Genomic DNA, 54,320 nt, shown 5'->3' with positions numbered 1-54,320 from the left:
GCCGCTGGAAGAGACGGTGAACGCCATGGCCGATCTGGTTCATGCCGGCATGATCCGGTATTTCGGCGTCTCCAATCACCGTTCCTGGCGGGTGGCGGAGATATGCCATCTCTGCGATGCGGCAGGCATCGACCGCCCGGTCGTCAGCCAGCCCTATTACAACGCCATGAACCGGATGCCGGAGACCGAGCATCTGGCGGCCTGTGACTATTATGGCCTGGGCGTTGTGCCCTACAGCCCGCTGGCAAGAGGCATTCTCTCCGGCAAGTACAAGCCGGGTGCCGAGCCCGCCGAAGGCAGTCGCGCCGCCCGCGCCGATACCCGCATGATGCAAACGGAATGGCGCGAGGAAAGCCTGGTGATCGCGGAGAAAATCAAGAAACACGCGGAAACCAAAGGCGCCACCATCATCGACCTCGCCGTCGGCTGGGTGCTGAATAACGGCCTTGTCACTGGCACGATCGCCGGGCCGCGCACGATGGAGCAGTGGAAAGCCTACGCGAAAGCGTTGGAATATGAGTTCACGGCAGAGGACGAGGCGTTGATCAACAGCCTGGTGGCGGAAGGGCATCCCTCGACGCCGGGCTATAACGATCCAGCCTACCCGCTGGAAGGTCGGGTGGCGCTGACGGAGTAGGTGGCGTTCGCCTTACTTCGCGACGCCTTCCTCGAAGAAATCGCCAAGGCCGTGGTCGGGTTCGAAGACTTCTTTCACCTGACCGCGGCTGGCGTTCTTGTAGTTCTTCATGATGAAGCCATAGGCCTGATCGAGCTTGTGGGCCTGATTGAGAATGATCATCTTCGGCAGTTTCGCGCATTTGGCGATGTCGGCACGGACCCGGTCTGCGCGCACCCGGGCATAGGCGCCGGCACTGAAGCCGACGAGGGTGCCGACATAGGGGCGCTTCAGGATGGCTGAACTTTCGCCGAGGAGGGAGCCGCGCTTGAAGGTCGTGACAGTGCCGTCCAGCTCAATGTAGAGGCCGGGGCTGTGCTCCATGGCAACCTCACCGTTGAGAACGTACATGACGAAATCGGACGGCTCGCCATGCTCGCAGATGATGTCGCCAGGCTCGAATGGAATACGGTCTGATTCTGGAACCATAGATTTTTCTTTTATCATCAAGGTGGTTGGTTAATGAGTATAAATTTGAATTAAATTGTTCTTAATGACAAGCTCCGGGACGGAGAATCCTGGCTGATTTCCTCAACTACGTTTTCTTTTTTTCTTAGGCTTATGTGCCTTGAGGGCAGCATCGATGGCGGCGCGGGCCCATTCCAGAAACAACTCTGGGTCTTCCAGGATGTCTGTCGGCACCTCCCAGTAACTGCCGACCGTGACCTCGCCTTTCTTTGTGTTGTAGCGAAACGGCTCGCTGCCGCGTTCCTCGAAAGCCTGGCGATTCCGGTCATCCACGCGGAAATAGGGCAGGTCCCCCAGCAACAGGGCGAAATTCACCTCGCCGTATTTGATGCCGTAGCCGCCGAACATGCGCTGCGCGCGGATTTCGCCCAGCGGCTCCAGCATGTCGGTGATGAAGTCCGCTAACTCTTTCGAAGCGGCCATGCTCTTTCCCTCTTGTTTGTTCCCTTATTGTTCCTATTTAACGAACTGATGGCAAGGCTGGGCGGCATCACATCCGAGTGGGATGCCAGGTGGGGCTGCAAATGGGATGCAGCCATGCAATCCAGCGCTTGTTTCGCGCTGCAATATAAGTATGTTAGCGCCGAGTCATTTTGACACTGCCGGGCCTGAACCGCCCTGAGCCAATCAACGCAGATTTGCACGCCTGGCACCGCGCCGTAATAGCGGCGCGCGGCGGACCTGTTCGGAGTCGTTCCATGGAACTGAGAAATATCGCAATCATCGCCCACGTCGACCACGGCAAGACCACGCTTGTCGACGTGCTCCTGAAACAGACCGGTACGTTCCGCGAGAACCAGCAGGTCGAGGAACGGGCGATGGACAGCAACGATATCGAGCGCGAGCGCGGTATCACCATTCTCGCCAAATGTACCTCGGTCGAATATGGCGGCACGCGGATCAATATCGTCGACACGCCGGGCCACGCCGATTTCGGCGGTGAGGTCGAGCGTATCCTGTCCATGGTGGACGGTGTTGTCGTTCTGGTGGACGCGGCCGAAGGCCCGATGCCGCAGACCAAGTTCGTGCTCGCCAAGGCACTGAAGCTGGGCCTGCGTCCGATGGTCGTGGTTAACAAGGTCGATAAGCCGGAGCAGCGTGCCTACGAAGTGCAGGACGAGATGTTCGATCTGTTCTCCGCGCTCGAGGCAAATGAAGATCAGCTCGACTTCCCGTCGCTCTTCGCATCCGGCAAGGCCGGCTGGGCGAGTGAGACGCCGGAAGAGGTCGGCACCGACATGACGCCGCTGTTCGAGCTCATTCTGAAGCACGTGCCGGCACCGGCCGTCGAGAAGGACGCGCCGTTCAGGATGCTGGCAACCACGGTTGAGGCCGATCCCTATCTCGGCCGTCTGCTGACCGGCCGGATCGAGGCCGGAACAGTGAAACCGAACCTCAGCGTCAAGGCACTGTCCCGCGACGGCAAGGTGCTGGAGCAGGGTCGGATAACCAAGGTCCTTGCCTATCGCGGTCTGGAGCGGGTGCCGTTGGACGAAGCTGTGGCCGGCGACATCGTGGCGCTTGCCGGACTTTCAAAATCGACCGTTGCCGACACCATTTGTGTGCCGGAAGTGACCGAGCCGATCATGGCGCAGCCGATCGATCCCTCGACCATCGCGGTGACCTTCTCCGTCAATGACAGCCCGCTCGGCGGTCTGGATGGCGACAAGGTGACGAGCCGGGTGATCTGGGACCGTCTGCAGAAGGAAGCGGAAGGCAACGTTGCCATTCGTGTCTCCGAAACCGCCGACAAGGACGCCTTTGAGGTCTCCGGTCGTGGCGAGTTGCAGCTTGCGGTGCTGATCGAGCAGATGCGCCGGGAGGGCTTCGAGCTGTCGATCAGCCGCCCACGCGTGCTGTTCCAGGCCGATCCGCAGACCGGCCAGCGCCTTGAGCCGATGGAAGAAGTCGTCATCGACGTGGATGAGGAATTCTCCGGCGCCGTGGTCGAAAAAATGCAGCAGCGCAAAGCCGAATTGATGGACATGCGTCCGTCCGGCGGCGGCAAGCAACGGGTAACCTTCCGCTGTCCGTCGCGCGGTCTGATCGGCTATCACGGCGAATTCATGACCGATACCCGCGGTACCGGCATCATGAACCGGGTGTTCGACTCCTTCGGTCCCTATAAGGGCCCGATCCCGACCCGCCGCAATGGCGTGCTGATCAGCCTGGAAAAGGGCAAGGCCGCAGCCTATGCGCTGTTCAACCTGGAAGAACGCGGCCCGTTGATGATCGGTGGCGGCGAGGATATCTATCCGGGCATGGTGATCGGCGAGACCAACCGGGGTAACGATCTCGACGTCAACCCGCTGAAGTCCAAACAGCTCACCAACTTCCGGGCATCGGGCAAGGACGACTCGATCGTTCTCACCCCGCCGATCCGGATGACGCTGGAAAAAGCGATCTCCTATATCGGTGATGATGAGCTGGTTGAGGTGACGCCGAACAATATCCGCCTGCGCAAACGCTATCTCGATATCAACGAGCGCAAGAAGCACGCCCGCAAGATAGCGGCCGAAGGCTGATACTCTCCTGACGACCCAAGGGAACCGGAGCATCAGTCCGGTTCCCGAAAGGCCATTCCGTTTGCGCCTCGCGCGCACTAGGCTCTCCCCAGAAACGTGATCCTGAGGGAGGGCCTCAATGGCCGAGAAAACCATCAAAACCGTCGACTCCATGGTGGCCGAAGCCAACGAGCAGGTCCGCATCGTCTCTGTCGAGGATGCAAAAGCCATGGTTGGCAGCGACGACGTGACCTTTATTGATGTCCGCGATGTGCGCGAGATAGCCAAGACCGGGCGTATTCCGGGCGCGCGCCATGTGCCGCGCGGCATGCTGGAATTCTGGATCGATCCGGCCAGCCCCTATTACAAGGACTTCTTCGGCGAGGATAAAACCTTCGTCTTCTATTGCGCCGCAAGCTGGCGCTCTGCGCTGTCCGCCAAGACGGCGCAGGATATGGGACTGACGCCCGTCGCCCATCTTGAGGGTGGCCTTGGAGAGTGGATCAAGGCGGACGGGCAGGTCGAGAAGAAGGACTAATGAAAACGGCCGGGCAGATGCCCGGCCGTTTCATATAAGTGTAGCTGTGTCTCAGATCAGGCGGAGCGCACCTCTGCGAGGAAAGCGTCGACCTGACTGCGCAGGGCGCTGACAGAGTCGTTCATGCGGGATGCAGTTCCCGTTACATTCTCGGCCGCGGCGCTGGTTTTCACTGTCGCCTGATTCACGTGTGCGATGCTGCTGGTAACCTCATCGGTACCGGTCGCGGCATCCTGAACATTGCGTGAAATCTCGGACGTGGCTGCAGATTGCTCTTCGACTGCGCCCGCGATCATGGTTGAGGATTCCGACAGGTTGGAGATCAGGCCGGTCACGCGGGTGATTGCGTCGACCGCCGCGCTGCTGGACTGCTGGATTTCCTGAACCTGTGTTGAGATATCCTCTGTTGCCTGAGCGGATTGATTTGCCAGGCTTTTCACCTCGCTAGCGACCACCGCGAAGCCCTTGCCGGCATCGCCGGCCCGGGCTGCCTCGATTGTCGCGTTCAGGGCAAGCAGGTTTGTCTGCTCGGCAATATCCCGGATGAGCGTGACGATCTCGCCGATCTTCTCGGCCGACTGCGCCAAAGCCTGCATCTGCACATTCGTCCGCTCGGTTTCGGCAACAGCGGAGCTGCTGATCTGTGAGGCATCGGAGACCTTGCGGGTGATTTCGCCGATCGATGCGGAGAGTTGCTCCGTCGCGGCGGCAACAGTGTTCACGTTGGTCGAGGCCAGGGATGCCGCAGAGGCTACCTGATCCGATTGTGAATTAGTTTCGCCGGCGGCAAGAGTCATCTCGTTGGCGGTGTCATTCAGGTTGGCCGCCATGCTGTTGAGTTCGGTCATGGATTGCCCGATCATGTTTTCAAAGCGGGCAATCGAGGCTTCGATCCGCTCGGCCCGTTTCGACCGATCCTGTTCTTCGGCAATCTGTTTGGCGCGCATTTCCTCGCGTTCGATCAAGCCTTCCTTCATCACGCCGAGGGCTTCGGCAATCGCACCGACCTCGTCTTTGCGATCCTGATCGGTAATATCGGTGTTGCTGTGCCCGGATGCGATTTCCTTGATCACTGTTGTGATTCGGCTGATTGGCGCAGTGATGGCGCGGCCGGTGAAAATACTGATAGCAAGCGAAAGGATAAAGGCGACGACAACGACACCCATAACTTCCAGTTCGGCCAGATCCTGCGCCGCCTTGGCTTGATTCTGTAAGTCGTCCGCCTTCTTGATGATGGCGTCGGAGAGCTCCTGAATCTTCCCGGAGACGTCACTCAGCCTGACGTGAGCGTCGGTCATCAACATGGAGGCCAGGAATGAGTCTATAGCGACGGTCTCGAGTGTTTCAGTCGCGACATCACGATACGCGCCATACCCTTCCCGGATCGTCTGCAGAGCCTCTATTTTGTCTGCGGGAGTATTCGCCTCAATCTTTGCGAATAGCGCTTCAACGTTTCCGTAGATGGTCCGTGCTTCCTCGGCTGCTTTCGCAACGTCCTCGGCAGCTACTCCGGACTGTTGCCAGCTGAGAGCTCGGAACAGTGTCGCATGACCAGCATTGACAAGCCCTTGCAGCTCTTTGGTGTCAAGGACCAGTTGCCCGGCAAGCCCCGCATTCTTCTGGAGATTGGTTGTCTCCTTTGAAGAAATGAAGAATACCGCTGCGATGATCAGGATCATCAAGCATGCAACACCAGGTGCTATTAGTGTTTTCTGAATAATTGGAAGATTTTTCAGCATTGTCGGTGTCCCGGTCCCAAAGTTTTATATACGGACGGGGACGGAAAATCCGCCCCCGACGTGGTTCGTATAACTTGTATTAGCGCTTGTAGGCGCCGACACCGACGACTTCATTAGCCAAGCGGATGATGTAAGATGTCTTCGGCTCGACAGCGTTGGATGTCGGATTCTGCCATTTGTAATCGACCCAAGCCGCATCCGTGACCTTCAGGAAATCCTGGATGAACTGCTTGCCGTCGACATCGCGGAGACCGGTCAGGTCGCGGCCGACCAGTGCAGCTTTGGCGCCGTGCGCAATCGTGATGCCCTTGAGATCGAAGACGAAAACATAGAGATCGCGGTCATGCCAATCGCCGCCCGGGGCCATGAAATCTTTGATAGCACTATCAAGTCCGGCCGAGTTGATATGCGCAGCAGCTTTTTCAGCCATCGCCTTGGCTTCCGCCTCGGAGGCGAACTCGGCAGCATTTGCACCCATGGTGGCGGTGAAAAGCATTGTAGCGGCGATGATGAGTTTCTTGAACATCTGTAGGTCCTCTGAAAATCAGTCGTTGTTGGTATGAGGTGAACCCGGCTCGTTCTGGAACAGAGCCGTTGTTTTTCATGAGGGGGTTATCCTCCAGAATGCTTAAAAGATGTTTAATCATCGAAAATAGATTTCATGCTTCGTCCCTGGCCTTGGACGAGCGGAGACGTTCGCTGCGGAGCGGCTCCGCGCGGCTTTTGTGCCAACATGAAATAACCCGGATCTGTTTAGGGAGGCGCCTGAATTTGCTTTTCTACACGAAGCTTAAGCTGCGTTGCGGCCGGTCTTGTTTTCGGAGTGGGGCGCCTTACGAAACAGGATCGATCGGCCAGATCGGGCGGCGCAGATGCTTGTAGTCAAAGCTGCTATAATCTTGGGAGACGAGGCTCCCGCTATCCACCAGCACGACTTCGCGGGCAACCGGCTGGAAGGCCGCGCGGAAATGGTGGGAGGATTTGACAACGACCACGTCCAGTGCCGCCGGGTCGAGTCCGAACAGCTTCAGTGCCTGCTGATCCGTGACCTGCAGGTTGCTGCTGGCGATCACCACCTTCACGCCTGAAATGTCGAGCAGGGCGGAGCGGCCGAGGCGCACTTCCACATTGGCCCACATCGGCCCGTCGCAGACGAAAGCTCCGGTATCGCTGAGAGCGAGCACTGTGGCCTCTGTCTCGATCGGCGGCCCATAGCTGTCCGGATTGACCTTCGCGCCAAGTGAGAGGGCGATTTCTGCTCCAACGCCGGCTGTATGAGCCTGTTCGGCAACCGCCGGATCGCAGATCGCCGCCAGTGCCGCATTCTGAATGCCGGTCGCGATAATGCTTTCCAGCAGACGTACGCCGTCGCCATAGCCGCCGCCACCCGGATTGTCCGTCGTATCGCCGATAACCAGCGGTCCCTGACCCGTGGGGCCGTCCTTGATTCTCTCCGAAAGCTCCGTGAGAGAGAGCAGCGGAACAGTATTAATCGCCCGGGTGTCCCAGACGAACTGCATTAGATCGTCGGCGATCTTCCGGCCCTTATCCGCATCTCCATCCGTGGTGACGCTGACGGACGGTCCTGCCGCTGCAATGTCCGACCAGGCGAAGCCGGCACAGAGGCCGATTTCCAGAACGGCCGGATCCAAGGCCTTTATTTCCGCCGCCCGGGCCAGCAGCTCGACCATCGGGCCTTCCTGGGTCCGGCCGTGGTTGAGGCCGTCCAGGGTCGGGCGCCGGGCAACGACCGTGACCGGTCGGATGTCTTTGTCCATTGCCCGCTGCAGCAGGGAGGCAGCTTCCGTCGCGGCCTCGTACTGGTCGATATGCGGATAGGTCCGGTAGGGCACCAGGATATCGGCAAGCGCGGCCATTCCGTCCGTCACATTCGCATGCAGGTCGAGCGTGACGGCAATCGGAACCTGCGTGCCGAGACGGTCCCGCAACCGCTTCAGCAGATCGCCTTCCGCGTCCTGGCTGCTCTCGGTCACCATGGCCCCGTGCAGGGCCAGCATGACCCCGTCGACCGGTCCCGTGTCGAGACCGGCCAGCACAATACTGCAAAGCTCTTCCCAGGCGTCTGCCGTGGTCATGCCGCTTGGTGTGGCATGGGCCGCAACAGTCGGGATCAGCTCCCAGCCGTAGGTCCGCGCGGCGTCGATATGTGCCGCCACTTCCGTCGCGGTGCCGGACATATGCGCCGCTATCGCGTCTCCGAAATAGCATTGCCGACGCAAATAGGCGTCCATGTCGGTCCGCAACACACTGAAAGTATTGGTCTCGTGGCTGATCTCAGCCGACAGAACACGCCGCGCGGTCATCGGATTACCAGCTTTCCGGAAGGGTACCGTCGCCGATATCCCAGAAAAGGCCGGCGGTGAGTTGCAGACCCTCGCGGAGGATCGGCTTCAGCGCATGCTCATTCGGGGCATGCTGGGAGCAGGATGCATAGGAATGCGGAACCCAGATAGTGGCCAAGCCAAGTATTTCGCTGAAGACGTCGTTCGGCAGGGAGCCGCCGAGGTTCGGCAAAATTGCGGTTTTCTTGTTGGTCGAGCGTTGGATCGAGTTTGCCGCCCACTGCACGAGCGCATGGTCGGGATCGAGGCGCGTCGCCTTCATATAGCCGCGATCGGCGTCCGCTACGGTGACCATCGGGAAGCCTTCGCGTTCCAGATGACGGCGCAGGGCCGGAACGATGTCCTCCGGGTCGGTGCCGACGACGAAGCGGAGCTGGCCGCGGCAGGTCGCCCGGCCCGGGATCGCGTTCACCGGTTTGTCCGGCAGACCGGCCGTGTAAGCCAGGATCTCGAAGCTGTTCCAGCCGATCACCCGTTCGATCGGCGTCAGGGACTCTTCTCCCCAATTCGGATCGATCTGCGGGCCGTTCGCTTCCGCCTCGAGTTCGCACTCGGCGAGAGCTGCCCGGATTGCCGGGGTGAGGGTGGTCGGGCGCCATTCCGGCACACGGATCTGGCCGCGCCGGTCGGTGATGCTGGCGAGCGCATGGGCGAGGATAACCGCCGGGTTTGCGAGCAGCCCGCCCCAGTTGCCGGAATGGTGGGCGCCTTCGCGCAGGTCGCAGGTAATATCCATCGGATAAGCACCGCGCGAGCCCATGAAGACGGTCGGGTGATCGGCACTGATGCGCGGGCCGTCGGAGGCGATCAGGAAATCGGCCTTCAGCTTGTCTTTTTGCTGTCTTGCGAAGTCCGCCAGTCCCGGGGAGCCGGATTCCTCGCCGGACTCGATAAGGATCTTGGAGTTGAAGCCAAGCTTGCCCCGGGTCTTCAGCACGGCGTTAAGGCCGGCGATATTGATCGAGTGCTGACCCTTGTTATCGACGGTCCCGCGGCCGTAGACACGCTCGCCGACCTCGGTCAACGTCCATGGATCACGGTCCTCAGCCCATTGCCCCTCCATGCCGCGGACGACGTCGCCATGGCCGTAGGTCAGTACGGTCGGCAAAGTGTCGCCCTCGTGACGGGTTGCGATCAGGAAGGGGCCGCCCTTCGGCGAGGGGTTCGGGAACTGCTCGCAGACATATCCCATCGGCTCCAGGGCCGCGCGCATTTCGGCCATATAGGCCTCCATGTCGGGCTTCCGCTCCTCGTAGAGCTGGCTCTCGGTGCGGATCGCCACCCGGCGGCTCAGGTCCTTGAGGAAATCGCCGCTGTCAAAATGTTCGGCGGCGGCTGCGATGGCTTGCTCACGACTCACGGGGATGGCTCCAGGGTTGGAAAATTCGATATTCAGTTAAGCGGGACTTCGGGCAGGGTGACGACCTCGATGCCCCTGGCCTCGAGCGCGGCCCGGACGGCGGCTGCGACGGCAGGACCGGTCGGCTCGTCGCCATGGATACAGATGGAATGAACCACCACGGGCACCTCCACGCCGTCGGTCGAGCGGACCTTGCCGGTCTCGACCATGCGCAGCACATGCTCCACGGCCTGCCCGGGATCGCGGATCATGGCGTCGTCCCGTTTTCGGCTGGTCAGGCTGCCTTTGGCATCGTAGGTGCGGTCGGCGAAAACCTCGGAGGCTGTCGGCACGTCGAGCGTGGCGCCGGCTTTCATCAGCTCGGAGCCGGTCGTCGCCAGCAGGATGATGGCCGGGTCGACCGCCCTGGTCGCGCGCACGATGGCTTCGGCGAGATCCCTGTCTTCCGAGGCCATGTTGTTCAGCGCGCCATGCGGCTTCATGTGCGTGACCTTCATGCCGTGCAGCGCCGCCATCGCCTGCAGCGCGCCGATCTGATAGGCGATCATCGCCTCCACTTCGCGCTGGGCCATGGTGATGCGGCGGCGGCCGAAGCCCCAGAGATCGTTGAAGCCAGGATGCGCGCCGATACTGACGCCTTCCGACTTGGCACCGGCCACGACCCGATCCATCACATTGGCGTCACCGCCGTGGAAGCCGCAGGCCACATTGGCCGAGCCGACGATCTTCAGCATCGCCATGTCGTCGCCGATATCGTAAGCGCCGAAACCTTCGGCCATATCGGCGTTCAAATTCACTTTGGTCATGGTTACGGTCCGTGGCTATTGTCTCGAAGCGCGGGTCGCGCGTCCGGGACGCTTTGTCGAGGGGCGATAGGACGTGAAGATTAGCGCCAAACCCTTCGTATGGTCCATGTCCGGAACAGAACCATTGTGATGTCGGAACCTGTCTTTCTTCCCGCCGGGGATACCGCCCTTGTCGTGCAGTTCGGCGAAGCCGTCGACGCCGTTGTGAACAGGCAGGTGCGCCATGTTGCGGCCAAGCTGCGCGAGCTGTCGTTGGGCGGCATTGTCGATATCGTCCCGACGATCCGCTCGCTGATGGTGCATTACGATCCGCTGGTGACGCGCTCCTCCGAGTTGCAGTCGGCGATCTCGGAGATCCTGCATCACCAGCATGAGGGCGAGGATGGCTACCGGCTCTGGTCCATTCCGGTTTGCTATGAGGGTGAGTGCGCTCCCGATCTTGAGAGCGTTGCGCGGGACATGAATCTGGCGCCCGCGGAAGTGGTGCGCGGCCATACGGCAGAACCGCAGGAAATCCTGATGATGGGCTTCCTGCCGGGCTTTCCCTATCTCGGTTTGCTGCCGGAAGATTTCGACGTGCCAAGGCGGTTCGAGCCGCGGGTGAAGGTACCGGCGCGGTCGATCTCCATCGCGGTCAGGCAAACCACTGTCTACACGGTCGAGAGCCCGGGCGGCTGGCATCTGATCGGCCGCACACCGATCGAGTTTTTCGATCCACGCAGGGATGAGCCCATTCTGGTCGCTGCCGGGGACCGGATTCACTTCGAGGCCGTGCCGATAGCCGAATACGAAAAGCTGCGCAAAGCCGTAGAGGCCGGGGAATACGTGCCTGTCGTGGAAGATATCGCGCCGGGAGAGAACGCATGAGCGGGCTCAGGGTGATCCAGGCCGGTTTTGCGCCGACCCTTCAGGATTTCGGGCGTCCGGCGTTTCAGAACCGGGGCGTGCCTGTTTCCGGTGCGCTTGATCCTGTGTCGCTCCGGATCGGCAATGCGCTGGTTGGAAATGACGGCGGAACGGCCGCCATCGAATTCCGCATGATCGGCCCTGTGCTTGAAGTCATCGCGGAAAGTGTTCGTGTCGCGTTGGTCGGTACCCGGGCCGGGATTGTCGTCGAGGCGGGGGAGCGCGTCGAGTTGCCGTCTTACCAGAGCGTCACACTGAAACGCGGCCACCGGCTTTCCGTCAATCCGGTGACGGATAGCGGTGCCGCCTATCTCTGCATCGAGGGCAGGTTTGATCTGCCCGCTGTGTTTGACAGCCTGTCGACCTATGGCCGCTCGCAGATCGGCGGGTTTCAGGGGCGTGCGCTGAGGGACGGGGACGAGTTACCCTTGAGCCTGAACGAGGTTCCCGAGCGTGGCGAGCTTCGGTTGGAGAACCCCGGGTATCTTGATGCCGACGGCCCGATCCGTGTCGTGTTCGGCCCGCAGCGGGACTATTTCACAGACGAAAGCGCCGCCGCCTTTCTGACCAACGAGTACAAGATCAGCCGGGAAGCGGACCGGATGGGCATGCGTCTGGAAGGCCCGGCGCTGGAGCATGCGCGCGGCTACAACATCACGTCGGACGGCATCGTCACCGGCGCCATCCAGGTGCCTGGCAACGGCCTGCCGATCATCCTGCTGGCGGATCATCAGACGACGGGCGGATACCCGAAGATCGGCACCGTGATTTCAGCCGATATTCCGCGTCTTGGCCGCCTGAAGCCGGGAGATAAACTGTCCTTCGCGGAAGTCAGCGTTGCGGATGCGGAAGAGGCGCGCCGGGAGCAGGAAAAGGACATCAAGCGGCTGATCGCCTCCCTCAGCCCGGCTGCTGCCTGGCTCGACGAGGCTGCGCTTTACCGGGAAAACCTGATCAGCGGCGTGGTCCATAATGTAGAGGCGGTCTAGGCAGCGCGCCCGTAGCGGTACGTTCCGTTCTCAGACAGCTCCCGCGTGATCTGTCCGTCTTCTATGAGCAAATGCAGGTGGGCCAACGCTTCGCCGACGGCAAAGCGGGTCTGGTGCAGGTCGAGCTCGCGGGTGAAGAGGCTCTTCATCACCTCGGCGGCGGAGGCCGGTCGGTCGCAGGCCGCAATGGTTTCTTCTAGCCGCTCGTCATGGTGGCTGCGCAGCGCATCGATCCTGAAATTGATGCCGCGATAGGGGCCGTCATGCCCCGGCAGGACGAGGATTTCATCTTTGCCGCCCTTCATGCTGTCGAGGAAGGTGAAGAAATCCTGCAGCGGATTGGCGTCGGGCTCGGTCCACCAGACGGCGATGATCGGGGTGATCCGGGGCAGCAGCAGATCGCCACCGAGCATCAACTGGTCTTCTTCGGAGAACAGGCAGACATGGTCCGGTGAATGGCCGGCACCGAAATAGGGCCGCCAGGTGCGGCCGCCAATGCTGAAGCGCGTATCCGGCCCGATGCGATTGAAGGAGGGTGGAATTGGCGAGACCAGTTCACGATATTCGTTGCCGATCTTGCGCATCTCGCCGCTGATATCCCCGCCGAGGCCAAGCCGGCCATAGAAGCCGACCATCTGGTCGACAAAATCTTCGGACGTGTCGAGATAATAGGCCCGGGCGTTCAGCCATTCGGTCCGGCTCATCCAGAGCGGGGCGCCGGTCCGCTCCTGCAGCCAGCCGGCGAGCCCTACATGGTCCGGATGGAAGTGCGTGCCGATGATGGCCTGTACCGGATCGTTCCCGATCACGTCCTTCAGGATCTTTGTCCAGGCCACACGGCAGTTTTCCGAGTTCAGGCCGCAATCGACAATCACCCAGCCGGCATCGTCTTCCAGCAGGTAGAGATTGACGTGGTTGAGCGAGAAGGGCAGCGGCAGGCGCAGCCAGTGCACGCCCGGCGCGACCTCAAGGAGAGCACCGTCTTCGGGGCGCTTGTCTCCGAGGAAATAGGTAAGTTCCTGTGTCATGGTTGCGGAACTTAGTCAGCGCGGCCGGAAGTGCAAAGTGCCTAATGCGAACGAGTTGCGCGGATATTTCGCCAAATCATGCAGAGGGGACATTCTCCCCGAATGTTAAGCATCTGTGAAATGCCCGTGGGAATGCGCTCATGAGCCTCGCCACACCGTCGTGGACCGGTTAGAAATAGCGCTCCCTTTCCAAGTGAGTTTCCTCGCATGAACAGTCATTCGAACACCGGCACGCTCTGGCTCGTTGTCGGGCCGTCCGGCGCGGGCAAGGACAGTCTACTGGACGGTGCCAAAGCCGCTTTGTCGGAAAGTTCGGCCCATTATTTCGTGCGCCGGGACATCACGCGCCCGGCGGATGCCGGAGGCGAAGACCACAATCCGGTAACGGTCGAGGAATTCGAGGCAAAGCAGGAAGAGGGCGGTTACTGCCTGAGCTGGGATGCGCACAACCTGCGCTACGGCATTCCAAAGTCGATTGAAGAGGAGCTGGCGGCGGGGCGGCATGTCATCGTGAATGTGTCGCGCGCACTGATCGGCACGGCGCGCGAGATGTATCCGGATGTGCGGGTAGTGAACATCACGGTGCCGCGCGCGGAGCTGGAAAGCCGCCTCCGGGGGCGGGGGCGAGAGAGTGAGGCCGACATCCAGAAGCGCCTGGAGCGGGCCGAGGCATTCACGCTGGAGGGGCCGGGAGTGATCACTTTCATCAACGACCGGCCGCTTGAAGAGTCCATATCAGCTTTTACAGCGTTATTCGCGTAATAGGAGAAATATCGGTTAAATCCGATATTCCGATAGGTGCTTACCGATATTTTGACAGGAACGCGGCTGCGGGCAGGGCGCGGAAGTCGGCCATCCGTTCTTTCAGCAGCGCGTGCGGCCAGTCCCACCAGGCCAGCTCCAGCAGACCTTCGGCTGTTTCCGCGTCCACCCGGCGTTTGATCTCTTTCGAGGGAACGCCGCCAACGATTGTATAAGGGGCAACATCCTTGCTGACCACGGCGCCGGCCGCGACAACCGCGCCGGTGCCGACAGTCACGCCGGCAAGCACAGTCGCGCCATGGCCGATCCAGACATCGTGCCCGATGGTGCAATGGTGCTGGCGGCGCCAGTCGAAGAACGCCTCGTCATCCTCGCCCAGATCGTACGCGGCGGCACGGTAGAGAAAATGATGCTGCGAGGCGCGTGTGCTGGGATGGTTTCCCGGGTTTATGCGCGTATGGGAGGCGATTGAGCAGAATTTTCCTATCGTCGCGTAGATGATGTCGCTGTCATTCACCACGTAGGAATAGTCGCCCATCTCGGTCTCGATGACGGAGGTGCGGGCACCGACCTCAGTCCAGGCACCGAGCTCGCAGTCCCGCACCTGGGCGGTTTCATGCACCGTCGGCATGGAGGAGAGCTGTTTCTGTGCCATGTGCCGACCTTTCCGTTTTCTGCTGAAGCTGCGGGCGTCAGGAGACGCGATTACCCGCCCGCATGACCTTGCGGACCACCGGCGTGCCGTCCTTGGCTTGCCGCACCCGGATCAGGTCGGCCCGCTTGCCGGGAAGGATCTCCCCGCGATCGTCCAGCCCGACCATGCGGGCCGGGTTGGCCGTGACCGTCGCCAGTGCCTTCGGCAGGGGCAGGCCGTGCTTTTCATGCAGCATGAAGGCGCCGTGCAGCATGCTGGCAGGCACATAGTCGGACGACAGCGCATCCAGCACACCCGCTTCCGCGAGCTCGCCCGCCGAGACATTGCCGGAGTGCGAGCCGCCGCGGACCACGTTCGGCCCGCCCATGATGTTGGCGAGGCCTTTCTTGCGGGCATGGTGCGCCGCTTCCATCGTCGTTGGGAATTCGCTGATGGTCAGGCCCAGCTCATGCGCCTCATCGACATGATCCACCGTCGCATCATCATGGCTCGCAATAATCACGCCCATATCCCGGCAGGCAGCGGCGATGGCCCGCCGGTGCTTGTCGGAATAAAGCACCTGGTTCTTCTTGCGGTCCTCGACCATGGCATCGAATTCGGCATCGCTCATGGCGTGCTTGCCGGTGTAGTAGATCTTCAGTTTGCTGAGATCGACGAACTGACGCTGGCCGGGCGTGTGATCCATAAGGGACACCAGCCTGACCAGCGAGTCTTCCTTGAACGGCTCGAAAAGGGCGAGGGCATTCGGGTTACCGACTTCGCAGCGCATGTGCAGGAAGTGATTGGCCCGCAGCATGTCGTGCTCGCTCGCCTCGCGGATGGCATTAGCGGATTCCATCAGGATCTTGTCCCGGGCGTCATCCCGCAGGGTGCCGCCGACAGCAACTGCGTCAAGAACCGTCGTGATACCCGCTGCCGTGACCTGTGCGTCATGCGCCAGCAATGCGGACATTACCGGCCAGTGGACCTTTGGGCGCGGGATCAGGTGCTTTTCGAGATTGTCCGTGTGCAACTCGACCAGACCGGCGATCAGATAGTCGCCGTCGAAATCCACCGCGCCGGGCGCGGCTGTGCGTCCTTCGGAAATATCCTCGATCTTGCCATTCCGGACAGTAACGGTGCCATGCACTTCCCCATCGGCCAGAATGATCCGTGCATTGGTCAGAATGGCATCGGGGGCCTCGCTCGTGCTCACGCCGCGCTCCTTGCAGGTTGAAGTTCGTATGTCCGGGTGCCGACCGCCTCGCGAACGGCCTGATCGTGGAAGATGCCAACAATGGCGGACCCGTTTTGCCGTGCTTCGTTGATCAGGTCCACGACTGTTTGACGGTTTTCCGCGTCGAGGGAGGCTGTCGGCTCATCGAGCAGGAGCACGGGGTAATCCTGTACGAGCGTCATGGCGATGTTCACGCGCTGTTGCTCTCCGCCGGAGAAGGTCGCCGGCGGCAGGGACCAGAGGCTTTCCGGAATGCGCAGACGGCTCAGCAACGTCGCGGCTTTCTCGCGGGCGGCGACCTCGTTGATGCCGCGGGCGAGCAGGGAATCAGCCACGAGATCAAGCGTACCGACGCGGGGAATAACGCGGAGGAACTGACTGACATAACCGAGTGTCCGGGCCCGAATATCGAGCACGACATGGGGCGCGGCACTGACGAGATCGACGAGCTCTCCGTCATGCCGGATCAGCACCTGGCCCGATTGCGGCAGGTAGTTGGCGTAGAGGGAGCGAAGCAGGGTCGACTTTCCGGCGCCGGACTGCCCGGCGAGGATGACGCATTCGCCCTGTGCGACAGTGAAGGAAACGTCTTCCAGCACGGGTAGAGTGACGCCGCCCTGATTATGCAGCGTGAAGCTCTTCATCAGGCTTTCGACGCGGATCATGTCTTGGCCGTGGTTTTGGTTGTTATCGGTCATGGTCATCACACCGGCAGGATCGAGGAGACGAGGAGCTGGGTATAGGCGTGCTGCGGGTCGTCCAGCACCTGATCGGTCAGGCCCTGTTCGACGACCCGGCCGCGCCGCATGACCATCAACCTGTCCGACAGCAACCGGACCACGCCGAGATCGTGGGTGACGATGATGCAGGCGATGCCGAGCTGACGCACCAGCCCGCGCACCAGATCGAGCAGGCGGGCCTGAACGGAAACATCGAGGCCGCTTGTCGGCTCATCCATGAAGACCAGACGCGGTTTGGTCACGAGATTACGGGCGATCTGAAGACGCTGCTGCATGCCGCCGGAGAAGGTCCGGGGCAGATCGTCCATCCGGCCGAGATCCATCTCGACCTTTTCCAGCCATTCCGAGGAAACGTCCCGGATGCTGCCGTAATGCCTCTCGCCGACCGCCATCAGGCGCTCACCGACATTGGCGCCTGCGGAGACATTCATCCGCAGCCCGTCCCGGGCATTCTGGAAGATGATACCCCAGTCTGTGCGCATCAGCATGCGCCGCTCGGCTTCCGAGAGGGCATAGATATCCTGCAGGCCGTCGACCCGCGTGTCGAAGCGGACGGTCCCGGCGGTCGGCTGCATCAGCCCGGAGGCGCAACGCAGCAAGGTGGACTTGCCGGAGCCGGATTCTCCGACGATCCCCAGCACTTCACCGGGATAGAGCGAGAAATGCACATCCTCGCAGCCGATCTGGTGGCCGTATTTCTGGGTCAGGCCTTCGACTTCAAGCAAAGGTCCGTTGTCTCGCAGCGCCATCATTCGGCTGCTCCCTTCTGAGCGGGGGTCTGTGGTTCGCCCTGATCGCCGACATGGCCCGCCTCGCGGCGTTCCGCGCAATAGTCGCTGTCGGAGCAGACATACATCTTGCCGCCGGCATCGTCGGTGATGACCTCGTCGAGATAGCTGTCATCTGCTCCGCAGAGCGCGCAGTTCTCTTCCCAGGACTGGATGGTGAAGGGGTGATCCTCGAAATCGAGGCTCTTCACGTCCGTATAGGGAGGAACCGCATAGATGCGTTTCTCGCGGCCGGCGCCGAAAAGCTGGAGCGCCGCCATCTGGTGCATCTTCGGATTGTCGAATTTAGGGATCGGGCTCGGCGCCATGATGTAGCGACCGTTCACCTGCACCGGGTAGTTATAGGCCGTCGTGATGCGGCCGAAGCGGGCGATGCTCTCATAGAGGCTGACATGCATGACGCCATATTCCTCAAGCGCATGCATTTTCCGGGTCTCGGTCTCGCGCGGCTCGACCCAGCGGAGCGGCTCCGGGATCGGCACCTGATAGATCAGGATCTGATCGTCGGTCAGCGGTTTTTCCGGAATCCGGTGCCGGGTCTGGATCAGGCTGGCATCCGACGTCTTCTCCGTTGTCGCCACGCCTGCGGTCTTGGCGAAGAAGCGCCGTATGTTAACGGCGTTCGTCGTGTCGTCCGCGCCCTGGTCGATGACCTTTAGAGTGTCATCCTCGCCGATCACGGCTGCAGTCACCTGCATGCCGCCCGTACCCCAGCCATAGGGCAAGGGCATTTCCCGGCTGCCGAATGGGACCTGATAGCCTGGAATGGCGACGCCCTTCAGGATTGCCCGGCGGATCATCCGTTTCGTCTGCTCGTCCAGATAGGCGAAATTATAGCCTTCAACCTGTTCGACCGGTTTGTCGTGCTCCGGCGCCTGCCAGGGCTGCGCTTCCTGCGTCATGCTCATGGATCTCGTCCTACTCGGCCGCGGCCAGTTCGTCGTCATCGGTGCGTTCCGCCGCCTCGCGGGCCGCGATCTCCTTGCGCAACTCGCGCACGGTCACGAGCTCGCCCTGGAAATCGACATAGTGCGGCAGCTTCAGGTGCTGCACGAAGCCGGAGGCCTCGACATTGTCGGAGTGATAGAGCACGAATTCCTCGTCCTGGGCCGGGGCTGTGATCTCTTCGCCGAATTCCTTGGCCCGCAATGCCCGGTCGACCAGCGCCATGGACATCGCCTTGCGTTCGCAATGGCCGAAGGTCAGGCCGTAGCCGCGGGTGAATTGCGGGGGCACTTTAGCCGAGCCCTTGAACTGGTTGACCATCTGGCATTCGGTGACGGTGATTTCGCCAATCTCAATCTCGAAGCCGAGTTCCTCCGGCTCGAAGGAGACCGCAAGCTCGCCCATGCGGATCTCGCCGGCAAAGGGGTGGTTGTTGCCGAAGCCGCGTTGGGTGGAATAACCGAGAGCCAGCAGGAAGCCTTCATCGCCGCGCGCAAGGTTCTGCAGTCTGGTTGCCCGGTCCGCCGGGAAGGAGGTGGATTCCCGTGTCAGGTCGGGGACCGGTCCGTCCTCGTCATCCGGCAGGTCGAGTTCGATCAGGCCTTCATGGTCAAGAATATCGGCTACGCGCGGCATGCCGTCTGCAACCGGCTCTTCCGATTTCGGCGCTTCCGGCGTCTCGCCGTTCGCGGCCAGGGTGAAGTCCAGCAGGCGGTGCGTGTAATCGAAACTCGGACCGAGGATCTGGCCGCCCGGCAGGTCCTTGTAGGTGGCGGAGATGCGCCGGCGGATCTGCATTGCGCCTGTATCGATCGCCTGCGATGCGCCGAACCGGGGCAGGGTGGTGCGGTAGGCCCTGAGCAGGAACACCGCTTCCTGGATATCGCCATTAGCCTGTTTGATGGCCAGAGCGGCGAGGTCCGGATCGTAGAGCGAGCCTTCGGTCATCACCCGGTCGACGGCGAGCGGGAGCTGCTCGCGGATCTGCTGGATGGACAGTTCGGGAACCCTGCGGTCGCCCCGCCGGATATCAGCGAGATAGTGCAGCGAGTTCTCGATGGCCTTGTCGCCGCCTTTGACAGCTACATACATGGGCCTATTCCTTTCCGCTCTGCAGGGTGACGTTCGTGGTGCGGGGCAATGCGACCATCTCGGCGCCGGACACAAAGACGAGGTCGATGCCGCGCGGGAAATACCGCTGCAGCTTCGTGCGCGCGTCCCAGAACGAAGCGGGGACGTCTGGCAGGCCGAGTTCAGTGCTGTCCTTGATGCCTGGGCCTGTCAGCGTGAGCGGGCCGTTTGTCCGGATTGTTTCGATCTGGATGATCAGGGTGGCGCCCAGTTCGGGATATTCTTCCGTGCCGGTATTGAAGGTGCTGAGATCTTCGGGCGTGCCATCCAGAATGCCGAAGGCGGCGTCTTTTGCGTCGGTGATGATCCGCGTGCCGCAATGGAATTTCAGATAGGTTTCAGCTGCCGGGGTCGCCAGTGCAGGGGCGAGATAGAGAGGCGTTTCGAAATCTACCAGCGCGAGTGTGATCGCCGTCGCTGCAAGATCGAGCGTTTCCGGTCCCTCAATGTCGAGATCGACTGTTTCGATGCTTCCCGGGCGGGCCATGGCGTCGAGCAGTCGGCGGAAGACCAGTTGCGATTGGCTGACCGGGTCGGAAAAGCCCGGTGTCAGCATTTGGGCTGTGCTGTTCGTGGACATCATCAGTTCTCCCGCGCCACGGTAAAGAATTCGACTTTCGTCGCCGCTGCTTTGCGGCTGGCCGTTTCCCGACTTTGCTGATGCCTCAGCTCCAGCGGCTTGATGATCGAATGCTCGATGGTTTCCGTGCGCTCCTCGCGCTGCATCAGGGCGTCGATCACCGCGGCAATTTCCGCATGTTCCTTGTTGCGGCCGGAGACATATCCGTGTCCGAGGTCGCCACTTTCGAGGCCGACAGAACAACGGGTGACTGTCATTTCTCCGAGATTGAACCGGTTTCCGGTACCGCCCATGCGACCGCGCACCATGACCATGCCGATTTCCGGCGGGCGGACCCGAGTCCAGGCGGGCTTGTCCGGCAGGTTCTGCCAGAGGCTGCGGAGGTCCTCGAAGGAGGCTTTGGCGAGGATCGACATCCATCGCTTCCGGGCCGGTGACTGATGCTGTGGTGACTGGGTCCCCATCGGTCTGTCCTTTTCTCTCGACAAATTTAATATTTGTCTAGATGTCTATATCTTTCAATGTTATAGATCTGCTGACGCACCTGCGCAACAGGGGCACAGTGACATTTTGATGACTCATCGCGTGAGGGTGCCTTGATCGAACGGAAAAGCGGCCAGTCACTTTGGCGCCAGATTGCCAACGACATATCCGATGCAATCCGCTCTGGCACTTATCCGCCAGGCAGCAAGATGCCGACGGAAGCAGAATTGTCGCACCAATATGGTGTGAACCGGCATACGCTCCGGCGGGCTGTCTCGGAGCTTGCCGAAGAGGGCGTTATCCGGGTGGAGCAGGGCCGGGGAAGTTTCGTTCAGGAACATGTTCTGGACTATCTTGTCGCCAGGAAAACGCGCTTCTCGGACAACGTGCTGCGGCAGAAGCGAACCCCAGGTGGCCGCACGCTGCTGCTGACGGAAGAGGTTGGCGATCCGGCGATCCTGAAGCAGCTTGGCCTCTCCCGTGGAGCCCGCCTTGTCCGGCTCGACCGGATCGGCGAAGTGGACGGTCGGCCAATTTCCGTTGGCAGTCACTATTTCCCGGCTGCCAAAGTGCCGGGTTTCGCTCAGCTGCACGAGGAACTCAACTCGATCACCAAGGTCCTGACGCATCTTGGTTATGGCGAATACACCCGCCGGGAAACGCGTGTGACAGCACGGATGCCGGACGCGGCGGATGCCGAGCATTTGCAGCAGCCGCGCAACCGGCCCGTGCTGGTCATTGAGTCAATCAACGTCGACCCGGCCGGTGTTCCCATCGAGTACGGTTTTGCCCGCTATGCCGCTGACCGGTTTCAACTGGTATTCGAGAGCTGATCAGCCTATTCACCTGCGGGTGTTCGTCGCAGATTCGAACGAAACTGATCGCAAAGCGATCCTTGACCAGCGGCCGCGCATCGCGCGAGGTAGTATCAGCAATTTAACCTGCGCAAAGCGGGACGACAAAAGGGAGGCGGGAAGCAATCCCGCCGATAGGATTGATGGCGACATCCACCTACGTTCTGCGTCTGATAAAAGACGTGTTTTCTCCACATGCGGTCTCAAAACACCTGCCTGACGGATGCCGGATTGTTTATTGCAATGCCGGTGACCTGAGCTTCGAGGGTGGCTCGGTGCTGCAGCCGGATGAAGCCCGGTTCATGCGCTCCGGCATGACCATCAGGGCCGGGACCGAAGGCGGTGAATTGTGGCGTTGGGAGTTGGACGAGACTTCAGCTGAACCGCAAGTGGATCTGGGCGAGGGCATTCATAGCGAGATCGTCGAGTCGAATGAGGTTCCCACCGTGGAGAATCTCGAAGACTGGCTGATCCGCTGCGACAGCGTGTTGTTCCCGACGGGAGGCACTGCCGTACCGCATAGCCATTTGGGCCCGGGCATACGCTGCATCCGCAATGGCAAACTCACCCTTTCGACAGACAAGCTTTCCAAGGATTACCTGCCGGGCGATGCCTGGTTTGAGCCTGGCGCCCAGACTGTCTGGGCGGAAGCCTGTACGCAGGAATGTACCCGTTTCATTCGGGTGCTGCTGCTGCCGAAAGAGGTCAAAGGCAAAAGTTCGATCCGTTATCTGAACGAAGCGGATCGCCGTAAACCGAAATCTCAACGATATAAGAGTTATGTAGATGAGCTCCTCTCCCTCAAGTAACAGTGCCGGCCAGGGCCGTCTCGGTGGCCATATTCTTGTCGATGCGCTGGTTGAGGAGGGGGTAGACCTCGTCTTCGGCGTGCCCGGTGAAAGCTATCTCGCGGTTATCGATGGCCTGCAGGAACGGAACGGCATTCGGACCGTGATGTGCCGCCAGGAAGGCGGCGCGGCAATGATGGCCGATGCCTATGGCAAGCTGACCGGCCGTCCCGGCGTCTGCATGGTGACCCGTGGCCCCGGCGCGACCAATGCAAGCGCCGGCGTCCATGTCGCTTTCCAGGATTCGACCCCGATGGTGCTCCTGGTCGGCCAGGTGGCGCGCTGGATGGTGGAGCGCGAGGCGTTTCAGGAAATCGACTACCGCCGGATGTTTGGCCAGATGGCCAAGTGGGTTGCGCAAATCGACGATGCGGCGCGGATTCCGGAATATATCAGCCGGGCATTTCATACTGCCGTCTCGGGCCGTCCGGGTCCTGTGGTGCTGGCACTGCCCGAAGACATGCTGATGGATTATGCCGATGTCGCAGGCATCGCGGCCTATGTGCCGGTCGAGCCGCATCCGGGCCAGAAGCAGATGGCCGATTTCCGGTCCATGCTGGACAAGGCAGAACGGCCGATAATGATTGTCGGCGGCGGCGGCTGGGACCGTGAGGCTTGCGAGCGGGTCGAAACGTTTGCAGTCGCCAACGGCGTTCCGGTCGGTGCTTCTTTCCGCTGTCAGGACTATTTCGATAACCGGCACCCGAATTATGTCGGACATGTCGGTATCGGCATCGACCCGTCCCTCGCAGCCCGCATTCAGGAAAGCGATATGGTGATCGCGCTCGGCACCCGGCTGGGCGAGATGACCACCGGCGGCTACACCATGTTCGATATTCCGCGCCCGAAGCAGGGGCTGGTGCATATCCATGGTAGCGCCGAGGAACTCGGCCGGGTTTATCAGGCCGACATGATGATCAATTCAGGCCCCCGGGCCTTTGCCGAGGCGCTCGAAGCGATGGCGCCCGTCGATGGCAGCAGCCGGTCGAAGGATATAGCCAAGGGGCACGCTGACTATCTTGCCACGCTGGAGCCGCTGCCGGTTCCGGGCGATGTGCAAATGGGTGAGATTGCCGCCTGGCTCAATGCCACGCTGCCGGATGACGCAATCATCACAAACGGTGCCGGCAACTACGCCAACTGGATGCATCGTTATTACCAGTATCGCGGCTTTCGCACGCAGCTGGCGCCGACGAGCGGGTCCATGGGCTACGGCCTGCCGGCGGCTGTCGCGGCGGCGCTGGTGCATCCCGACCGGGTTGTCGTTTCGATGAATGGCGATGGCTGTTTCATGATGCACGGGCAAGAGTTGGCGACTGCTATGCAACATGGCGCCAAGATCATCGCCATCGTGATCAACAACAACATGTACGGTACCATCCGCATGCATCAGGAGCGCGAATTCCCGGGCCGGGTGAAGCACACCGAACTGCAGAACCCGGATTTTGCGGCACTGGCAAAAGCCTATGGCGCGAATGGCGAGACGGTTCTTGAAACCTCGGAATTCCAGCCAGCTTTCGAGCGGGCCCTGGCGTCCGACAAATCGACCGTGATCGAGGTGAAAATCGACCCTGAGGCGATCACGCCGAAAACCACGCTTTCGGCAATTCGAAAAGCTGCGTTGGAAAAGGCCGGCTGAGGTCAGGCCTTTCCGTATCACCTTGTTCTTGCTTCAGAGACGGCTGTAGGACTGAGTTCCTGGGCCGTCTCTGAACGATAGCCTAGTCGTCATTGTCCCTGCGGTGCCTGCCGAGGGATTTCACGAGTTTGCCGCGCTGCTCCGGCGTCAGTTGCTCGACGATATCGATCATAAAGGAATGGGTTTCCGCCCGCATCTTGTCGAAGACTTCATTCATCGATCCCAGCGCCTGAAGATAAGCCTCCCTGTCGAATGGTTCCTGCAAAAGCGCGTCCCGAATGGCGTCCCGCTTCTCGCGGGAGGTTCGGCGGGTCTCGCGCATGGCTTTGGAGTGCGCTGTCAGCCTCTCACGAAGTTCTGGCGTCAGGCTGTCACCGAGGCTTTTTTCGATCATCCTGGTCATTGAGTGGCCGTGGCCCGGCCCCTTTGGACCGCCGTGCCAACGGTCGAAGCGGCCTACCATGATGCCTGCGAAGAACAGGTTCAGCGCAATCGACGCAAACAGAACCAGCGCGAGAGTGCGTGTCCGGGTCCAGGTCATAGGAAACTCTCCTCAACGTCCGCGCCCAGTGCACGTTCAACTATGGTCACTTGATCACTTATCACCGTGGTGGTGGTTTCTGCTGGCAGATCCGTGAAGGTCATGCCGACGATGAACCCGGCGGCGCTTGCGGCAACGAGCCCCGCTGCGGGCTGCCACAACCCACCGAACGGCCAGAATGCATTCAACAGCCCTTTCAGGTTCAGATTTGCTGGCGCGCGGACTTCGGCTGGCGACGGAGCAATGGCTATTCCCGGGGCAGCCATGATGGCGTCGAGTTCGAAATCCAGAGCCGCAGCTTCGTCGAGGATGGCACCGAGCGCCGGATGAGCCTCCAGAAGTTGGAGCGCCAGAGAACGTTCCCGTTCGGGCCATTTCGACGGATCGCTTCCAAAGGCATCTGTCAGCTCTCTGAATCTTGCTTCGCTCATGCTTGTCATCAGTGTTCTCCGACAGCCGCTTTTTCATATGTGCCGGACTGTTGGTCCTGCATGATCTCTTTCAACTTTTTCCGTGCCCGCCGAAGCAATGATTCCAGAGCATCAATACTGATATCCATCGTTTCCGCCGCCTCATCTGCCGTCATGTCCTTGAGATGGAATAGCGAGATCGCGACCCTCTGTCGCTCCGGCAAAAGGTCCACCGCATCACGCACGCTCGTCTCCGCTCTTTTTCGGGAGAGGGTCTGTTCAGGATTGGGATTGCCGTCCTCGATTTCCTGATCTGCGATATCGACCGTTACGCGCCGGGCTCTCAAGCGGTCGATGCATAGATTGTGGGCGATCCGGTAGATCCAGGACTTTGCTTTCCCATCGGGGCTCCACCGGGGTGCATGGGACCAGACTCGGCCGAAGGTTTCTTGCGAAATCTCCTCGGCCTCGCTCTGGCTCCCGAGCATACGGTAGGCAAAGGCAGATATTGGCCTTTGATGGCGCAGGACGAGTCTGCTGAAGGCTGTCTCGCCGCCATCGGCGACGAGACAAAGCAGATCATTATCCGACTCGAGCATGCACATTCCCGACTTTGCGAACCGCTATTACAAGTCTAGCGCGGGCATTCCATCTTGCCAGCGGACATCCCGCCGAACCGTTTGCCATGATGCATGCCACGCTTCTGCATCGGCGGAGTTGTGGCTTCATCCAGTGTGACCACACCATCCCGGTCGTGATCCATATGCTGCATCCGCATGGTACCCGAGCGGGCGAATTCATCGGTGCTGACCACACCGTCGCCGTCGGTGTCCATCCGGTTCAGCATGCGCTGTTGACGTTTCAGGCGCATTTCTTTCCGGGCAGCGTCAATTTCCTCGACACCGATCACACCGTCATCGTTGGTGTCGATCTCGGCAGCGCGCTTGCCATGGGACTGGTAGATCTCGGCCCTGGTCAGCGACTCGTCGCCGTTCTCGTCGGCCGCTTTGAAGCGCTCAAGCATCTGTGCCTTGAAGGCTTCGCCGCCATGTCCGCTTCTCATGCCTTGGCTATGTGCAAGCACCGGGGTGAGGGCGATGGTGCCGAGCAGGGCGACCGCAAAAAGCTTCTTCATTTCGTCAGTTCCTTTGCTGGACTGTCCCGTCTCCAGTGAACGGGATATTCATAAAACGGGGCCCGGCAGGAAATCCGTCGCGATTGCCGCTAATAAATTATTTTTTCCTGACAGGCCCTTTCAAACAGCCAGTGCCGGGAGTAGCTTCCAAGCAGTTAATCGAATTGAAAAAATCTGGAGGAAGCAATGGCGCCGGCAAGTAAGAAAGTGATCATCTCCTGCGCGGTCACAGGCTCTATTCATACACCGACAATGAGCCCGCATCTGCCGATCACGCCGGACGAGATTGCGACCGACGCGATTGCGGCGGCGGAAGCCGGGGCATCTATCCTGCACCTTCACGCCCGTAATCCCGAAGACGGCAGCCCGACGCCGGATCCGGACATGTTCATGAAGTTCCTGCCGCGGATCAAACAGTCCTGCGATGCAGTCGTGAACATCACCACGGGCGGCGGACACGGCATGAGCTTGGAAGAGCGCCTCGCGGCTGCATTCAGGGCGAGCCCGGAGATGACTTCTCTCAATATGGGCTCGATGAATTTCGGACTGTTCCCGATCCTCGACAAGATGAAGGACTTCCAGCACCCTTGGGAGCCGCAGTTCCTCGAGAACTCGCGTGATTTCATTTTCCGGAACACATTCAAGGACATCGAGTACATTCTGAAAGAACTCGGCGAGGGCCATGGCGTGCGCTTCGAGTTCGAATGCTACGATGTCGGCCATCTTTATACGCTGGCGCATTTCGCGGACCGCGGCTTGGTGAAGCCGCCGTTCTTCGTGCAGACGATCTTCGGTATTCTGGGGGGAATCGGTGCGGATGAGGAAAACCTCATGCATATGCGCCGGATCGCAAACAAGCTGTTCGGCGACGATTACGAATGGTCCGTGCTGGCAGCCGGCCGTCACCAGATGAATTTCTGCACCATGGCGGCCATGCTCGGCGGGAACGTCCGTGTCGGGCTCGAGGACAGCCTGTTCATTTCCAAGGGCAAGCTGGCCGAGAGCAATGCCGATCAGGTGGCCAAGATCCGGCGCATTGTCGAGGATCTCTCGCTTGAGGTTGCCACGCCGGCGGAAGCCCGCGAGATGCTGGCGCTCAAGGGCGGCGACATGGTGAAGTTCTAGTCCCCATGTCCGCAACACTCGATATCACCGGTACGACGCGCGTTTTCGGTGTCATTGCCGACCCGATCGCCCATGTGCGGGCGCCGATGGTCTTCAACCCGTTGTTCGAGGCAAAAGGCACGGATGCCGTCATGGTGCCCGTGCATGCCCCATCCGACCGGTTGGAGACTGTGCTGGATGGATTGAAGGCACAGCCCAATTTCGGCGGGCTGGCGGTCACCGTTCCGCACAAACTCACGATCATGGAGCTGTGTGACGAGGTCGGCCGGCAGGGCCGCCTCGTCGGGGCCGTCAATGCCGTTCGCTTTGATGAGCAACGCCGGATGATCGGCGACAATTTCGACGGTGCGGGCTTTGTTGCCGGCATGCGCGCGGAAGGGCATGAGGTCGCAGGGCGTTCCGTGCTGCAACTGGGGGCCGGAGGGGCCGGGCGGGCGATTGCTTTCGCCCTTGCCGATGCCGGCGTCTCTAGGCTCGTGATCCACAATCGGACACGGGTAAAGGCTGAAGAACTTGCGGCGGCTGTTTCTGCCGCTTATCCGGATGTCCCGATTTCGGTCGGCGCGGCGGAGCCGGACGGGTGCGAGATCGTGGTCAACACCACGTCTGCCGGATTGCATGATGGTGACCCTCTGCCGATCGATGCAAAGTTTCTCCAGCCGGACGTGCTTGTGGCTGAAATCATCATGATCCCGGAACGGACACGCCTTCTCGAATCAGCGCTATCCAGCGGCTGCAAAGTTCAGTTTGGCCGCCACATGTTGGATAAACAGATTGATTTAATTGGCGAATTTCTGGGATGTTTTCAGTAAAGTTTGACGCGGACGCACCATCGGGTACACAAATGTGAGGTAATTAGAACTGATTTCCGCTCAAAATTCTGGAATCAGTGGGCGACAACTCGGTCCGGCGCTGTGCCGATTAGGTAGTCTATGAGCAACGATGCGGCAAAGGCGGACCTGGCTCGAATTCGTATCGCACTGTGCGGTAAGAACCGGCAAGTCTTGCTTCCTGTGCGGTCAGAGCTGATGAGCATAGGCTATCTGGACACCGAATGGATCAGGTCCGACGAGGAACTGCGCGTTTGGACATTGTCCGGAATTCCGGATCTGATCGTCGCCGATCATGCCTTGGATGAAGGCGCCGCGATCCAGACCGTAAAGGACATCCGGAGCGGTGATCTTGGTGAAAACCCCTTTGTCGTGACGATCATGACGACCTGGGCCAATGATCCTGATTCTATCCGCGCTGCGATAAATTGCGGTGTGGATGACCTGATAGTGGCTCCCTATTCGACAGGGCAGTTGCTTGAACGCATCCAGAAGATGATCACGGACCGTAAGCCATTCATCGTGACCAGTGATTATATCGGTCCGGAACGGCGTCGTGACCCCAGCCGAAAGAGCGACATTCCGACATTTCAGCCGCCGAATACCCTGCGTATGCGTCAGGAAGGCGAGAAAGTCGATGTGGCGGGCATCAAAGAGCAGATTGCGAAAAGCAATACCGAGATCACAGAGGAAAAGCTGCGCCGGATTGGCTTCCAGATTTCCTTTCTGGTCGACCTTATCCTGCCGGAATTCGGCGTTGGAGAGTTCGACGCAGAACTGACGAAAAACCTGGATCGTCTGGCGTCAATGAGTGGGGAGGCGGTCCAGCGGCTCGAGAACACCAAGTATGAACCTGTGTCTCAGCTCTGCAAATCGCTGCACAAGCTGTCGAGCCGGATCGCGGCAGAACCGGATAAAGCCGCTCCGGACGACGTTGAGCTGCTTAAGCCGCTAGCGCGTGCGATCCTTGAGGCCTTCTTCCCGAGCGAGGAGACCAGCGATCTCGTCGGGCAGATCAGCAGCGCAATATCCAGCTACAACGAACGGCGCACCCGGCCGGCTTCCTGACAGCGGAAATGAAAAGCCCCCGGCCACATTGTGCCGGGGGCTTCCGATAGTCTGGATGTAAGCCTTATCAGATCTTTGCGACGGCCCGTTTCGCCATCACGGTAATCAAATGTGCGCGATAATCGGCGCTGGCGTGGATATCCGCATTCAGGTTATCCGCGGAAACCTTCACATTGGCGAGTGCATCGGCAGAGAAGTTGCTTGAAAGAGCACTTTCCATCTCCGGCACGCGGAACACGCCATCCTGACCGGCGCCGGTTACCGCAACGCGGATACCTGCCGGACCGTCTGCCACGAAGACACCGACCAGCGCATAACGCGAGGCCGGGTTCGGGAACTTCACGTAAGCCGCCTTGCTCGCCACCGGGAAGGAGATCTTGGTGATGATCTCGTCATCCTCAAGGGCCGTCTCGAACAGACCGGTGAAGAAGTCGTCCGCTGCAATGTCACGCTGGCTGGTGTGGATCGTTGCGCCAAGCGCGAGGCAGGCCGCCGGATAATCCGCTGCCGGGTCGTTGTTCGCGACAGAGCCGCCAATGGTGCCCCGGTTCCGGACCTGGGCGTCACCGATATGGTCCGCAAGTTCCGCAAGCGCGGGCAGGGCGGATTTGATATCGGCGGAAGCGGCGACCGCTGCGTGGTTCGTCATGGCGCCGATTGTGACGGTGCCTCCACTGACAGTGATGCCTTTCAGCTCCGCGATGCCGCTGAGATCGACCAGATCGGACGGGCTGGCAAGCCGCTGTTTCAGTGTCGGGATCATGGTCTGGCCGCCAGCGAGCAGCTTACCGTCATCCGCACCCTTCATGGCACTCGCCGCATCTGCGACGCTGGCCGGTTTATGATGTTCGAACTCGTACATCTTTTGAGTCTTCCTTCCTGGCTTTCGCTTACTCGGCGGCCTGTAGGGCCGACCATACCTTTTCCGGCGTTGCCGGCATGCTCATGTCCCGTACACCACGGTCCCAGAGCGCATCGATAACCGCATTGATAACAGCGGGCGGAGAGCCAATGGCCCCGACTTCTCCAACACCTTTAACACCAAGCGTGTTGTGGGTGCAGAGCGTGCCTTCCGTTGTCACATCGAATTTGGGGAAATTGTCGGCACGCGGCATCGTGTAATCCATAAAGGAACCTGTCACGAGCTGGCCGTTTTCATCATACGCCGCATATTCAAGCAGCGCCTGCCCAATTCCCTGGGCGACACCGCCATGCACCTGACCCTCGACGATCATCGGATTGATCACCCGCCCGACGTCATCCACTGCGGTGAACTTGATCACCTCGGTAACGCCGGTCTCCGGATCGATCTCGACCTCGCAGATATGGCAGCCGCCGGGGTAGGTGAAGTTGGCTGGATCGTAGAAGGCTTTTTCGTCGAGGCCCGGCTCCAGCTCGTCGTGCGGGAAGTTGTGGGGCACATAGGCGGTGAGGGCGACCTCGCCGAAAGCCATGGAGCGGTCAGTGCCGGCGACGGTGAAATTGCCGTCCTTGAACTCGATATCGTCGGCTGAAGCCTCGAGCACATGGGCCGCGATCTTCTTTGCCTTGTCGATGATCTTGTCTACGGCCCGGATCAGCGCCTCGCCACCAACGGCGAGGGAGCGGGACCCGTAGGTTCCCATACCGAACTGCACCTTGTTGGTGTCGCCGTGACTGATCTCGATATTCTCCATCGGCAGACCAAGCCGGTCGGAGACAAGCTGCGCAAAGGTCGTTTCGTGCCCCTGACCATGGCTGTGCGTGCCTGTGAAGACGGTCACGGAGCCTGTCGGGTGCACGCGGACCTCGGCGGACTCGTAAAGGCCTGCACGGGCACCGAGAGAGCCGACAACGGCCGACGGCGCGATGCCGCAAGCCTCAAGATATGTCGAATACCCCATGCCCCGGAGCTTGCCCCGGCTGGCGGCTTCCGCCTTTCGGGCGGCAAAACCTGCAACATCGGCAAGCTTGGTGGCAGAAGACAGGGTCGCTTCATAGTCACCGCTGTCATATTGCAGGGCCACCGGCGTCTGATACGGGAAGGCATCGGCCGGGATGAAGTTCCGGCGACGGATTTCCACCTTGTCGATCCCGGTCTCGCGTGCTGCCTGATCGACGATACGCTCGATCAGGTAGGTCGATTCCGGACGGCCTGCACCGCGGTAGGCGTCTACCGGCACGGTGTTGGTGAAGATTGCCTTCACGTTGGCGTGGATCGCCGGCGTTGTGTAGGTGCCGGCAAGCAGGGTGGCGGAGAGATAAGTCGGCACACAGGGCGCGAAGGTCGAGAGATAGGCACCCATATTGGCCTGGGTCTGAACCTTCAACGCAAGGAATTTGCCGTTAGCATCCAAGGCGAGTTCAGCGTGGTTGATCTGGTCCCGGCCATGCGCGTCAGAGATAAAGGCCTCGCTGCGGTCGGCTACCCATTTGATCGGCCGACCGATTTTCGGCGCCGCCCAGGTGACGATGGCTTCTTCGGCATAATGATAGATCTTGGAGCCGAAACCGCCGCCGACATCCGGTGCCACCACTCTGAGCTTGTGCTCGGGAATGGACAGCACGAAGGCGCCCATCAGCAGACGGATGACATGCGGGTTCTGACTGGTGGTGTAGAGCGTATATTCGCCTGTCGCGGCGTCGAATTCGCCGACTGCGGCGCGGGGCTCCATCGCATTCGGGACCAGGCGGTTATTCACCAGATCGATCTTGGTGATATGCGCGGCTTTGGACATGGCCTCGTCGACTGCGGCCTCGTCGCCTATTTCCCAGTCAAAGCAGAGGTTTGAGCCGATATCGTCATGCACCAGAGACTTGTCGGTCAGGGCGTCGGACATGCTGACGGCAGCAGGCAGGACCTCGTAGTTGACGACGATGCTCTCCGCCGCATCTTTCGCCTGACTGTAGGTGTCTGCAATCACGACGGCGACCTGATCGCCGACATAGCGGACCTTGCCCTTGGCGAGCGGCGGATGTTCCGGCTCTAGCATTGGTGAGCCGTCCTTGGAATGGATCTGCCAGCCGCAGGGCAGGGAGCCGACCTGCATGTCCTCACCAGTGAAGACGGCCAACACGCCTGCTGCAGCCTTGGCCGCAGAGCTGTCGATCGAGGTGATCTTTGCATGCGCATGCGGGCTGCGCAGGATGTAGGCGAAGGACTGACCCGGGCGATTGATATCGTCCGTGTAGTTGCCCTTGCCTGTCAAAAATCTGAAATCCTCAACGCGTTTTACGGCCGCGCCTATGCCCGTACCCGTGGTTCCGTCCGGCATTCTATCCTCCCGTTTCGCATGGCAGTTGTTCTGCCTGTCTTTTGGAGCGTTTTATGCGTGTTCTCTTTATGCCTGGGCCGCCTGCTGAACGGCTTTGACGATGTTGTGGTAGCCGGTGCAGCGGCAGATGTTGCCTTCCAGCCATTCACGGATCTCGCCTTCGCTCGGCTTCGGATTCTTTTTCAGCAGGTCGACAGCGCTCATCACCATGCCGGGGGTGCAGAAACCGCACTGCAGGCCATGGTTGTCGCGGAAGGCTTCCTGCATCGGGTGCAGCGTGTCGCCGTTGGCGAGACCTTCGATGGTTGTGACATCGGAGCCATCCGCCTGAACCGCAAGCATGGTGCAGCTTTTGACTGAATCGCCGTTCACATGCACGACACAGGCACCACACTGGCTGGTATCGCAGCCGACATGGGTTCCGGTCAGGTGGAGCTGTTCGCGGATGAATTGAACGAGAAGGGTGCGCGGCTCGACTTCACCGCTGACAGACTTCCCGTTCACCGTCATGGATACGGTTGCCATAGGCTCTCTCCCAGTTATCTCTTCAAGGCGCCGTTTGCCGGCTCCTGGACTTCAAGGTTCCGACTGTGTCGAATGATTGGATATTTCGACTTCGCGGATCAGTCTCTCCGCCGTTCGGTTCAAGGTCAAGCGGGGATAGGAGAAGCACTGAAATCAGGGACCGGGGAAACCTGTCTGTCTGCAAATTGAGCAGATACTTCATGCTCGATCGTGAAATTCGGGCACAAAAAAACGGCGCGAATTTCGAACTCGCGCCGTTTCTCTCCGTCCGGAATTTGACCGGCGGATATTCCTGTCAGACTAGAAGTCGAGACCCTGCATTGCGAACCAGACGAGGCTCGCGACGGCGAGGCCAGCGGTCAGGATCGCCATCCAGTGCAGGCTGTGATACTCGTTTTCGGCAGGAACACCATTGTTACTCATCGCTTTTTCCTTTCCGTGGTCAGGAGCAGTCGGCGCCGCAGTTTCGGCGGCCGGAATTTCAGTTGCGCCGGATGCCGCACCGACGACTTCGCTGAAGGTCTTGAAGAAATCGTTCGCCATTTTCTTTGCGGTCGAGTCGATCAGGCGTGCGCCGATCTGCGCAAGTTTGCCGCCGACCTGAGCATTCACTTCATACTTCAGCAGCGTTCCGCCCTCGGCTTCGGAAAGCGCGACCTTTGCGCCGCCCTTGGCAAAACCGGCCGCGCCGCCCTTGCCTTCGCCACTGATTGTGTAGCCGTTCGGCGGATCGATGTCCGACAGGGTTACCGCACCGGCGAATTTCGCTTTCACCGGGCCGACCTTGGCCGAAACCTTGGCATCGAAACCCGTATCCGAGGTCTTGTTGACCTCTTCGCAGCCGGGGATGCACTGCTTGAGTATTTCGGGGTCGTTCAGCGCTTCCCAGACCGCCTGCTTCGGCGCCGGGACGAGATATTCGCCAGTCATGTCCATGGCGGTGAACCTTTCTTGAGAGGGGAATTAACCCGCAGTGTTGCCATTATCATCTTTCCGGCCCCCGTTCCAGACCGGCTAGGCCGTGAGGGATCGATCCGGAACGGTGCGCCGTCAAACCTGATCGGAAAATCAGACAGCCGAGTAGCTGACAATCAATGCCACGAGCAGCAGGAAGGCGACGATGGCCGCCGCGTTGCCGACGCTGCTGATACGGCCGGAAAGACCGCCGGGGGCAAAGACTGTAACAGACGCGGACATTGCGGCTCTTATGACGGATTTCGCATTGTCGGTAACGCCCAGATAGATGATGTCGATAGCGCCACCCAGACGTCCCATAACACGCGGAAGAAAGCGTCTGTAGACCCAGTCGAAATCGAGATTGGTCGACTTGAGTTCCGGGGGATAGATGCCGGTGCGCATCAGCACGGTGAAGGCCAGCGCCGAGAACATCAGCAGCTGAAGCTGGGTTATCACATGTGCGGTCGTATAGGGCACGTAGTCGACGTCGAATGGCAGCAGCGCGTAGAGCGGCGCCGGCCAGACACCGATGCCAATGCAGAAGGCGGCGGCGATCCCCATGGCAATCAGCATGTTCAGCGGCGCTTCCTTGGGCCGGCGGCCGCTGTCATGCGCGAAGAAGGCGAAGTAGGGGATCTTGATGCCTGAATGGTGGAACACGCCTGCCGATGCAAAGAGCAGTACGGCCCAGACGAACCAGTAACCCTCGTTGGCGGACGCCGACATGATCAGGGATTTCGAGACGAACCCGGAAAACAGCGGGAAGGCGGAAATCGAGGCGGCGCCGACGACGCAGAATCCCATTGTCCAGGGCATCGATTTGTAGAGCCCACCCAACTCGGAGCCCTTGCAGGTGCCGGTCCGGAACAGAACCGCACCCATCGACATGAACAACAGCGCCTTGTAGAGGATGTGGCAGAAGGCGTGGGCGGCAGTGCCATTAAGCGCGAGTTCTGTTCCAACACCAACGCCAACCACCATAAAGCCAAGCTGGTTGTTCAGGCTGTAGGCCAGGACGCGCCGCAGATCGTTTTCAATGACCGCATAGAAGATCGGGAACATGGTCATTGCCGCGCCGATCCAGATCAGCATTTCCGTGCCGGCAAAACCGCGCGCGAGCGTATAGACAGCGAGTTTGGTGGTGAATGCGGAAAGCACCACCGTGCCGGTTACGGTTGCTTCGGAATAGGCGTCCTGCAGCCAGTTATGCAGCAGAGGAAAGGCGCATTTGATGCCGAAGGCCAACAGGATGAGCCATGCGCCGGGCGCGTCGAGGCCGAAATGATCGAACGCGATGGAGCCGGTCGCCGTTACATGCACGATCAGGCCAGCGAGCAGAATAACGCCGGAGCCGACCTGGATAATCAGATAGCGCATGCCGGCTCGGTACGCGCTTTCGGTTCCGCTGGCCCAGATCAGGAACACGGACGAAACGGCTGTCAGCTCCCAGAAGACGAACAGGGATATCAAATCGCCGGTGAGGGCTGCGGCGACGGCGCTACCGGCATAGATCTGCGCAGCGGTTCTCTGCACCGGGTCTGGCTCATGCCATGCATAGATATTGCCGAGCAGCGAGGCGATCAGGAAGATAGTGGCAAAAATTCGGGACAGGCTGTCCAGCCGGAGCAGTTCGAGCTCGTATCCGAGCATCGAGACGGTGCCGTGGTTCCCGTCCGGAAGGGCGATCAGATATGCCAGCAGGACGGCGGGAAGCAGGAGCACATAGACCCGGCCGATGCTGTGACTGAGAAACGGGACCAGCAGTCCGCCGAGAATCAGCAGCAGTCCGGGGCTGAGCGGGAAAAACAGATCAACGATCATGGTCATAATAGTCTTCGTCCCGCATCAGGAATACCCGCATCAACTTCGCTGCCAGAACAAGGCCGACACACATAACGAAGCCGTAGATCGCATAGAACCCGAACCACGATTCAGCCTCGAAGTGCGGATGCTTGTGATAGAAGCCGTCCGCCGCGAAAAGCAGAGCGCAGACAACGACGACTGCGACAATGATCTTGTTGACGTTGCGTTGGTCGTCGAGCCAACGCGGTTCCTCGTCATGCTTCGGATGGTGCTCGGGGGTCTGTGGATCCGCACTCATGGCAGCAGCCTCACTCAACGATCGGGCGCAGCAACGCGATGATCGCGTCGGCGTAGAAGAACAGGACGAGACAGCCAGCAGCCGTCAGGCAGGGCGGCAGCACGCAGAAGAACGGTGCTTCCTGGATCCCGCCTTTCGCTGGCGCGACAGCAGCGCCTGCCGATGCCGTCGCGAGTGCGGGAGAAGGCCGGAAAAAGCCGCGCGCCACGATCGGCATCAGGTAGGCGATATTGAGCAGCGAGCTGACCATGTAGACCGCGACGACAACGATCATGCCTGTCTCCGCAGCGCCGAGCGCGAGATACCATTTGCTCCAGGTTCCGGCGAAAGGCGGCAAGCCGATGATCGACAATGCGCCTATACAGAAAGCGCCGAAGGTAAAGGGCATGACGCGCCCAAGTCCCTGCATGTCGCTGATCTCGGTCTTGTGGGTCGCGACATAGATAGCGCCGGCGCACATGAAGAGGGTGATCTTGCCGAAGGCGTGTGTGGCGATATGCAGCGCGCCACCGAGGATCGCGTAGTGATTGGCCAGCGCCGCGCCGAGCACGATGTAGCCGAGCTGGCTGATGGTTGAATAGGCCAGCCGGGCTTTCAGGTTGTCCTTGGTCATGGCGACAAGGGAGGCTGCCAGAACGGTGAACGAGGCAACCCAGATCAGCCAGTGCGCCGCCCCGGTCTGGGCCAGCAGGTCGATGCCGAATATGTAGACCACCACCTTGAGCACAGTGAACACACCGGCCTTCACGACCGCAACCGCATGCAACAGAGCGCTCACGGGGGTCGGCGCGACCATGGCGGCCGGAAGCCAGCGATGGAACGGCATCAGGGCCGCCTTGCCGATACCGAACATGTAGAGCGCCAGCAGGAACGGCAGCAGCACCGGCTCGATCTGATCGGCGAGGATGCCGCCTTTGGTGAAGTCGAGCGTGCCGGCAGCGATCCAGGTCCAGATCACGGCTGCAAGCTGCAGGCCGATGGAGGTGCCGATCAGGATGCCGAGGTAGATCCGTGCACCGCGCTTGGCTTCCTCGGTCTCCTTGTGGGCGACCAGCGGGTAGGTCGACAGGGTCAGCACTTCGTAGAAGATGAAGAGCGTGAACATGTTCCCGGCGAAGGCGATGCCCATGGCACTGGAGATCGCCAGTGTGAAACACATGTAGAAGCGGGTCTGCTTCTTCTCGCCGTTACCGCGCATATAGCCGATGGAATAAAGCGAGTTGATGATCCAGAGACCCGAAGCGATGCAGGCGAACAGCATGCCCAGCGGCTCGATCTTGAAAGCCAGCTCCAGACCCGGCATGACCTCGAGCAGGGTCAGACCCGGACTTGCGCCCGCCATAACCGCATCGAGTAGAGAGAGCACGATCGCGAAGAGCGCGACGGCGGTCACCAGTGTCACGCCTTCGCGCAGGTTCGGCGAATTCCCGGTCAGCCAGATCAGCACCATGCCGGCGAGCGGCAGGAAGAGGGTTGCGAGGAGGGCGGTTTCCATACTCATTGTGCCATTCCCACGAGACCTTCGGCCGCCATGCGGGCAACCCGCGTCGTCAGGCTGGCATCAACACCGAAGTAGATATTGGCAATTACCAGCGCCCAGGTTGGGAGCAGCATTGAGAGTGGTGCTTCCGTCACGGTCCGGCCCGGGATCGGGTCTTTCAGATACGCCACTTCGATAACCCGCCAGATATAGATCACTGCAAGCAGGGAGCTGGCGAGGATCAGGGCGATGAGCACCCAGGCTTCCTGCTCCAGCGCTGCGGAGATCAGATACCATTTGCTGATGAAGCCGACCGTCAGAGGCACGCCGATCAGGCTGAGGCCACTGATTACGAATGCAGCCATGGTCCAGGGCATCTGCCGGGCGATCCCGGACAGATCGTTGATATTGACCGACCGGACCCGGAAGAAGACACAGCCGAGCGCCATGAACAGGGCGCCTTTCATCAAGGCGTGATTGAACAGATGCAGTGTCGTGGCCATCAGGCCGGTGATGCTGAGGAAACTGATGCCCAGTACCATGTAGCCAATCTGGGCCACACTCGAATAAGCCAGCATCCGCTTCAGATTATACTGATAGATCGCCGCCAGAGAGCCGGCGAACATGCCGGCCAGCGCCAGTGGCATGCAGACCAGCCCAACCATGGGCGCCAGAAAGCCCGAGCCGGAGCCGAAGATGGTGAAGCAAAAGCGCAACAGCAGATATACCGCGGCTTTCGTCGCTGTTGCCGCCAGGAAGGCGGTCACCGCGCTCGGCGCGTAGGTATAGGCGTTCGGCAGCCAGTTGTGCAGCGGGAACAGCGCAAGCTTCAGGGCGAGCCCGATGACGATGAAGGCAAATCCGACATCCAGAGTACGGGAGCCGCCTATCGGACCGACCCGGGCGGCGAGGTCCGCCATGTTCAGCGTACCCGTCGCCATGTAGAGCAGGCCGACGCCGATAACGAAGAAGGTAGCGCCTATGGTGCCGAGGATCAGATAATTGTAGGCGGCGGTCAGCGCGCGGCGATCCTGCTTTGCCCCCGCGGCGACCAGCACATAGGTCGAAAGCGACGAGACTTCCAGAAAGACGAAGACGTTGAAGGCATCCGCTGTGGCTGTGATGCCGAGCAGTCCGGTCAGGCAGAGAATATACGCTGTATAGAGAAGAGAGTGTTGGTTTTCAGGGACTTCCAACTCGAAGCTGCGCTTGGCAAACGGCAGTACAACGGAGGAAATGCCGGAAATGATCAGCAGCACAAATCCGTTGCTCGCATCGACTCGGTATTCGATGCCAAGCGGTGCTGCCCAGCCGCCGATCGCATAACTGATCGGACCGGTTTCCAGCACAGTGTTCAGCAGGTAGATGCTGCAGAGGAAAGCGCCAATACTGACGAGCAGGGTGAAAAACCAGGCCAGGTTCCGGGCCCGGAGCAGGCTGCAGATGGGGGCCGCGATCAGCGGACCGACTACCTGCAGAACCGGCAAATGGTCGACGGCCATCATCAGGCTGCATCCCCCGTGCCTAGTCGCGCACGTTCGGTCGTGACGACGGCATTATCCATGCCTTCCAACTCGTCTTCCTCGATCGTGTCGTAGCTCTCGCGTATCCGCACAACCAGGGCGAGGCCAAGCGCCGTTGTTGCAATGCCGACGACAATGGCCGTCAGGATCAGGACGTGCGGCAGCGGATTGGAGAACAGTTCCGGCTTGCCTGTCAGGATAGGCGCGGTACCTCCTTCGGCCTTGCCGAGCGAGATGTAGAACATGAAGACAGAGGTCTGGAACACGTTGAGACCGACTATCTTCTTCACCAGATTGCCGCGGGCGATGACGATATAAAGCCCGATCATCATCAGGACGACGACAATCCAGTAGTTATATTTGTCTAGGAACAGCTCAAGCATGGCTTACCAGTCGTCATCCTGAATTTCATGGGTCCGGCCCGCATAGGCAAAGAAGATCGCGATCATCACGGCTGTCACTGTCACGCCGACGCCGAATTCGACGACGAGAATGCCGAGATGCTGACCACCGGTCGGCGTGGATGCCAAAACGTCATAGTCGAGGAAAGTGCCGCCGAGCAGGAGCGATGCGATGCCGGTACCGGCAAAGATCAGGACGCCGAGCGGGATCAGGATCGCGAGCCAGCTATCCGGGAAAGCTTTACGCGCAGCCTGGACGCCGAAAATCAGGGCATAGAGAACAAAGGCCGCAGCGAAGATGACACCGGCCTGAAAGCCGCCGCCGGGTCCGAAGTCGCCGTGGAACTGAACATACAGTGCGTAGAGCAGGATAAACGGGATGAGCAGCTTGGAGACCACGCGCAGGATCAGATGATGTCTCATGCATCCTCTCCCTTGCCGCTGTTGGAGCTCTCGTCGGCCTCTTCATCCTCGCGGCGGCGTCCAAGCAGGAACAGCACACCGATACCGGCCGCAAAGATCACAGCGGTCTCTCCCAGCGTATCGAAACCACGATAGCTGGCCAGGATGGAGGTGACGATGTTCGGAACCTGGATGTCATCCCGGGAGCCGGCGATGTATTCCGGCACAATATGCTGGAAGCCGGGTGCGTCGGTCGAGCCGAAGGGGGGCATATCGACTGTGCCGTAGATCAGCGCGGCGCCGATGCCGATCGTAACGAAGAGCGGGCCGATATGCAGCTTGATGGCGTGTTTCTCACTGCGCCGGGTGAGGGTCATCGCCCCCAGCATCAGCACCGTCGAGATGCCCGCGCCAACGGCCGCTTCGGTAAAGGCGACATCGACGGCATCGAGGGTCACGAAGACGGCCGCAGATATCAGGCTGTAGATACCGGAAAGCATGGCGGTCGCGAAGAGATTGCGGGACCGCACGATCCCGATAGCGGTGATCCCGAGCAAGGTCATCAATGAGATATCGACGAGGATATTAACAATGCCGGATTCCATCAGGCTTCCTCCGTCTTTTTCGGCCGGAGGTCGGCTTCCGGGACTCCGAACGGCCGCAGTCCAACGGCGTTGGCCGCGTTCGCAAGCGCATGTGTTGCGGTCGGGCTGGTGAAGAAGATGAAGAGTGAGATCATCAGCAGTTTCACGGTCACGATGGACCAGCCGGCTTGCAGCATCATGGCGATCAGCATCAGTTCGGTACCCAGCGTATCGGTGATACCGGCGGCGTGCAGCCGGGTATAGAAGTCGGGCAGCCGCAGCATGCCGAGCGTGCCCGTGAAGATGAAGAATATCCCAGCCAGGAGGAACGCCCAGGACGCAAGATCGATAATCATCTCCATCAGGCTGTCCCCCCGTTCTTGCTATCCGGACTATCGGCGACACCGAGATTCCGGTAGCGGAAGAATTTCAGGATCGCGATGGTGCCGATGAAGTTCATCAGGGCATAGAGCAGGGCGATATCCAGAAAGTCCGGACGACCGCCGATAAAGCCGAGCACGGCGATCAGCAGGACTGTCTTGGTGCCGAAGCTGTTTCCGGCGAGCACCCGGTCGTAAAGGGTCGGTCCGGCGAGGCCACGCACCAAGGCCATCAGCATCGGAATGATCAGGCCGGCGGCGGCCGCGGCAAACATCATCGGTACTTCAACTCCAAGGCCGTAACCCGTTCATCCATATCGCTTTCGATCAGGCCTGCCGCCATGTCGTCGGTGATCGCATGCACCAGGATTTCGTCATCCTCGATATCGACGGAGACCGTACCCGGCGTCAGTGTGATGGAATTGGCGAAAGTGGCAATGCCGACATCGGTTTGCTGGGTCGCTTTCACCCGCACCATGCGCGGTGAAATTTTAATGTTCGGGGCGAGGACAATTTTGGCGACATCGATATTCGCCTTGCCGATCTCCTTGGCGAGCCAGATCCAGTACCGGATCAGATTCGGGCTGAGACGGATCGAGACGGGGAAGCCGTCAAGGCGGTCCATGCGGATGGCGAGAAACATAGTCAGGATGATAGACGCGACGCCGAATCCGAGGACCAGCTTGTGGTCGAGACTGATCGATCCGGACAGCAGCATCCAGAAAGCGGCAAGGCTCGCTCCCAGACCTAAGATGTGCCTCATCGACGCGTCTCCCTCGCGTTTATCCGACCAGATTCGTTTTTCAGTCCGCAGACAGCGATCTGGTGTACCAGGAACCAATCCGACAGCACGCCAGAATTGTCAATATAGTGATGACAATGCAATGACACGAGGACGCGGCTGAGTGCAATCTCTGAAGCGCGAAATTAACGAATGAAACGCCCGGTAAGACGGTGCGGAAGAGGGAAGAAAAAATATGGCATGGCTCCTGCAAAAACAGGTCGGGTCTCCGGCGGGCGATCGGCTGGCAGCGCTTTGGGACCGGCGGGAAATTGTACGGATCCCTGGTGCGCATGACGCCCTTTCCGCTGTCATTGCGCGCGATACAGGGTTCGAATCGCTCTATCTTTCGGGTGGGGCGCTCTCCGCGAGCCTGGCGCTTCCCGATCTCGGCATGATGACGATGGAGGAGCTGGTCCATCAGGTCCGTACCATCGTGCGCGCCTCACAACTTCCTCTGATTGTCGATGGCGATACCGGATACGGCGAAGCACTGAATGTGATGCGGCTTTGCAGAGAGCTGGAAGAGGCGGGCGCCGCCGCCGTTCAGCTTGAGGACCAGATGCTGCCGAAGAAATGCGGTCATCTGTCGGACAAACTGCTGAACGACACGACTTCCATGAGCGCAAAGATTGCTGCCGCTCGCAAGGCCCGCAGTCATTTGCGGATTATTGCCCGGACGGATGCCATGGCGTCCGAGGGGCTCGATGCTGCAATCGCCCGGGCCAAGGCGTATGTCGCTGCCGGTGCTGATGCAATCTTCCCGGAAGCGCTGACTGAAGAAGCGCATTTCAGAGCCTTTTCCGAAGCGCTCGACGTTCCGCTACTGGCGAATATGACGGAGTTCGGCAAGACCCCGTATTTCACAGCTGAGCAATTCCAGGAGTGGGGTTTCAGCATGGTGATCTGGCCCGTGACATCCCTCAGGGCCGAAGCCGGGATCGTCCGCGCGCTCTACCAGCATCTTGCGGAGCATGGCGGGCAGGAAGGCTTCCTCGATCGCCTGATGTCCCGGAAAGATATCTATGAGCACATTGGGTATGGAGATTATGAGGCGCTGGATGGGACCATAGCTGCCAGCGTCGTACCCGACACGGATACCTGACCGGCTGACAAATAGCCGTCAGCATGGCTTATGGATTGTCACCGTGACAAAGTTTGTCTGGTCTGCCTCACTATAAAGGACAATATTACTGTCCTAATTTGTTGCGCGAGGAGATCTACAAATGAAACAAATATTCTGGTATCGCGGTGAATGGCTATCAAACGAACCCATGCTGTCCGGTCCGCTTCAGATCGGATTCTGGTCGGCAAGCAGCGTATTTGACGGTGCCCGCGCCATTAAAGGAGCGATGCCGGATATAGCGCTGCATTGCCAGCGGGTCGTGCGCTCGGCAAAGGCCATGCTGCTGACGCCCGGACTTGAGCCCGCTGAAATCGAGGCCTTGTGCCGGGAGGCGGTGCAAAGGCTGCCGCAGGATCTGGATTACTATATCCGGCCGATGTTCTTCTCCACAGGGCAGGGAGTGGCGCCCGAGGGGGACGATACGGAATTCGTGCTGGCTGTCTTCGAGGCGGCGCTGCCCGATCCTGTCGCCGGCTCCGCATGCCTGTCCACCTTCCGGCGGTGTGCGATTGATCAGGGGCCGACAGACGCCAAGGCGGGATGTCTCTATCCGAATGGGCAACGCGCGTTGAAGGAAGCCCGGGAGCGCGGTTTCGATCTGGCTCTCCTGCTCGATCCAAACGGCAATGTCGCCGAGTTCTCGGTAGCTAACATCTGGATCGTGAAGGACGGCGTGGCTCGGACACCGGCTGCCAACGGAACCTTTCTCTCGGGCATCACGCGGCGCCGGTTGATCGGCTTGTTGCGGGAAGACGGCATGCCGGTCGAGGAAGTGACCCTGACCGCCGATGACATCCACGCGGCAGATGAAATCATGGTCTGCGGAAATTACGGGAAGATCCAGGCGATCAATCGGTTTGAAGATCGCTCCTTGACCCCGGGGCCAGTGTTTGAGCGGGCCCGGCAGCTCTATATGGGATTTGTGGAAAGTACGAGGACGACTTGACCGCCGCTTAATGAACGGCCCGCCCCGCATGTCCGGCCGGGATATGCGGGGCGCTGCCGCTTACTTCAGTTCTGTCGTGTAAGTATCTGTTTTCACGTCTTTAGTGACCAGGTCGGCCTCTTTCATGAAGGCGGCGAAGCGTTCGTATCGGCCACGGTCGAGGGCCGCCGGACGCAGGGCAAAACGGGGCAGGGTATCGCGCCAGGCCCGCTTGTTCAGCTCGTCATCCAGCTCCTTGCGACCATCGATAAAGGCCATCCAGGCATCGCCCGGGTGGTTGACGATGTATTGGGTCGCTTGCTCCACGGCGGAGAGGAACTTCTTCAGGCGCGGATCGTCGAGACGATCCTTGTGCGCGACATAGATCAGCTCGTCATAGGGCGGCACACCTTCCTCTTCGACAAAGAAGGCCCGGCCCGGCTTGCCGACGATATCCATCTGGTTCAGCTCGAAATTCCGGAAGGCGCCTATCACGGCATCGACCTGGCCCGAGATGATCGAGGGTGAGAGTGAGAAGTTCACGTTGATCAACTCTACATCCGAAAGCGTCAGTCCGTGTTTCTTCAGCATGGCGCCGAGCAGGGCGTCCTCAAAACCGCCGACGGAGAACCCGACCTTGCGGCCTTTCAGATCGGCGATGGATTTCACCGGCCCGTCCTTCAGGACCACGAGCGTGTTCAGCGGTGTGGCGACCAGTGTGCCGAAGCGCACCAGCGGCAGGCCTTCAGCCGCCTGGATGTGGAGCTGCGGCTGGTAGGAGACGGCGATATCCGCCTTTTTCGCAGCAACCAGTTTCGGCGGATCGTTCGGGTCGGCCGGGGCGATCAATTCGACTTCCAGGCCTTCGTCGCTGAAGAAGCCCTTCTTGTCGGCAACGATCAGGGGGCCGTGGTCCGGATTGACGAACCAGTCCAGAAGGACGGTCAGCTTGTCTGCTGCATTGGCCGGCGCTGTGCCGAGGACGATCAGCGCGGCGAGAAGCGCGGCGGTCCGGGTGAACATTCAGTTTCCTCCAGTATGCAATGTTGGCCGGGCTTCGCCGGCTTGCCAGGGCATTGCTGCCCTGAGCAGGAAATCGATCCCGTAATAGAGCGCGATGGCGAGGATCGAGAGAGTGAAGAGAGCGGCGAACATGACGTCAATCTGCAGACGGGCATTGGCATGCAGCATCAGGTATCCAAGCCCGGCGCTGGAGCCAACCCATTCGCCGACAATCGCTCCGATGGGCGCCACGGCCGTGGCCACGCGCAGCCCGGAGGCAAAGGCGGGCAGGGCGGCAGGCAGGCGGACATGCAGCAGAAGCTCGAGACGGTTTGCGCCGAGCGTACGGGCGCAATCGATGAAGAGCGGATCGGTTCGGCGCAGGCCGTCAAACATCGCAGCCGTAACCGGGAAGAAGATGATAAGCGCGGCCATGGCGACCTTGGACGCCATGCCGTAGCCGAGCCAGAGGACGAGGATCGGCGCAAGCGCGAAGACCGGCACCGCCTGGCTGATGACCAGCACAGGCAATAGCCATGGGCGTATCCGGGCGGACCAGGCCAACATCAGCGCCGTCGTGCCGCCGAATAGGGTTCCCAGGGTAAGGCCGAGAAGGATTTCGGCCAGGGTGATCGATCCGTGGCGGGCGATCAGGGACGCTGACCGAATCCAGGCCTCCGCAACGGGCAGCGGGCCGGGCAGGATGTAGACGGGCGTGCCGCTGATACTGACAATGAGCTGCCAGACGGCCAGTATCCCGGCGAATATGATCAATCCGCGGACCACATTCATGGGCCATCACCATGATGTTCGAGATCGGTGATGTTGCGGAAAAGGTTGTGCGTGATCATCGCGTTCTTCCTACGCCGGCATTACCCGGATCAGGTTTAGGGTCGTTCCTCCCGGAACCTCTCAGCCGCTTCCGCAGCTCCCCTGAATTTCCGGCGATCATGGGCGAGCTTGCGGCCTCATGCAAGCCACCAGATTGTGCCCCTCTGGATGAGAGCGCCAAAGCGCGCTACCTAGTGATGGAGAAACAGGACGTTCTGTGGGGATCATGTGAGCGACACAGGCTTGGCCATTGGACTCGATGCACTTGAGGCGCGGGTCGCGGAGGATCTCCGGACCGTTTCCTATCCCGACGCGGCCTGGGTGCCTGAGCGGCATGCTCCGGACGGGAGCCCGGTCCTCGATGTACTGATTATCGGTGGCGGGCAGGGCGGCCTTGCTGTCGCCCATGCCCTCAAGCGAGCCCGTATCGAGCGTGTGCGCATCGTTGACCGCTCACCGGAAGGGTTTGAAGGCCCGTGGCTAACCTATGCGCGGATGCCTACGCTGCGGTCGCCGAAAGAGGTCAACGGCCCCGATCTTGATATTCCCTCGCTCGCCTTCCGGTCCTGGTTCGTGGCGCAGCATGGCGGCGCGGCCTGGGAGGACCTCAACAAGATCGCAAAAGAAGACTGGGCCGCCTACCTGCTTTGGCTGCGTCGCGTTCTTGAAATCCCGATCGAGAACGAGGTTTCGGCGGAGCGGATAACGCCCGCACAGGACGGAGATCTGATTCGCGTGGACCTTGTTGGCTTGAGGTCCGGCATCCGGGAGCAGGTTCTTGCGCGAAAAATCGTGATCGCAACCGGCATCGAAACGCCTGGGAAATGGTGGACGCCGCCGGAAATAAGCGGGCTCGACCGGCGCTTTTGGTCCCATGCGTCCGAGAATATCGATTTTGCGAAACTTCGCGGCCGCCGCGTCGCCGTGCTGGGGGCCGGCGCGTCGGCGTTTGACAATGCTGCAACGGCGCTTGAGGCAGGTGCGGCCCGGGTGAGTATCTGCTGCCGGCGGGAGGATCTGCAGCGTGTACAGCCCTTCAAGTGGCTGTCTTTTCCCGGGTTTCTCGGGCATTTCTCGGATCTGGACGACGCATGGCGCTGGCGCTTCATGAACCATCTGTTGAGCTTGCGCGAAGCGTTCCCGAAAGAGACTTGGGAGCGGGTTGCGAAGCACGATAATTTCGAGCTCCTGACTGGCGTTCCCTGGCTGTCCTGCGCCATCACGGGCGATCAGGTCGAGATTGCGACTCCGAAAGGAAAGCTGGAAGCGGATTTCCTGATCGTCGGAACCGGCTTCGCGATCGATCTTGCGGCGCGGCCGGAGTTTTCCGATATCGCTGTGTCGGCGGCCACCTGGCGCGACCGATACAGCCCACCGGCCGGAGAGAAAAACCCACGTCTAGAATCCTTCCCCTATCTCGATCCGACCTACGCCTTTCAGGAGCGGGATGCCGGGACGGCCGGGTGGCTGCGGAATGTGCGGCTTTTCACCTATGGCGCGACGCTCAGTTTCGGGCCTTCCGGCTCTTCCATCAACGCGATGAAGTTCGCGGTTCCGCGTCTTGTCTCCGGCATTGTCCGGGACCTGATGCTGGAAGATGTGGAGCAGCACTGGGAAAGCCTGAAAGCCTATGATCTTCCCGAATTCCTTCTTCCCGATGAGGAAGGGAAGGTCGCGCCCCAGCAGGCCGTGATCGGCAGGACCGCATGAGTGGCCTCGCCTCCTTGGCACCGCAGCGTCCGGGCCCTGCAATCCCGGATGCTTTTCCCGCCCGCCCGATCCTGATCGGCAGCGAGATCTATCGAAAATCGCGCTATGGCGCGACGCACCCGCTCTCGATCCAGCGGGTAACGCCGGTGATGGATCTCGCCCGTGCTCTCGGCTTGCTCGACGAAAGCCGTTTCGTCGACAGCCCGATAGCAACACCGGATGAACTCGCTCGCTTTCATGCTCCCGATTACATCGCCGCCGTGGTCGCGGCCGAAAGGGACGGACATGTCAGCGATGAGGTGAAGGAACGCTACAATATCGGCAGGAGCGGAAATCCGGTTTTCCCGGAGATCTTCAGCCGCCCGGCAACGGCGGCGGGGGCGTCCCTGCTGGCTGGACGGATGCTTGCCTCGGTAGAGCGCGGGACCATTCACTCCCTGGCGGGAGGCACGCACCACGGACGCCCCGACATGGCCTACGGTTTTTGTTACTTCAACGATCCGGTGCTCGGTATCCTTGCCATGCTCGACGGCGGGCTGTCCCGGGTTCTCTATGTCGATCTCGACGCCCATCACGGCGACGGTGTGCAGGATGCCTTTCATGACGAGGATCGTGTCCTGACCGTTTCCATTCATGAGGATGATCGCTGGCCCCGGACCGGCCCGGCGGATGACAGGGCCGGCGGCATGGCCCGGAACTTCCCGGTTCCGAAGGATATGAACGACACAGAACTCCGGTTCCTGATCGAGGAGGCGATCCTGCCGATAGGGGAGGAATTCCGTCCGGACGGAATCGTCATCCAGAGCGGGTGTGACGCTCTGGCCGATGACCCGCAAAGCAAACTGTCGCTCTCGAATAATGCGATCTGGGAGGCCGTTGAGCGCCTTTCAGCTCTTGCTCCTCGCGTTCTTGTGGTTGGAGGGGGCGGTTATAACCCCTGGGCTGTTGCCCGTTGCTGGACCGGCATCTGGGCGCATTTGAATGGCGTCGATCCGCGAGGCATCTCGTTCAATAAAGAAGCCGAGAGCGTTTTGCGCGCGCTGTTTTGGAATCATAGCCGTGGGCGCAATCCGCCGCCGCACTGGTTCACAACACTGGCCGATGTTCCGTTGGAAGGAGAGGTGCGATCCACCGTGCAGGATCTTGCCCGCTTGCTCCCATGAGGCGGTCAGCGCTCTTGAGCTCGGCGTGGGAGTCAACTATCGAATGAATTGTCTATGACACTGAACAGGCAGTATCTGCTTTGATCCACTCCCTGAAGACAGTAATTGGCGCGATATTTGTGCTCGGGCTGTTCGCCTTCGTTCCCCTCAAGGCAGCGGCCGACGGGGACACGCACCTGGTATTGCATCGCGGCGATACAGAGCATGTCTTCACAGTAGAAGTCGCCGATACACCAGAAACCCGGGCCTCGGGCCTGATGTTCCGGAAAGAGTTGGCGGATGATGCCGGCATGCTCTTCATCTACCCGGGCAAACAAAAGATATCGATGTGGATGAAAAACACACTGATCTCGCTCGATATGCTGTTCCTCGACCGGGACGGAATGATTCTGCATATCTCCGAACGAACGACGCCGTTATCGACGCAGGTGATCTCTTCCCGGTTTCGTGTGAAGGCCGTTCTTGAGGTCGTTGCGGGAACGGTCGAGCGGCTCGGTCTTCGCGCAGGCGACCGCGTGGAACATGATCGCTTGGCGGCGGATCGCTAAAAATCGTGGCATGACACTCGAGTATTGCGCTGGTCGTTCAAAAGCATTACCAAGCGTGCGCCCGTTGGAGTTCTTGCTGCGGGCCTTGTCGGGGTGTAGCGCAGCCTGGTAGCGCATCTGCTTTGGGAGCAGAGGGCCGGCGGTTCGAATCCGTCCACCCCGACCATTCACTTTTTATCTCCCAGACCGATCTCATTTTATTGAAGGCGTAGCTCCGCTGAAGGAACCTTCAGCTGGAAAATGAGAATGAGACCTATTATCTTTTGGAGTGGTCGCGCCGTTTTGGTGGGTTATGGCCAACCGGGAGCAATGCCATGAACAGTGAACGGTCGTATTTCAGGACTCCACGGAAGCGAATATCCGGATTGCTGCTTCTGGCTCTGTTGTTTCCGATTCTGGCGGGATGCGCTTCTCCGACGCCCTATGCGCCGCTGTCCGACCGCTTCGGCTATAAGGACAGCAGCATCGAAAGCAACCGCTACCGGGTCAGTTTCAGCGGCAACTCATCCACGGATCGTGAAACGGTCGAGACGTATCTGTTGTACCGCGCGGCGGAGCTCACGCTGGAGAAGGGGGCAGCCTATTTTCTCGTGGTCGAGCGCGATGTTGAAAAGACCGACCGCTATCTGAATTATTCCTATGAGCCCTTCGGATATGCCGGGTACGGCTACTACGGCTATCACGGAGGATATTACTTCCGTCATCGTGTTTATGCTGGCCCTGACGAAAGCGTACCGATCACCCGCTACGAGGCTATCGCGGAAATTGTCGTCGGCGGCCCCGGGCTTTCCGACAATAAAGCGGACCTCTACATGGCCAAAGAAGTCATCGAAAACCTCGGGCCAAAGATTGTCCGGCCGAAAAGCTGAGTCTCTGCCGCATTGACCTCGCAACGCCTTTGAGCGATACGAAACCCAAGGGTGTCTCGCTGGGGCGCTGGAAGGTCCGTAAGGGTCTCGGGTACGAGGAGAGATTTCATATGTCAGTGCGGATTTATCGGCCGAGCAAAACGGCTATGCAGTCTGGGCGTGCGAAGACCAAGCTTTGGGTGCTGGAGCCGACCCTCGATACTGCCCGTGTGCCGGAACCTCTCATGGGGTGGGTCAGTAGCGGCGATACAAACAATCAGGTTCGGCTGACTTTCGAGACCAAGGAAGAGGCCGTCGCTTACGCCAAGAAGCACGAGCTCGACTACATCGTGCAGGGCGACCACAAGCGCAGCCTGAAGCCGAAGGCCTATGCCGACAACTTCGCGGCCGACCGCTTCGCGACCTGGGGCACCTGGACACACTGATCTCGCCAGTTTTCGCGGCCCCGTAGCTCAACTGGATAGAGCACCGGACTTCTAATCCGACGGTTGCAGGTTCGAGTCCTGCCGGGGTCGCCAATTTCCGTTTTTCATTCCTAAAACAAGATCACGTTCCCTTTCCGGGGGTCGGTGGTGCCGTCGGTATGCGGACACCAGGAACGCTCTTAGGTGTGGGGGTGTTTGTTTTTCAATACCTTGCAACTCGATACGATCTGTTTCCGCACGGGAACTTATCTCTCTAACCGTTGCAAAGAGGGCCTTCCTGCCTGTGCCACGCCATGCCCATGACTTTGTGCCGGATGGTGTTATTGTACATGATTGTACTTATTCTCATCTGAGGGTGACCGGTCAGCACGCTGTTTCCGGTTGCCGGATCGTTTTTTGACATCAGATAGCATTTTGGCAGGCTGTTCCTGTCGGGTGCATGGGGATAACGGATGAAAAATTTTGCGCAGCCCAAAAGGGCCTTGCTTCAGACCACAGCGCTTGTCGCGGCAGGCTTTATCGTTTCCGCAGCCCCTGCCGATGCGGCTGAGAAGCTGAGGATCGGTGTCGGTGGCTTCGCCGAACAATGGTTCGGCTATACGGATATTCAGGACGATGGGAACACCACACAGGATCTTTCCGGTTTCGACGTGAAGTCGGACACGGAAATCCATTTTGAGGGCTTCACCACGCTGGATAACGGTCTTGAAGTCGGGATCAATGTTCAGCTTGAGGGCAACACCAACAACAGTGACCAGATTGACGAGAGCTATCTGACAGTTCGCGGCAATTTCGGTCAGATCGACATCGGTGACGAAAACTCAGCGCTCTATAAAACGCACGTCGCGCCGAAAGAATATGGAATGGGGATCAATTCCGGTGACACCGTCGATTGGGAGCTGAATGGTAATACTTCCATCAGCAACTCCGGTTATTTCCGTGCGCCGTTCGGCGGTACCTTCATTGAGCCCGGCCGGGCTAACGATTCGACAAAACTGACGTACTACACGCCGCGTGTAGAAGGTTTCCGCGTCGGTCTTTCCTATGCGCCCGACAGCGCCCAGGACAGCAATGTCCTGCCGGACCGCAACACCAGCAATCTGACTGACGGCGTCATGGCCGGGATCGACTATTCCCGTGATTTCAATGGCGTGAAGGTCGCAGCGTCTGCCGGGTACGGCACGTTCCTCGAGGCAGCGGGCAACAATCCGGAACCGGAAGCCTACGCCTTCGGTCTCACGGTTGATTATGCCGGGTTCCAGGTTGGCGGCTCTTACGCCGGCTTTCAGGATTCCGGCGTCAATGACGGCGATGCCTATGTTGTCGGTGCCGCCTATGATTTCGGCCCGTACGGGGTGAGCGCCACCTATCTGCATGGTGAACGCGACGGTGTCGCGGGAAGTGTGGCCCCTGCCAGTGTGCAGGCGGACCGGGATACCTTTGCCCTCGGCGGACGTTACATCCTCGGTCCGGGCGTTTCCCTGCAGGGCACGCTCGGTTATTCTGAATACACGAGTGACACAGCCGGTGTCGGCGATGTCGAGGCGGCTTATGCCATAACGGGCATCAAGCTTACCTTCTAAATTGAGGTGCTAGAAAAAAAACGGGGAGGGACGCTTGATGCACTCCTCCCTGTTCGCCGGGATGATTTCTCCGATGCCATAGTCTTCGAATGCGCATATAATGCGCCTCTCAAGGAGGCGGCATGACGTCCGGTGAATTTAAGAAGCTCAGAAAATTCCTGAAGCTCTCGCAGAAGGAAATGGCGGAGGCGCTAGGTCTGAAGCGCCGCATGATCCAGTATTATGAAAAGGGGGAGCGTGACGGTGAGTCACTCGATATCCCCAAAGCAGTTGAACTGGCTTGCTATGCTCTCGCGGCCGGTGTGCGTGAATACACCTTCATTGCCCCGAAAAGTCCTCCCAAGCGAGCCGAAATTCCAGCTCTATGACGCAACCTGCGCTTGCCGCCGCCGGACCCGTTCGCGGTGCAGGATATAGAGCCCGCTGCTGATCACCAGCGCCGTTCCGCCCAGGATCCAGAGATCCGGGACATCCCCCCAGACGAAGAAACCGATCAGCACGGCCCAGATCATGCTGGTGTATTTGAACGGTGTGACGAATCCGGCTTCGCTATAGCGGAATGCCTCGATCATGAGGAACTGCGCCGCGCCGACGAAGAGACTGCTCAATCCGAACAGCAGGATATGGCCCATGGCAACCGCCTGCCAATCGGTGAATGGATAGCTGGCAAAGCCCGACAGGGTCACGAAACTCATGCCGACCGCCAGCATTGAGAGTGTGCTCTCGGTCCGGTGCATCTTGCGGGTCACGATATCCCGGAAGGACCCCATGACGGTCGCGAACAGGGGCAGCAGCGCCACGGCAGAAAAGGTCTCGGGTGTCGGTTTCACCATGATCAGCACGCCGCTGAACCCGATCAGGATCGCCACCCAGCGCCGCCAGCCGACCTGTTCGCCCAAAAGAGGGACGACAAGTGCCGCTGTCACGATCGGGCCCGCGAAAGCGATCGCCGTTGCATCGGCAATGGCCATGAGTTTCAGCGCCCAGATGAAGCTGTAAGTGCTTAAAACAATGATGGCGGCACGGGTGAGCTGGAAGCGCCAATGGGTGACGCGAAGCTGGCGACGCCGTCCGGTCATGAAGGCGAACCCGAAAATCAGCAACAGAACCAGCACGCCGCGCAAAGCAATGAGCTGTCCGACTGGATACACATCGGTCAGCCATTTTGCGATCCCGTCATTCAAGGTCACCAGACCGATGCCGCCTGTCATGCAGACGGCGCCATACATCCACCCGAGCCTCGGGCTTTCTTCCGGAGCAGCGAGCGGCGTCGTTACTGGCGCAACAGCAGAGGCGGGCGAGATCGAGCCCCCTGCGATGATTACTTTTTTTGGAGACACGGAACGGTCCTTTGGCAGAACTCAGAGCCTCTACCTCTCGTCCTTAATATGCAAGCTGACTCACGCGGGATTGGCGCCGGTCTGAGCAAGTGCTATCAGGCGTGCCATGATCCAGATTACAGACATGACTTTCCGCATTGCGGGCCGCACTCTTTTCGACTCCGCATCGGCGACGATCCCGGACGGCCACAAGGTCGGCCTCGTCGGCCGGAACGGTACCGGCAAGTCCACCCTGCTGAAATTGCTCACCGATACCTATCACCCGGATGGCGGAGATATCTTCGTCACCGGCGGTCGTGGTGTGGAAGATCCGATCGGCATGGTGTCCCAGGAAGCGCCGAGTGGGCCGGATACGCCTCTTGAGGTAGTGCTGCGCGCCGACAAGGAGCGGGAACGGCTGATCCAGGAATCCGAAACCACGCAGGACCCGATGCGGATCGCCGAAGTGCAAACACGGCTTGCCGATATCGGCGCCCATGCCGCGCCGGCCAAGGCTGCGGCGATCCTGGCTGGCCTCGGGTTTGAGGATTCGATGCAGTCCCAGCCCATGTCGAGTTTCTCGGGCGGCTGGCGTATGCGTGTTGCGCTTGCGGCGGTGCTGTTCGCGGAACCCGAGATCCTGCTGCTTGATGAGCCGACTAACCACCTTGATCTCGAAGCCACGGTTTGGCTGGAGGCCTATCTCGCGCGGTATCCGAAGACGTTGGTGATTGTCAGTCATGACAGGGGGCTGCTGAACAAGGCAGTCGATGCCATCCTGCATCTCGAGAATAACCAGCTGACCCTCTATCAAGGCGGCTACGACCGCTTTGAGAAGACCCGGGAAGAGCGGCTTGCCCAGATCGAGGCACAGCGCACCAAGCAATCCGCGCAGCGCAAGCACATGGAATCCTTCATCGAGCGCTTCCGCTACAAGGCGTCGAAGGCCCGGCAGGCCCAGAGCCGTATCAAGGCGTTGGAGAAAATGGGCAAGCTGCCCGATGCGGTAAACGAGCCGACCACCCGGTTCAGGTTTCCCAACCCGGAAGAGCTGCCGCCGCCATTGGTGACGTTCGACAATGCCAGCGTCGGCTACGAGCCTGGAAAGCCGATCCTGAGTGGCCTCAGTCTGCGCATCGACGGTGATGACCGGATCGGACTGCTTGGCCGGAACGGGAACGGTAAATCGACGCTGGCAAAGCTGATTGCAGGCAGGCTTGCGAGGACCGGCGGGGACGAACACCGCACAGCCAAACTCCGCGTCGGCTTCTTCGCGCAGCATCAGGTAGAGGATCTGGACCCGG

General features: G+C 60.1%; 59 protein-coding genes, 2 tRNA genes and 1 riboswitch (2 of these 62 running past the window's edge). Of the genes, 24 read left to right on the top strand and 37 right to left on the bottom strand.

Annotated features, from left to right (window positions below; genetic code table 11):
* A protein-coding gene (locus tag K328_RS0106065) for an aldo/keto reductase (RefSeq protein WP_028465209.1) crosses the window boundary here: on the top strand, positions 1–637 show its 3' portion. The gene continues 377 nt to the left of window position 1, outside the view; only the last 637 of its 1,014 coding nucleotides appear in the window; its start codon lies off the left edge, out of view; the stop codon is at positions 635–637.
* Positions 638–649: 12 nt separating this feature from the next.
* Here K328_RS0106065 and K328_RS0106060 read toward each other — a convergent pair whose 3' ends face one another.
* Together K328_RS0106060 and K328_RS22770 are read right to left on the bottom strand one after the other, a co-directional pair.
* The gene (locus K328_RS0106060; protein WP_028465208.1) at positions 650–1,105 is read right to left on the bottom strand and encodes a cyclic nucleotide-binding domain-containing protein; all 456 of its coding nucleotides are present in this window, start codon (positions 1,103–1,105) and stop codon (positions 650–652) included.
* A gap of 102 nt (positions 1,106–1,207) precedes the next feature.
* Positions 1,208–1,567: a TfoX/Sxy family protein gene (locus K328_RS22770; RefSeq protein ID WP_051284573.1), complete on the bottom strand. Its 360-nt coding sequence runs from the start codon at positions 1,565–1,567 to the stop codon at positions 1,208–1,210.
* Between the two features lie 275 nt (positions 1,568–1,842).
* Here K328_RS22770 and typA point away from each other — a divergent pair, with 275 nt between their 5' ends.
* Together typA and K328_RS0106045 are read left to right on the top strand one after the other, a co-directional pair.
* Positions 1,843–3,669 (top strand): translational GTPase TypA, encoded by a 1,827-nt coding sequence (gene typA, locus K328_RS0106050; protein ID WP_028465207.1) that lies wholly within the window; start codon positions 1,843–1,845, stop codon positions 3,667–3,669.
* A 118-nt stretch (positions 3,670–3,787) separates the two neighbouring features.
* Positions 3,788–4,186 carry a rhodanese-like domain-containing protein gene (locus K328_RS0106045; RefSeq protein ID WP_028465206.1) on the top strand — a complete coding sequence of 133 codons (399 nt, stop codon included), beginning with the start codon at positions 3,788–3,790 and terminating at the stop codon, positions 4,184–4,186.
* Between the two features lie 56 nt (positions 4,187–4,242).
* Here K328_RS0106045 and K328_RS0106040 read toward each other — a convergent pair whose 3' ends face one another.
* The 5 genes from K328_RS0106040 to K328_RS0106020 all read right to left on the bottom strand — a co-directional run bounded on the left by K328_RS0106040 (position 4,243) and on the right by K328_RS0106020 (position 10,454).
* Positions 4,243–5,865: a methyl-accepting chemotaxis protein gene (locus K328_RS0106040; protein ID WP_051284571.1), complete on the bottom strand. Its 1,623-nt coding sequence runs from the start codon at positions 5,863–5,865 to the stop codon at positions 4,243–4,245.
* A gap of 139 nt (positions 5,866–6,004) precedes the next feature.
* Positions 6,005–6,451 carry a cache domain-containing protein gene (locus K328_RS0106035; RefSeq protein WP_028465204.1) on the bottom strand — a complete coding sequence of 149 codons (447 nt, stop codon included), beginning with the start codon at positions 6,449–6,451 and terminating at the stop codon, positions 6,005–6,007.
* Positions 6,452–6,758: 307 nt separating this feature from the next.
* Positions 6,759–8,249, bottom strand: a complete 1,491-nt coding sequence (locus K328_RS0106030) for a M81 family metallopeptidase (protein ID WP_028465203.1) — start codon at positions 8,247–8,249, stop codon at positions 6,759–6,761.
* Between the two features lie 4 nt (positions 8,250–8,253).
* Entirely contained in the window at positions 8,254–9,648 is a 1,395-nt protein-coding gene (locus K328_RS0106025) for a M20 family metallopeptidase (RefSeq protein ID WP_028465202.1), read from the bottom strand.
* 32 nt (positions 9,649–9,680) lie between these two features.
* Positions 9,681–10,454, bottom strand: coding sequence for a LamB/YcsF family protein (locus K328_RS0106020; protein ID WP_028465201.1), 774 nt, complete (start codon positions 10,452–10,454; stop codon positions 9,681–9,683).
* A 129-nt stretch (positions 10,455–10,583) separates the two neighbouring features.
* On the opposite strand from K328_RS0106020, the gene pxpB reads away from it, so the two are divergent.
* Together pxpB and K328_RS0106010 are read left to right on the top strand one after the other, a co-directional pair.
* On the top strand, positions 10,584–11,321 hold the full coding sequence (pxpB, locus tag K328_RS0106015; RefSeq protein WP_028465200.1) for a 5-oxoprolinase subunit PxpB: 738 nt from the start codon (positions 10,584–10,586) through the stop codon (positions 11,319–11,321).
* On the top strand, positions 11,318–12,349 hold the full coding sequence (locus K328_RS0106010) for a 5-oxoprolinase subunit C family protein (RefSeq protein ID WP_028465199.1): 1,032 nt from the start codon (positions 11,318–11,320) through the stop codon (positions 12,347–12,349). Before pxpB ends, K328_RS0106010 begins: the two co-directional genes overlap by 4 nt.
* On the opposite strand, the gene K328_RS0106005 is transcribed toward K328_RS0106010, so the two are convergent.
* Positions 12,346–13,377: an MBL fold metallo-hydrolase gene (locus K328_RS0106005; RefSeq protein ID WP_028465198.1), complete on the bottom strand. Its 1,032-nt coding sequence runs from the start codon at positions 13,375–13,377 to the stop codon at positions 12,346–12,348. The two genes, K328_RS0106010 and K328_RS0106005, sit on opposite strands and share 4 nt — an antisense overlap.
* Before the next feature lie 207 nt (positions 13,378–13,584).
* Between K328_RS0106005 and phnN the strand changes: the two genes are divergently transcribed.
* Positions 13,585–14,139 carry a phosphonate metabolism protein/1,5-bisphosphokinase (PRPP-forming) PhnN gene (phnN, locus tag K328_RS0106000; RefSeq protein WP_028465197.1) on the top strand — a complete coding sequence of 185 codons (555 nt, stop codon included), beginning with the start codon at positions 13,585–13,587 and terminating at the stop codon, positions 14,137–14,139.
* Positions 14,140–14,179: 40 nt separating this feature from the next.
* Here the strand turns inward: phnN and K328_RS0105995 are convergent, their stop codons facing one another.
* The 8 genes from K328_RS0105995 to phnG are packed head-to-tail and all read right to left on the bottom strand — an operon-like array spanning position 14,180 to position 20,610.
* Positions 14,180–14,794 (bottom strand): DapH/DapD/GlmU-related protein, encoded by a 615-nt coding sequence (locus K328_RS0105995; protein ID WP_028465196.1) that lies wholly within the window; start codon positions 14,792–14,794, stop codon positions 14,180–14,182.
* Between the two features lie 37 nt (positions 14,795–14,831).
* Positions 14,832–15,989: an alpha-D-ribose 1-methylphosphonate 5-triphosphate diphosphatase gene (locus K328_RS0105990; RefSeq protein WP_028465195.1), complete on the bottom strand. Its 1,158-nt coding sequence runs from the start codon at positions 15,987–15,989 to the stop codon at positions 14,832–14,834.
* Positions 15,986–16,708, bottom strand: coding sequence for a phosphonate C-P lyase system protein PhnL (gene phnL / locus K328_RS0105985; RefSeq protein WP_028465194.1), 723 nt, complete (start codon positions 16,706–16,708; stop codon positions 15,986–15,988). Before phnL ends, K328_RS0105990 begins: the two co-directional genes overlap by 4 nt.
* Before the next feature lie 5 nt (positions 16,709–16,713).
* On the bottom strand, positions 16,714–17,502 hold the full coding sequence (gene phnK, locus K328_RS0105980) for a phosphonate C-P lyase system protein PhnK (protein WP_028465193.1): 789 nt from the start codon (positions 17,500–17,502) through the stop codon (positions 16,714–16,716).
* Positions 17,499–18,446 (bottom strand): alpha-D-ribose 1-methylphosphonate 5-phosphate C-P-lyase PhnJ, encoded by a 948-nt coding sequence (locus K328_RS22765; protein WP_425411510.1) that lies wholly within the window; start codon positions 18,444–18,446, stop codon positions 17,499–17,501. Before K328_RS22765 ends, phnK begins: the two co-directional genes overlap by 4 nt.
* 10 nt (positions 18,447–18,456) lie before the next feature.
* Positions 18,457–19,575: a carbon-phosphorus lyase complex subunit gene (locus K328_RS0105970; protein ID WP_028465192.1), complete on the bottom strand. Its 1,119-nt coding sequence runs from the start codon at positions 19,573–19,575 to the stop codon at positions 18,457–18,459.
* Positions 19,576–19,579: 4 nt separating this feature from the next.
* The gene (gene phnH, locus K328_RS0105965; RefSeq protein WP_084608117.1) at positions 19,580–20,197 is read right to left on the bottom strand and encodes a phosphonate C-P lyase system protein PhnH; all 618 of its coding nucleotides are present in this window, start codon (positions 20,195–20,197) and stop codon (positions 19,580–19,582) included.
* Positions 20,197–20,610 (bottom strand): phosphonate C-P lyase system protein PhnG, encoded by a 414-nt coding sequence (phnG, locus tag K328_RS0105960; protein WP_084608116.1) that lies wholly within the window; start codon positions 20,608–20,610, stop codon positions 20,197–20,199. The genes phnH and phnG overlap by 1 nt, the downstream gene beginning before the upstream one ends.
* A 180-nt stretch (positions 20,611–20,790) precedes the next feature.
* On the opposite strand from phnG, the gene phnF reads away from it, so the two are divergent.
* The 3 genes from phnF (at position 20,791) to K328_RS0105945 (ending at position 24,018) form a co-directional block, all read left to right on the top strand.
* On the top strand, positions 20,791–21,510 hold the full coding sequence (phnF, locus tag K328_RS0105955) for a phosphonate metabolism transcriptional regulator PhnF (RefSeq protein WP_028465189.1): 720 nt from the start codon (positions 20,791–20,793) through the stop codon (positions 21,508–21,510).
* Between the two features lie 164 nt (positions 21,511–21,674).
* Positions 21,675–22,340 (top strand): hypothetical protein, encoded by a 666-nt coding sequence (locus K328_RS0105950; protein WP_028465188.1) that lies wholly within the window; start codon positions 21,675–21,677, stop codon positions 22,338–22,340.
* Positions 22,318–24,018 carry a thiamine pyrophosphate-binding protein gene (locus K328_RS0105945; RefSeq protein WP_028465187.1) on the top strand — a complete coding sequence of 567 codons (1,701 nt, stop codon included), beginning with the start codon at positions 22,318–22,320 and terminating at the stop codon, positions 24,016–24,018. The genes K328_RS0105950 and K328_RS0105945 overlap by 23 nt, the downstream gene beginning before the upstream one ends.
* Before the next feature lie 82 nt (positions 24,019–24,100).
* On the opposite strand, the gene K328_RS0105940 is transcribed toward K328_RS0105945, so the two are convergent.
* The 4 genes from K328_RS0105940 to K328_RS22750 are packed head-to-tail and all read right to left on the bottom strand — an operon-like array spanning position 24,101 to position 26,104.
* Positions 24,101–24,559, bottom strand: coding sequence for a periplasmic heavy metal sensor (locus tag K328_RS0105940; protein ID WP_028465186.1), 459 nt, complete (start codon positions 24,557–24,559; stop codon positions 24,101–24,103).
* A complete protein-coding gene (locus K328_RS22760) occupies positions 24,556–24,999 on the bottom strand; it encodes a hypothetical protein (protein WP_036553185.1) in 444 nt (147 codons plus the stop codon). Before K328_RS22760 ends, K328_RS0105940 begins: the two co-directional genes overlap by 4 nt.
* Complete coding sequence (locus K328_RS22755) at positions 24,999–25,568, bottom strand: sigma-70 family RNA polymerase sigma factor (RefSeq protein WP_051284566.1); 570 nt, start codon at positions 25,566–25,568, stop codon at positions 24,999–25,001. The genes K328_RS22760 and K328_RS22755 overlap by 1 nt, the downstream gene beginning before the upstream one ends.
* 35 nt (positions 25,569–25,603) lie before the next feature.
* Entirely contained in the window at positions 25,604–26,104 is a 501-nt protein-coding gene (locus K328_RS22750; RefSeq protein WP_051284564.1) for an EF-hand domain-containing protein, read from the bottom strand.
* Positions 26,105–26,290: 186 nt separating this feature from the next.
* Between K328_RS22750 and kce the strand changes: the two genes are divergently transcribed.
* From kce to K328_RS25650, 3 genes are all read left to right on the top strand, one after another.
* Positions 26,291–27,229 (top strand): 3,5-dioxohexanoate:acetyl-CoA acetone transferase, encoded by a 939-nt coding sequence (kce, locus tag K328_RS0105920; protein WP_028465185.1) that lies wholly within the window; start codon positions 26,291–26,293, stop codon positions 27,227–27,229.
* A 5-nt stretch (positions 27,230–27,234) separates the two neighbouring features.
* Positions 27,235–28,041, top strand: a complete 807-nt coding sequence (locus K328_RS0105915) for a shikimate dehydrogenase family protein (RefSeq protein WP_028465184.1) — start codon at positions 27,235–27,237, stop codon at positions 28,039–28,041.
* A 216-nt stretch (positions 28,042–28,257) separates the two neighbouring features.
* A complete protein-coding gene (locus K328_RS25650; protein WP_169721179.1) occupies positions 28,258–29,127 on the top strand; it encodes a response regulator transcription factor in 870 nt (289 codons plus the stop codon).
* Between the two features lie 67 nt (positions 29,128–29,194).
* On the opposite strand, the gene K328_RS0105905 is transcribed toward K328_RS25650, so the two are convergent.
* The 14 genes from K328_RS0105905 to K328_RS0105840 all read right to left on the bottom strand — a co-directional run bounded on the left by K328_RS0105905 (position 29,195) and on the right by K328_RS0105840 (position 41,497).
* Positions 29,195–29,989 carry an FAD binding domain-containing protein gene (locus K328_RS0105905; RefSeq protein ID WP_028465183.1) on the bottom strand — a complete coding sequence of 265 codons (795 nt, stop codon included), beginning with the start codon at positions 29,987–29,989 and terminating at the stop codon, positions 29,195–29,197.
* Positions 29,990–30,017: 28 nt separating this feature from the next.
* Positions 30,018–32,381, bottom strand: a complete 2,364-nt coding sequence (locus K328_RS0105900) for a xanthine dehydrogenase family protein molybdopterin-binding subunit (RefSeq protein WP_028465182.1) — start codon at positions 32,379–32,381, stop codon at positions 30,018–30,020.
* A 66-nt stretch (positions 32,382–32,447) separates the two neighbouring features.
* A complete protein-coding gene (locus K328_RS0105895) occupies positions 32,448–32,906 on the bottom strand; it encodes a (2Fe-2S)-binding protein (protein ID WP_028465181.1) in 459 nt (152 codons plus the stop codon).
* 300 nt (positions 32,907–33,206) lie between these two features.
* Positions 33,207–33,842 carry an SRPBCC family protein gene (locus K328_RS0105890; RefSeq protein ID WP_028465180.1) on the bottom strand — a complete coding sequence of 212 codons (636 nt, stop codon included), beginning with the start codon at positions 33,840–33,842 and terminating at the stop codon, positions 33,207–33,209.
* Between the two features lie 132 nt (positions 33,843–33,974).
* Positions 33,975–35,690, bottom strand: a complete 1,716-nt coding sequence (locus tag K328_RS0105885; protein WP_028465179.1) for a Na(+)/H(+) antiporter subunit D — start codon at positions 35,688–35,690, stop codon at positions 33,975–33,977.
* Positions 35,674–35,964: a hypothetical protein gene (locus K328_RS0105880; protein ID WP_028465178.1), complete on the bottom strand. Its 291-nt coding sequence runs from the start codon at positions 35,962–35,964 to the stop codon at positions 35,674–35,676. Before K328_RS0105880 ends, K328_RS0105885 begins: the two co-directional genes overlap by 17 nt.
* A gap of 10 nt (positions 35,965–35,974) precedes the next feature.
* The gene (locus tag K328_RS0105875) at positions 35,975–37,465 is read right to left on the bottom strand and encodes a monovalent cation/H+ antiporter subunit D family protein (RefSeq protein WP_028465177.1); all 1,491 of its coding nucleotides are present in this window, start codon (positions 37,463–37,465) and stop codon (positions 35,975–35,977) included.
* Positions 37,462–38,949, bottom strand: coding sequence for a monovalent cation/H+ antiporter subunit D family protein (locus K328_RS0105870; protein ID WP_028465176.1), 1,488 nt, complete (start codon positions 38,947–38,949; stop codon positions 37,462–37,464). Before K328_RS0105870 ends, K328_RS0105875 begins: the two co-directional genes overlap by 4 nt.
* Positions 38,949–39,350, bottom strand: coding sequence for a cation:proton antiporter subunit C (locus K328_RS0105865; RefSeq protein ID WP_036553184.1), 402 nt, complete (start codon positions 39,348–39,350; stop codon positions 38,949–38,951). Before K328_RS0105865 ends, K328_RS0105870 begins: the two co-directional genes overlap by 1 nt.
* Positions 39,351–39,353: 3 nt before the next feature.
* Complete coding sequence (locus K328_RS0105860; protein WP_028465174.1) at positions 39,354–39,791, bottom strand: Na(+)/H(+) antiporter subunit B; 438 nt, start codon at positions 39,789–39,791, stop codon at positions 39,354–39,356.
* Positions 39,788–40,375, bottom strand: a complete 588-nt coding sequence (locus K328_RS22740; RefSeq protein ID WP_156901182.1) for a DUF4040 domain-containing protein — start codon at positions 40,373–40,375, stop codon at positions 39,788–39,790. Before K328_RS22740 ends, K328_RS0105860 begins: the two co-directional genes overlap by 4 nt.
* Positions 40,375–40,716: a monovalent cation/H(+) antiporter subunit G gene (gene mnhG / locus K328_RS22735; RefSeq protein WP_036553183.1), complete on the bottom strand. Its 342-nt coding sequence runs from the start codon at positions 40,714–40,716 to the stop codon at positions 40,375–40,377. Before mnhG ends, K328_RS22740 begins: the two co-directional genes overlap by 1 nt.
* Positions 40,716–41,012, bottom strand: coding sequence for an MrpF/PhaF family protein (locus tag K328_RS0105845; protein WP_245577411.1), 297 nt, complete (start codon positions 41,010–41,012; stop codon positions 40,716–40,718). Before K328_RS0105845 ends, mnhG begins: the two co-directional genes overlap by 1 nt.
* Positions 41,009–41,497: a Na+/H+ antiporter subunit E gene (locus K328_RS0105840; RefSeq protein ID WP_028465172.1), complete on the bottom strand. Its 489-nt coding sequence runs from the start codon at positions 41,495–41,497 to the stop codon at positions 41,009–41,011. Before K328_RS0105840 ends, K328_RS0105845 begins: the two co-directional genes overlap by 4 nt.
* Positions 41,498–41,711: 214 nt before the next feature.
* Between K328_RS0105840 and prpB the strand changes: the two genes are divergently transcribed.
* Together prpB and K328_RS0105830 are read left to right on the top strand one after the other, a co-directional pair.
* The gene (gene prpB, locus K328_RS0105835; RefSeq protein WP_028465171.1) at positions 41,712–42,620 is read left to right on the top strand and encodes a methylisocitrate lyase; all 909 of its coding nucleotides are present in this window, start codon (positions 41,712–41,714) and stop codon (positions 42,618–42,620) included.
* A 121-nt stretch (positions 42,621–42,741) separates the two neighbouring features.
* On the top strand, positions 42,742–43,587 hold the full coding sequence (locus K328_RS0105830; protein ID WP_028465170.1) for a branched-chain amino acid aminotransferase: 846 nt from the start codon (positions 42,742–42,744) through the stop codon (positions 43,585–43,587).
* A gap of 60 nt (positions 43,588–43,647) precedes the next feature.
* Here K328_RS0105830 and K328_RS0105825 read toward each other — a convergent pair whose 3' ends face one another.
* Together K328_RS0105825 and K328_RS22730 are read right to left on the bottom strand one after the other, a co-directional pair.
* Positions 43,648–44,589 carry an ABC transporter substrate-binding protein gene (locus K328_RS0105825; protein ID WP_028465169.1) on the bottom strand — a complete coding sequence of 314 codons (942 nt, stop codon included), beginning with the start codon at positions 44,587–44,589 and terminating at the stop codon, positions 43,648–43,650.
* Positions 44,590–45,360, bottom strand: a complete 771-nt coding sequence (locus tag K328_RS22730) for an ABC transporter permease (RefSeq protein ID WP_036553182.1) — start codon at positions 45,358–45,360, stop codon at positions 44,590–44,592. It lies immediately after the preceding gene.
* A 49-nt stretch (positions 45,361–45,409) separates the two neighbouring features.
* Positions 45,410–45,513, bottom strand: a riboswitch (TPP riboswitch).
* Positions 45,514–45,627: 114 nt separating this feature from the next.
* On the opposite strand from K328_RS22730, the gene K328_RS0105815 reads away from it, so the two are divergent.
* The 9 genes from K328_RS0105815 (at position 45,628) to K328_RS0105775 (ending at position 52,065) form a co-directional block, all read left to right on the top strand.
* Positions 45,628–47,109 (top strand): NAD(P)-binding domain-containing protein, encoded by a 1,482-nt coding sequence (locus K328_RS0105815; protein ID WP_036553181.1) that lies wholly within the window; start codon positions 45,628–45,630, stop codon positions 47,107–47,109.
* Positions 47,106–48,272 (top strand): acetoin utilization protein AcuC, encoded by a 1,167-nt coding sequence (locus tag K328_RS22725; RefSeq protein WP_084608113.1) that lies wholly within the window; start codon positions 47,106–47,108, stop codon positions 48,270–48,272. The genes K328_RS0105815 and K328_RS22725 overlap by 4 nt, the downstream gene beginning before the upstream one ends.
* Positions 48,273–48,352: 80 nt before the next feature.
* Positions 48,353–48,820: a DUF192 domain-containing protein gene (locus K328_RS0105805; protein WP_156901181.1), complete on the top strand. Its 468-nt coding sequence runs from the start codon at positions 48,353–48,355 to the stop codon at positions 48,818–48,820.
* Between the two features lie 89 nt (positions 48,821–48,909).
* Positions 48,910–48,986: transfer RNA gene (locus K328_RS0105800), tRNA-Pro, on the top strand.
* Positions 48,987–49,134: 148 nt separating this feature from the next.
* A complete protein-coding gene (locus K328_RS0105795; protein WP_205620582.1) occupies positions 49,135–49,689 on the top strand; it encodes a CC0125/CC1285 family lipoprotein in 555 nt (184 codons plus the stop codon).
* A 110-nt stretch (positions 49,690–49,799) separates the two neighbouring features.
* Positions 49,800–50,114, top strand: coding sequence for an ETC complex I subunit (locus K328_RS0105790; protein ID WP_028465165.1), 315 nt, complete (start codon positions 49,800–49,802; stop codon positions 50,112–50,114).
* A gap of 16 nt (positions 50,115–50,130) precedes the next feature.
* Positions 50,131–50,207 (top strand) — tRNA-Arg (locus K328_RS0105785).
* A 359-nt stretch (positions 50,208–50,566) separates the two neighbouring features.
* The gene (locus K328_RS0105780) at positions 50,567–51,697 is read left to right on the top strand and encodes a porin (protein ID WP_028465164.1); all 1,131 of its coding nucleotides are present in this window, start codon (positions 50,567–50,569) and stop codon (positions 51,695–51,697) included.
* A 122-nt stretch (positions 51,698–51,819) separates the two neighbouring features.
* Complete coding sequence (locus tag K328_RS0105775) at positions 51,820–52,065, top strand: helix-turn-helix transcriptional regulator (protein ID WP_028465163.1); 246 nt, start codon at positions 51,820–51,822, stop codon at positions 52,063–52,065.
* Here K328_RS0105775 and K328_RS0105770 read toward each other — a convergent pair.
* Positions 52,060–53,037: a DMT family transporter gene (locus K328_RS0105770; protein ID WP_156901180.1), complete on the bottom strand. Its 978-nt coding sequence runs from the start codon at positions 53,035–53,037 to the stop codon at positions 52,060–52,062. The genes K328_RS0105775 and K328_RS0105770 overlap by 6 nt on opposite strands.
* A 106-nt stretch (positions 53,038–53,143) precedes the next feature.
* Here K328_RS0105770 and abc-f point away from each other — a divergent pair, with 106 nt between their 5' ends.
* Positions 53,144–54,320, top strand: the 5' portion of a protein-coding gene (gene abc-f, locus K328_RS0105765; RefSeq protein WP_028465161.1) for a ribosomal protection-like ABC-F family protein. The gene runs 719 nt beyond the window's last position; only the first 1,177 of its 1,896 coding nucleotides appear in the window; it begins with the start codon at positions 53,144–53,146; its stop codon lies off the right edge, out of view.

It is taken from the genome of Nisaea denitrificans DSM 18348, assembly GCF_000426505.1.
Classification (GTDB): Bacteria; Pseudomonadota; Alphaproteobacteria; order Thalassobaculales; family Thalassobaculaceae; genus Nisaea; species Nisaea denitrificans.
The sequence above is the reverse complement of the archived record's forward strand: the minus strand, read 5'-3'. Positions and strand labels throughout refer to the sequence as shown.

What these genes read in the sequence shown, in the direction of transcription:
- K328_RS0106060 (WP_028465208.1), bottom strand. Translation starts at nt 1,105, where the DNA reads ATGGTTCCAGAATCAGACCGTATTCCATTCGAGCCTGGCGACATCATC.
- K328_RS22770 (WP_051284573.1), bottom strand. Translation starts at nt 1,567, where the DNA reads ATGGCCGCTTCGAAAGAGTTAGCGGACTTCATCACCGACATGCTGGAG.
- typA (WP_028465207.1), top strand. Translation starts at nt 1,843, where the DNA reads ATGGAACTGAGAAATATCGCAATCATCGCCCACGTCGACCACGGCAAG.
- K328_RS0106045 (WP_028465206.1), top strand. Translation starts at nt 3,788, where the DNA reads ATGGCCGAGAAAACCATCAAAACCGTCGACTCCATGGTGGCCGAAGCC.
- K328_RS0106040 (WP_051284571.1), bottom strand. Translation starts at nt 5,865, where the DNA reads ATGATCCTGATCATCGCAGCGGTATTCTTCATTTCTTCAAAGGAGACA.
- K328_RS0106035 (WP_028465204.1), bottom strand. Translation starts at nt 6,451, where the DNA reads ATGTTCAAGAAACTCATCATCGCCGCTACAATGCTTTTCACCGCCACC.
- K328_RS0106030 (WP_028465203.1), bottom strand. Translation starts at nt 8,249, where the DNA reads ATGACCGCGCGGCGTGTTCTGTCGGCTGAGATCAGCCACGAGACCAAT.
- K328_RS0106020 (WP_028465201.1), bottom strand. Translation starts at nt 10,454, where the DNA reads ATGACCAAAGTGAATTTGAACGCCGATATGGCCGAAGGTTTCGGCGCT.
- pxpB (WP_028465200.1), top strand. Translation starts at nt 10,584, where the DNA reads ATGTCGGAACCTGTCTTTCTTCCCGCCGGGGATACCGCCCTTGTCGTG.
- K328_RS0106010 (WP_028465199.1), top strand. Translation starts at nt 11,318, where the DNA reads ATGAGCGGGCTCAGGGTGATCCAGGCCGGTTTTGCGCCGACCCTTCAG.
- K328_RS0106005 (WP_028465198.1), bottom strand. Translation starts at nt 13,377, where the DNA reads ATGACACAGGAACTTACCTATTTCCTCGGAGACAAGCGCCCCGAAGAC.
- phnN (WP_028465197.1), top strand. Translation starts at nt 13,585, where the DNA reads ATGAACAGTCATTCGAACACCGGCACGCTCTGGCTCGTTGTCGGGCCG.
- K328_RS0105995 (WP_028465196.1), bottom strand. Translation starts at nt 14,794, where the DNA reads ATGGCACAGAAACAGCTCTCCTCCATGCCGACGGTGCATGAAACCGCC.
- phnL (WP_028465194.1), bottom strand. Translation starts at nt 16,708, where the DNA reads ATGACCGATAACAACCAAAACCACGGCCAAGACATGATCCGCGTCGAA.
- phnK (WP_028465193.1), bottom strand. Translation starts at nt 17,502, where the DNA reads ATGATGGCGCTGCGAGACAACGGACCTTTGCTTGAAGTCGAAGGCCTG.
- K328_RS22765 (WP_425411510.1), bottom strand. Translation starts at nt 18,446, where the DNA reads ATGAGCATGACGCAGGAAGCGCAGCCCTGGCAGGCGCCGGAGCACGAC.
- K328_RS0105970 (WP_028465192.1), bottom strand. Translation starts at nt 19,575, where the DNA reads ATGTATGTAGCTGTCAAAGGCGGCGACAAGGCCATCGAGAACTCGCTG.
- phnH (WP_084608117.1), bottom strand. Translation starts at nt 20,197, where the DNA reads ATGATGTCCACGAACAGCACAGCCCAAATGCTGACACCGGGCTTTTCC.
- phnG (WP_084608116.1), bottom strand. Translation starts at nt 20,610, where the DNA reads ATGTCGATCCTCGCCAAAGCCTCCTTCGAGGACCTCCGCAGCCTCTGG.
- K328_RS0105950 (WP_028465188.1), top strand. Translation starts at nt 21,675, where the DNA reads ATGGCGACATCCACCTACGTTCTGCGTCTGATAAAAGACGTGTTTTCT.
- K328_RS0105945 (WP_028465187.1), top strand. Translation starts at nt 22,318, where the DNA reads ATGAGCTCCTCTCCCTCAAGTAACAGTGCCGGCCAGGGCCGTCTCGGT.
- K328_RS0105940 (WP_028465186.1), bottom strand. Translation starts at nt 24,559, where the DNA reads ATGACCTGGACCCGGACACGCACTCTCGCGCTGGTTCTGTTTGCGTCG.
- K328_RS22760 (WP_036553185.1), bottom strand. Translation starts at nt 24,999, where the DNA reads ATGACAAGCATGAGCGAAGCAAGATTCAGAGAGCTGACAGATGCCTTT.
- K328_RS22755 (WP_051284566.1), bottom strand. Translation starts at nt 25,568, where the DNA reads ATGCTCGAGTCGGATAATGATCTGCTTTGTCTCGTCGCCGATGGCGGC.
- K328_RS22750 (WP_051284564.1), bottom strand. Translation starts at nt 26,104, where the DNA reads ATGAAGAAGCTTTTTGCGGTCGCCCTGCTCGGCACCATCGCCCTCACC.
- kce (WP_028465185.1), top strand. Translation starts at nt 26,291, where the DNA reads ATGGCGCCGGCAAGTAAGAAAGTGATCATCTCCTGCGCGGTCACAGGC.
- K328_RS0105915 (WP_028465184.1), top strand. Translation starts at nt 27,235, where the DNA reads ATGTCCGCAACACTCGATATCACCGGTACGACGCGCGTTTTCGGTGTC.
- K328_RS25650 (WP_169721179.1), top strand. Translation starts at nt 28,258, where the DNA reads ATGAGCATAGGCTATCTGGACACCGAATGGATCAGGTCCGACGAGGAA.
- K328_RS0105905 (WP_028465183.1), bottom strand. Translation starts at nt 29,989, where the DNA reads ATGTACGAGTTCGAACATCATAAACCGGCCAGCGTCGCAGATGCGGCG.
- K328_RS0105900 (WP_028465182.1), bottom strand. Translation starts at nt 32,381, where the DNA reads ATGCCGGACGGAACCACGGGTACGGGCATAGGCGCGGCCGTAAAACGC.
- K328_RS0105895 (WP_028465181.1), bottom strand. Translation starts at nt 32,906, where the DNA reads ATGGCAACCGTATCCATGACGGTGAACGGGAAGTCTGTCAGCGGTGAA.
- K328_RS0105890 (WP_028465180.1), bottom strand. Translation starts at nt 33,842, where the DNA reads ATGGACATGACTGGCGAATATCTCGTCCCGGCGCCGAAGCAGGCGGTC.
- K328_RS0105885 (WP_028465179.1), bottom strand. Translation starts at nt 35,690, where the DNA reads ATGACCATGATCGTTGATCTGTTTTTCCCGCTCAGCCCCGGACTGCTG.
- K328_RS0105880 (WP_028465178.1), bottom strand. Translation starts at nt 35,964, where the DNA reads ATGAGTGCGGATCCACAGACCCCCGAGCACCATCCGAAGCATGACGAG.
- K328_RS0105875 (WP_028465177.1), bottom strand. Translation starts at nt 37,465, where the DNA reads ATGAGTATGGAAACCGCCCTCCTCGCAACCCTCTTCCTGCCGCTCGCC.
- K328_RS0105870 (WP_028465176.1), bottom strand. Translation starts at nt 38,949, where the DNA reads ATGATGGCCGTCGACCATTTGCCGGTTCTGCAGGTAGTCGGTCCGCTG.
- K328_RS0105865 (WP_036553184.1), bottom strand. Translation starts at nt 39,350, where the DNA reads ATGCTTGAGCTGTTCCTAGACAAATATAACTACTGGATTGTCGTCGTC.
- K328_RS0105860 (WP_028465174.1), bottom strand. Translation starts at nt 39,791, where the DNA reads ATGAGACATCATCTGATCCTGCGCGTGGTCTCCAAGCTGCTCATCCCG.
- K328_RS22740 (WP_156901182.1), bottom strand. Translation starts at nt 40,375, where the DNA reads ATGGAATCCGGCATTGTTAATATCCTCGTCGATATCTCATTGATGACC.
- mnhG (WP_036553183.1), bottom strand. Translation starts at nt 40,716, where the DNA reads ATGGAGATGATTATCGATCTTGCGTCCTGGGCGTTCCTCCTGGCTGGG.
- K328_RS0105845 (WP_245577411.1), bottom strand. Translation starts at nt 41,012, where the DNA reads ATGATGTTTGCCGCGGCCGCCGCCGGCCTGATCATTCCGATGCTGATG.
- K328_RS0105840 (WP_028465172.1), bottom strand. Translation starts at nt 41,497, where the DNA reads ATGAGGCACATCTTAGGTCTGGGAGCGAGCCTTGCCGCTTTCTGGATG.
- prpB (WP_028465171.1), top strand. Translation starts at nt 41,712, where the DNA reads ATGGCATGGCTCCTGCAAAAACAGGTCGGGTCTCCGGCGGGCGATCGG.
- K328_RS0105830 (WP_028465170.1), top strand. Translation starts at nt 42,742, where the DNA reads ATGAAACAAATATTCTGGTATCGCGGTGAATGGCTATCAAACGAACCC.
- K328_RS0105825 (WP_028465169.1), bottom strand. Translation starts at nt 44,589, where the DNA reads ATGTTCACCCGGACCGCCGCGCTTCTCGCCGCGCTGATCGTCCTCGGC.
- K328_RS22730 (WP_036553182.1), bottom strand. Translation starts at nt 45,360, where the DNA reads ATGAATGTGGTCCGCGGATTGATCATATTCGCCGGGATACTGGCCGTC.
- K328_RS22725 (WP_084608113.1), top strand. Translation starts at nt 47,106, where the DNA reads ATGAGTGGCCTCGCCTCCTTGGCACCGCAGCGTCCGGGCCCTGCAATC.
- K328_RS0105795 (WP_205620582.1), top strand. Translation starts at nt 49,135, where the DNA reads ATGAACAGTGAACGGTCGTATTTCAGGACTCCACGGAAGCGAATATCC.
- K328_RS0105790 (WP_028465165.1), top strand. Translation starts at nt 49,800, where the DNA reads ATGTCAGTGCGGATTTATCGGCCGAGCAAAACGGCTATGCAGTCTGGG.
- K328_RS0105780 (WP_028465164.1), top strand. Translation starts at nt 50,567, where the DNA reads ATGAAAAATTTTGCGCAGCCCAAAAGGGCCTTGCTTCAGACCACAGCG.
- K328_RS0105775 (WP_028465163.1), top strand. Translation starts at nt 51,820, where the DNA reads ATGACGTCCGGTGAATTTAAGAAGCTCAGAAAATTCCTGAAGCTCTCG.